The organism is Streptomyces sp. NPDC001401, assembly GCF_042895385.1.
GTDB lineage: Bacteria > Actinomycetota > Actinomycetes > Streptomycetales > Streptomycetaceae > Streptomyces.
Window position 1 is genome coordinate 1 of the sequence record NZ_JBIAWI010000023.1, and the last position, 54,274, is coordinate 54,274.

Sequence of the window (54,274 nt, forward strand, 5' to 3'; positions counted from 1 at the left end):
CCCGGCCCGCCGCGCTGGGCGGGGCCGTCGCCGCGGGGGTCGTGGGTGGTCCGGCCCCCCCCGGGTGACCGGCGGTGGGGGTCTCGGTGTCTAGCCCCTTGCCCCCACAGCTCGATGGTCGAGCAGATCCCTGTGAGGCGCCCACGGCCGAGTACCGGCGAGGCAGGTGCTGCCGGGGCGGCCACCGTCCCGAGGCGAAGGCCCGCACGTCCCACGTGGCCAGGCGCACCGGCGTACCCGTGCGTGGCCGCCGCCGGAAATGACGTGCGGCTGTTACAGAAGCGTCCCCGCCGCAGCCGAAGCGGTGGGTGGTGGAGCCGCCGCCTGCCCGGCGCCGCCACGCGGACTCCGGTCCGCGCAGACTGACGCGCCGTCACATGTCAGCAAGCGGACTGCCGCCCCACGCCCCCCAATGGTCGGGGAACTGAGAGTCCGGAAGTCCACGCATCCCCGCCTCGGCATCCCGATTGCCGCATCTGGGCAGGTCAACGCGCCCTTCCCCGTGGTTTCAAAGGTAGCGGCGGAAGCTCCGGGGCAGGCAGCGGTGCCCCGTCATACCCCTTCACCTCTCCGAATCGCGACCCGGTCATCCAGTCCTCACGAGCCTGGACGATCTCTTCCTGGGACCGTCCGATCCAGTTCCAGAACATGATGAGCTCCTCCTCGAAGGGCTCGCCGCCCAGGAGCATCAGGCCTGCGTCCGACTCGGCGCGCAGCGGGAGTTCGGTGCGGCCGCAGCCGAGGTAGAGCATCGAGCCCGGCAGCAGCGGCACGCCGTCGACGTGGGCCTCGCCGGACATGGACAGCACGGCGTACTCGAAGTCCGGCTCCAGCGGCAGGCGTACGTCCGCGCCGCGGGCGAGGGCCAGGTCGGCGCCGACGATCGGGGTGTACGTCGTGCCGGGCGAGGTCGCGCCGTCGAGGTCGCCGAGGATCAGCGTGGCCCTCAGGCCCGGTGCCGTGACGAGCGGCAGTTCGGCGTGGTGTTCGAAGTGCGGGTCGGTGTGGCGGTGGCCGTCGGGGAGGGCGACCCACAGTTGCGCGCCGTGCAGGAAACGGGCGTGCGGCCGGGGGCTCTCCTCGGAGTGGCTGATGGCCCGGCCGGAGGTCATGAGCCCCAGTTCGCGGGGGCGGATGGTCTGCAGGCTGCCGGTGGAGTCGCGGTGCAGCACCTCGCCCTGGTGCAGCCAGCTCACCGTCTGCAGGCCCATGTGCGGGTGCGGCGGCACCTGCATGCCGGGCTCGTCGGCGATGTCGTCGGGGCCGTAGTGATCGACGAAGCACCAGGCGCCGACCATGCGGCGGCCCAGGTTGGGCAGCAGACGGCGGACTTCGGTCGACTCGCCGAGCTTGACGCGGCGAGGGCTGAGGAGTTCACGCACGGGCTCCGCCACCACGAATCCACGGCCGCCGCACAGGGCGGGAACCGCCTCGCGATCAAGATTGCTCATGGCGCCAACCTAGCCCTGCCGAGGGCGTCCCGTCAGTCCGTCACTCGGGCGTTCTCGCCCACCACCCAGGAAATAGTAGCCATGGACATAATAGCCATGTACTGTATCTGCCATGAGTAGTGGTTCCGAGAAAGCCACGCCCGGCTTCCTGGTCTGGCGCCTGTCGATGAAGTGGCGGGTGGCCGTCGACCGGGCCGTGGCCCCGCTCGGCCTGACCCACGCGCAGTACTCGCTGGTGGCCTCGCTGTACGGCATGCAGCGCAGCGGGGAGCGTCCCAGCCAGCGCCGCCTCGCCGATCAGACCGGGCTCGAACCGCTCTACGTGTCCAAACTGGCCCGCGCCCTGGAAGCGGCCGGCCTCCTCGAGCGCACCCGGGACCCCAAGGACCCGCGCGCCGTACAGCTGGCCCTCACCGAGCAGGGCCGTGAGGTCACCGGACGTGCCATCAAGGTCGTGGCGAAACTCCTGCAGCAGCTGCTGGAGCCGCTCGGCGGTCTCGACAGCCCGCGCGCGCGGGAGTTCACCCGCGACCTGGCCACCCTGCTCGACGCACCTCTTGATCCATTCAGCGAGAACGAGACGGAGCAGCTATGACCACCACCGCACCCACCGTCAACGGCCGCGTCATCGCCCTGGCCCACTACGCCGGCCGTGCCGTCCTGGAGCACGTCCTGGCCCGCCATGGCGCCACCTTCCAGCAGCAGATCACCCTCAGGCCCCTCGCCGCCGCCGAAGGGCCCCTCGAGCGCGAGGTCCTCGTCGGGCAGGTCGCCGGCGACCTCAAGGTCGACGCGGCAGACGTGGAGGGCGTCGTCGAGGAACTGATCGCCAAGGGGCTGGCGGCGGCCGACACGTCCGCGGTCCGGATCACGGACGCCGGACGGGAGTTCCACACCGAGGTGAACGCCGAGACCGGGGAGATCTCCGCCCGGATCTACGCCGGAATCCCGGCGGAGGATCTGGCGGCGGCCGGTCGCGTGCTGGCCCTGGTGACCGAGCGGGCCGACAAGGAGCTGACCGCACTGTCGGCCTGAGGCCCCTCCCGCACACACTGGAATGTTCAACCATCCGTGGTGGTTGCAGTGGTCCGAAGGAGGTCACGAGTGGACACGACGTACTACGACCACGGAACACCGGCGGAGCGCTGGGAGCGCGCGCACATGTTCTTCGACGCCAAGGACTACGCCGCCGCGGCGCGCGTGCTGGGCGGGCTGGTCGAGGAGGTGCCGGAGCAGACCGGACCGCGGCTGCTGCTGGCGCGGGCCTACTACCACTCGGCCCAACTGCGCCGCGCGGAGACCGAGTTGCGCGTCATCGTCGAGCGCGACCCGGTGGAGCACTACGCCCGGCTGATGCTCGGCCGCACGCTCGAGCGGCAGGGGCGGCACGAGGAGGCCGACTCGCACCTGCGGATCGCCTCGGCGCTCGCGGGCGACTTCGAGCAGGTCTGAGCCAGCCCGTACGGCTCTACGGCTCTACGGCCGGGGCCCGGTTCCGCAAAGGAACCGGGCCCCGGCCATGTCTCCGCCCTGCGCCACCGCGCTACTTCACGGCCGGCTCCGGTGCCGGTATGTACCGTCCCCTGCGGTGGGCGATCTCGCCGAGGAGGACGTCGACCACGATGAAGACGGCCAGCGGAATGCCGAGCAGCGGCACGAAGTAGCCGAGGACGGCGATGACGGCGACCGCCGGGACGAGGATCTGCGGCGGTACCTGCTGCCAGGCGCCGCGCGGGATCGGCCGGCCGAAGGCGGAGCCGCGGCCGCGCTGCCACCACATGCGGTAGCCCCAGACGATCAGCAGGATGAGGGAGAGCGCGAGCAGCATCAGGGCGATCTGGTTGACCAGGCCGAACAGGACACCCGTGTGCAGGTCGATACCCCAGCGGGTCAGCTTGGCGAGCAACGGATAGTCGGCGAAGCGCAGTTCGTCGGTGACCTTGCCGGTGGCCGGGTCGACCGCGACCGAATCCTGCTTCTCGGGCCAGCTGCGCTGCACCTGCTTGACGACGTACGCGGAGTTCGCGTCGGCGGGCGGCACAAGCTCCACCGGGTCGGTCAGGCCCTTGGCCCGGGCCGCAGCCAGCACCTTGTCGAGTCCGACGCCGTGCTCGGCACCCCCGGCTGACGCGGAGCTTCCGTGACCCGCGTGCTCGCCACCCGCCGTCGCCGAGACGGACGGGGTGGCCTGGCCGAGCGAGGTGCGCAGCGTGTCGATGTTCGCCCCGGCGTAGGTCGACCAGGTCAGACCGGTCGCCGACAGGAAGATGAACCCGGCGGCGGCCCAGACGCCGACAGTGCCGTGCAGGCCGAGCGTGCGGCGCCGCCCGCTGGTCCCGCGCACTTTGCGCAGGGCCCGGCGGCGGGAGAACCACAGCAGCAGACCGCCGCCCGCGATCACCCACAGCCAGCTCGCGGCGAACTCGCTGTAGAGCCGGCCGGTGTCGCCTAGGTGCAGGTCACGGTGGAGCTCGTCGATCCAGGTACGCAGCGGCAACGCGCCCGTAGAGCCGTACTGTTCGAGGGCGCCACGCACCTTGCCGGTGTACGGGTCGACGAAGACCGCGAGGGAGTGGTCGGGGTCGACGCCCTTGACGCCGGAGAGCAGCACTCTGGTGGTGGCGTCGGCCTCCGGGGAGGGGCGTACGGCCGAGACGGTGCCCTCGGGGTGGGCCTTGCGGGCGGCGGCCACCTGCTCGGAGATCGGCAGCTCGGTGTCGCCCACCTTGGCGACGGTCATCTCCTGCGCGTACACGAGCTTCTCGGCCTGGAACGCGCCGGCGTACAGGAAGCCGGTGACGGCGGCGACGAGCAGGAACGGTGCGACGAGCACTCCGGCGTAGAAGTGCAGGCGCAGCACCAGCGGGCGGAGCGGCGCGAGGCGGCCGGGGGACGGCGCCGGGGTGGCGGCCGGTTGCGGGGCCTCGTCCTTGGTGGTCGAGGGAGCGGTGGACATCGGCGGGCTTCTCCGGGGGGAGGGGGACGGGGTGTGGCGTAGCGGTCCAGTAGTCGGGGGCGGGGGGCGCCGAGTTCCCGGAGACGGGAGTGGTGTGCGTCACACGTCGCGACGGCTGTGGCCGAAGTCCATGGCATCCTGGCCCGATGGCAACTCCCCGTGATCACGCGCCCCTTGCCGAGCAGGTCGAGGAACTCCTCGCCACCGACGGCCCGTTGCCCATCGTCGCGGCCGGCGACCCGGCCCTGAGGGCCGGCACCGAGCACTTCGACGGCCAGCTCGGCCCCGCCCTGCTTGCCCGCTTCGTCGAGGCCCTGCGCGTCACCATGCACGAGGCGCCGGGCGTGGGCCTCGCCGCGCCGCAGGTGGGTGTGCCGCTGCGGATCGCGGTGATCGAGGATCCGGCGCCGGTGCCGGAGGAGGTACGGCTGGCCCGCGGCCGGGTGCCGCAGCCGTTCCGGGTGCTGGTCAATCCGACGTACGAGCCCGTCGGTGCGGCTCGGGCCGCCTTCTTCGAGGGGTGTCTGAGCGTGCCGGGATGGCAGGCGGTGGTGGCGCGGGCCGCCGAGGTGCGGCTGAGGGGTGAGGACGAGTTCGGGCGACCGGTGGACGAGGTGTTCAGCGGCTGGCCGGCGCGGATCGTGCAGCACGAGACCGATCATCTCGACGGCGTTCTGTACCTCGACCGGGCGGAGCTGCGCTCTCTGTCGTCGAACCAGGCGATGGCGGAGCGGTGGACGCAGGCGACGCCTCAGGAGGCGGCGCAGGTCCTGGGTTTCGATCTGCCGTCACCGTCGTGAAGAACGTTTCTGCAGGTACCGGCGCTGCTAATGTGACCGACGTGACCCAGATCAAGTTGCTGGCAACCGCCGCCTCGTGCCTCAGCGAGTCCACTTGTCCCGCCGTCTTCGAGCTGCCGAGCGGCGATCTGGCCCTCATCGGCTCGGAAGCACCCGGCGAGTTGCACGACCAGCTCCCCCAGGGCACCGGTGTGGGGCCGGGTGAACGCCTTGTGGTGGTCCCCCGCAGTGTCGCCCTCGCAGCGGGATGGCAGCCTCCCTCGGCTTGAGGTCCTCACTCGACTCCCGGCTCGTCCACCTGATGACGCCGGTAGGCCAGTTCGGCCATCTCGTAGAACTTCCACATGGCACCGCCGGACGCGGTACCCACCGTGCGGTTCGGCCGTGACTGTTCCCAGAACTCACGAATCACCTCGCTCTTGAACAGCCGGTACATGCCCGCTTCCATCTCGTCGGCCGATGTGTAGTTGACCATGTACGCCATGTACTGGAATGAAATGATCAGGTTGGCGTAAAGGAACTGCTTCCGCTTCTCCTCGGAGATCTCCGGCCCCCAGCTCGGCCACACATCGGCCAGCACGGGATCCTCGATGGCCGCACTCAGCAGCGCGTGATGCTGCGCCCGCACAGCCGATTCCGCCACGCGCTGAGCGCATTCGTTGTTGAAGCGCGCGTACTCGCTCTGCGACATCACCTCGGTCAGCTGGGCGTCGAGCAACTCCCGCTGCACATGCGTCTCTTGACGTTGCTGATGGAACGTCCGGACCATGAAGACGAGCACGATCATCGACGTCACACCGGCTGCCGCCCCGAACGCCTGCCCTGCGTTGCCGCTTTGCGGAGACTGCAGCCCCGGTACGCGTACCAGAAACACAGTGACCAGAATCGAGGCAACGCAGGCCGCCACGACCAAAGCGGACGCGGCGGCCAGTTCCTTCAGCCCCCTGAGCCCAGACATCGCCCCAGCTCCCCCCTGCGACGGCAACAGCAGCAGATCAGGCTGCTGTTCCTGTACCCCCTCCGAAATGCCCTCGTGGCGTCACCGCGAACTGGCGCACCCACGGCGCAAAGAGGCACATGCCGTCAACACATCCCAGGCGTCCATCCGGCAGCTGTCGTACGTCAGTTGTCGCGGTACGCCTCCAGCAGCCGCAGCCACACCTCGCTGATCGTCGGGAACGACGGCACCGCGTGCCAGAGCCTGCTGACCGGGACCTGGCCGGCGACGGCGATCGTCGCCGAGTGGATGAGTTCGCCGACGCCGGGGCCGACGAAGGTGACTCCGCGCAGGATCTCCTCGTTCAGGTCCACGACCATCCGGGCGCGGCCGCGGTATCCGTCGGCGTACAGGCCCGCGCCGGACGCGGAGGACATCTCGACGTCCACGGCCCGGACCCGGTACCCGGCCTGTTCCGCCTCCGCGAGGGAGAGGCCGACGGCCGCCGCCTCCGGGTCGGTGAAGACGACCTGGGGGACGGCGTGGTGGTCGGCGGTGGCGGCGTGGGCGCCCCAGGGGTCCGACTCCAGGAGCGGGACGCCGGAGGCGCGGGCGGCGATGGCGGCGCCGGCGATGCGGGCCTGGTACTTGCCCTGGTGGGTGAGGAGTGCGCGGTGGTTGACGTCGCCGACCGCGTACAGCCAGTCGCTGCCGGTCACCCGCAGGCTGTCGTCGACCGGCAGCCAGCTGCCCGGCTCCAGGCCGACCGTGTCCAGGCCGATGTCGCCGGTCTTCGGTCGGCGCCCGGTGGCGAAGAGGATCTCGTCGGCCTCGATGCGGTCGCCCTGGTCGGTCACCACCACGACCGTGCCGTTCTCGCGCGTGACCGACTCCACGGACGTGCCGGTGCGGACGTCCGCACCGGCCTCGGTGAGGGCCTCTGCCACCAGTTCGCCGGCGAAGGGCTCCATGCGGTTGAGCAGGCCCTTGCCGCGGACGAGGACGGTGACCTGTGAGCCGAGGGCCTGCCAGGCGGTGGCCATCTCGGTGGCGACGACTCCGCCGCCGACCACGACGAGACGGCCGGGCACGGCCTGCGCGCTGGTCGCGTTCCTGCTGGTCCACGGCTTGACCTCGGCCAGGCCCGGCAGATCGGGCAGTACGGCGTCGGTGCCGGTGCAGAGGGCGACGGCGTGGCGGGCGGTGAGCACCTTCCGCCCGCCGTCCGAGCCGGTGACGGTCACCGTGCGCGGGCCGGTCAGGCGGCCGTGGCCGCGGTGGAGGTCGGCGCCGATGCCGTCCAGCCACTGGGCCGCGCCGTCGTCGTGCCAGTCGGAGGTGTAGTAGTTGCGGTGCGCGAGGACCGCGGCCGCATCGAGGGGGCCCTGCACCGACTGGCGCAGGCCGGGCACGCGGCGGGCGTCCGCGCGGGCGATGACCGGGCGCAGCAGGGCCTTGCTGGGGATGCAGGCCCAGTACGAGCACTCGCCGCCGACCAGCTCGCTCTCCACGACCGCGGTGGACAGGCCGGCCGCACGGGTGCGGTCGGCGACGTTCTCCCCCACGGGCCCGGCCCCGAGCACCACGACGTCGTACGCGATGGTTTCCGTTTCCGTCATGGGGTCAGTCTGGTGGGTGGTGTGCGCTCAGGCCACACGGGTAGGGGCGCGGAATACGTGACCGGCCGGCCGTGTTGTGCCGACGGCTTCGCCCCGACAGCAGGAAGAGGGATTTCAGGTCATGAGCAGCACCGTGGAGCTCACCAAGGAGAACTTCGACCAGACGGTCACGGACAACGACTTCGTCCTGATCGACTTCTGGGCGTCGTGGTGCGGGCCGTGCCGTCAGTTCGCGCCGGTCTACGAGAAGGCGGCCGAGGACAACCCCGACCTGGTGTTCGGCAAGATCGACACCGAGGCGCAGCCGGAGCTGGCCGCGGCCTTCGGTATCCAGTCGATCCCGACGCTGATGATCGTCCGCGACCAGGTCGCCGTGTTCGCGCAGCCGGGCGCCCTGCCCGAGGCCGCCCTGACGGACGTCATCGGCCAGGCCCGCAAGCTGGACATGGACGAGGTCCGCAAGGCGGTCGCGGAGCAGCAGACGCAGGCCGAGCAGAACGGCCAGTAGTCGCCCGGATCAGAACGGGTAGGGCGCCACGTCCGCGCGCACCGTCGTCCAGCGCACGTCGGTGAAGGCCTCCAGGTTGGCCTCGCCGCCGAAGCGGGCGCCGGTGCCGGACGCGGCGATGCCGCCGAAGGGTGCCACGGCCTCGTCGTTCACCGTCTGGTCGTTGATGTGGACGATGCCGGTCGGGATGCGCTCGGCGAGGTCGAGGCCGCGGGCCGCGTCGCGGGTGACGATGCCCAGGGAGAGGCCGTACTCCCCCGCCGACGCCAGGGCTGCCGCCTCGTCCGCGTCGGCGAAGGACCGTACAGGCGCGACCGGGCCGAAGACCTCCTCGGCGTAGGCGGGGGTCTGGTCGTCGACGCCCGCGAGGACCGTCGGCCGGTAGAAGAGGCGTTCATGGGTGCCGCCCGCGGCCAGTTTGGCGCCGCGGGAGGTGCTGGCCTCGACCAGGCCGTGCACCTTGGTCAGCTGGGCGTCGTCGATGATGGGGCCGAGGTGGACCTGTTCGCGGTGCGGGTCGCCGACGGCGAGTGAGTCGGCCTTGGCTGCGAGGCGCTCGACGTACTCCCCGTACAGGGACTGGTGCACCAGGTGGCGGCCGGTCGTCATGCAGATCTGGCCCTGGTGGAAGAACGACCCCCAGGCGGCCGTGGAGATCACCGCGTCGAGGTCGGCGTCCTCCAGCACGACCAGGGCGGAGTTCCCGCCGAGTTCCAGGTGGACGCGCTTGAGGAGGCGGCCGCCCGCCTCGCCGACCGCCCGGCCGGCCGCCGTGGAGCCGGTGAAGGAGATGACGGGGATCTTCGGGTCGGCGACCAGTGCCTGGCCGACGTCCGGGCCGCCCGGCAGCACGTGCAGCAGGTTCTCGGGCAGGCCCGCCTCGGCGAACACGGCCGCGAGGGCCAGTCCGCCGCAGACCGCCGTCCGCGGGTCCGGCTTCAGGACGACCGCGTTGCCCAGGGCGAGGGCCGGGGCGACCGAGCGGATGGAGAGGATCAGCGGCGCGTTGAACGGGGAGATCACGCCGACCACACCCACCGGGACCCGTCGCGTGTACGACAGGCGCGGTGCCTCGCTGGGCAGGATCTGTCCGGCCGGGCGGGAGGCGAGGGCTGCGGCCTCGTAGCACTCCTGGGCGGCGACGTGCAGCTCGAACTCGGCCTTGCCGGGGATGGAGCCGGACTCGCGGACGATCCACTCGCGCAGTTCGTCGGCGTGCGCGGCGAACAGGTCGCCGGCCTTGCGCAGGACGCCGGCGCGGACGAAGTGCGGGACACGGGCCCACTCGGCCTGGGCGGAGCGGGCGGCCTCGGCGGCGGTGCCCACGTCCTCGGCCGAGGCGAGGGTGACGGTGGCGAGGGTGTCCCCGGTGGCGGGCTCCGTAACGGCGTACTCCGGCCCCGACAGGGGGCGGGACTGCCAGGTCTTCGGGTCGAGCAACGGCATGACGGCTCTCCGTTTCGTCACCGGCGGGACTCAGGTCATGAGCGGAAGTCCCGAGTAGTTGGCGGCCAGTTCGGCGGCCGCGTGGCGGGATGCGGCGATCCGGCGCAGACGTGTCAACTGCAGGCGGTTCTCGAACGCATCCCCATCTGGTTGAGCATGCAACATCTTAGTCATGTCGTACGAGAAGCGCGTGGCCTGCCACACCCGGGCGAGGCATATCTCCGAATAGGTGTCGAGGAGTTGCTCGGATCCGGTGCGGTGCAGCTCGGCGAAGGCGCGGGCGAGGACGCGGACGTCAGAGACGGCGAGGTTGAGCCCCTTGGCTCCGGTCGGCGGCACGATGTGGGCGGCGTCCCCGGCGAGCAGCAGGCGGCCGTGGCGCATCGGTTCGTGGACGTAGCTGCGCATGGAGGTCACGGACTTGGCGGTGATCGGGCCGCGGTGCAGGGTCCAGTCGGCGTCGATTGCGAAGCGGGCGGCGAGTTCGTCCCAGATGCGGTCGTCGGGCCAGTCGTCGGGGTCGGTGTCGTTGGGGACCTGGAGGTAGAGGCGGGAGAGGTGCGGGGAGCGCATGCTGTGCAGGGCGAAGCCGCTCTCGCCGCGCGCGTAGATCAGTTCGTCGCAGGACGGTGCCACGTCGGCGAGGATCCCGAGCCAGGAGTACGGGTAGTCGTGCGCGTACGAGCGGCTGCTCGCGGCCGGGAAGGTGTCGCGGGAGATGCCGTGGAAGCCGTCGCAGCCGATCACCCAGTCGCAGGTCAGCGTCTGCTCGCGGCCCTCGTGCAAGAAGCGCACGACGGGTGAGGCACTCTCCGGCTTCTCGATCGCCAGGGCCTCCGCCTCGAACAACAGCGGTGGCCCCTCGGCCAGTTGGAGGGCGACGAGGTCCTTCACGATCTCGGTCTGGGCGTAGATGGTGACGGTACGGCCGCCGGTGAGGGCCGGGAAGTCGATGTGGTGGCGTTCGCGGTCGAAGCGCAGCTCGATGCCCTGGTGGACCAGGCCCTCGGTGTTCAGGCGCTGGGCGGCGCCGGCCTCGCGCAGGGCGTCGACCGTGCCCTGCTCCAGCATTCCGGCGCGCTGGCGGTGCTCGACGTACTCGCGGGTCCTGGCCTCCAGGACGATGCAGTCGATGCCGGTGCGGTGCAGCAGCCGGGCCAGGAGCAGTCCGGCGGGGCCGCCGCCGATGATGCCGACCGTCGTGCGCATGCGCGCCTCCCGTGGGTTCAGCTGGACTCGCGGTGCACCACCGTGGCTCCCAGCACCTTGTGCGTTTCGGGCGCGGCGCCGGGGTTGCGGACCGCGCGGTCGACCAGTTCGGCGAGGTCGCGGCCGGACGGCAGCTCGATGTGGACCGTGCTCAGCCGGGGCCGCAGCAGCCGGCCGAGCATGAGGTCGTCGGCGCCGATCACGGCCGTGTCCTCCGGGACGCGCACTCCCCCGTCCTGCAGGGCGCGCATCAGCAGCATCGCGTACTCGTCGTTGTACGCGAACACGGCGTCCAGGTCGAGGCCGCGCCAGCGGGCGGCGAGGCGCGCGGCGGATTCCTCCTCGTAGGCGAGGGGCAGTTCGGTGACGGCGGCGTCGGTGCCGTGCAGGGCGCGGCGCACGCCTTCGAGGCGGGGCAGGGAGAAGGACTCCAGGCCCTCTTCCTCGGGTACGACGACGCCGATGCGGCGCCGGCCGCGGTCGAAGAGGTGACTGCCGGCGCAGTGGCCGACGGCCTCGTGGTCCATCAGCAGGGCGTGGGCGCCGTCGACGGAGTTGGGCCCGAGGGTGACGACGGCCCGGGCGCCGGAGCGCTTGAGCACGGTCACGCCCTGGGGGCCGAGGGAACCGGGGCCGGGCACCAGGACGGCGACCGGGCGCAGTTCGGCCCAGGCGCGGGCGGCCTCGTCGCCGTGCACGCCGACGGAGCCGTACTGCACGACCGTGTAGTCGAGGCGGCCGAGCGCCCATTGCAGCTCGCTGATGAACTGGCTGTAGAGGGGGCCGACCGGGAAGCGCGGCGCGGGCATCAGGACCAGGCGGCTGTGTCCGGCGCGCAGGCTGCGGGCGGCCGCGTGCGGCACGTACCCGAGTTCCTTGGCGGCCTCGTGGACGCGGCGGCGCGTGGGCTCGCTGATCCGTACGGCACTGGTGTTGTTGAGGACGTAGGAGACGGTCGCGCGCGAGACGCCGGCCAGGCGGGCCACATCGGCGCTCGTGGGCACGGAGCGCGGTGCGGGCGACGAGGGCGCGGGCGTTTTCGGTATCTGCACCATGACGTACGGCATCTTTGCAGAACCTGTGGCCGGGGCCACAGGCGGGCGGGGGCGAACATGTTCGTCACGAACTTGTTCGCAACGAACATGTTCGTTATGGTGAGGGTATGACAGACCGCCCTGACACCCCGCGCAGCCGCCGTGAGCGCCCGGCCAAGCCCGCTCTGACCAGGGCGGGCATCGTTGCCGCGGCCGTCGCGGTCCTACGCGCCGAGGGCCTGCAGAAGGTGACCATGCGGCGCCTGGCGCAGGAGCTCGACACCGGCCCGGCCTCGCTGTACGTCTACGTCCGCAACACCGCGGAGCTGCATGCGGCCGTCCTGGACGAGCTGCTGGGGACGGTCGGGCCGGCCCCGGCCGAGGGCCCGTGGCGGGAGCGGCTGGAGCGGGTGCTCACCGCGTATACGGCAATGCTCTTCGAGCACCCGAGCCTGGCCCGCTCCGCGCTGACGGCCCGGCCCAGCGGCCCGCACTACCTGAACCTGATCGAGACGCTGCTGTCGCTGCTCGACGAGGGCGGCGTGCCGCCCGCGCAGGCCGCGTGGGGTGTGGACCTGCTGCTGCAGCACGCCACCGCCACGGCCGCCGAGCACTCCGGCGACGGACAGCCCGAGGAGGACTGGGACGCCCTGCGCCGCAACCTGTTCGGCGTCTCGGAGCGGACCCATCCGCGCATCGCCGCCGTCGGTGACTCCCTGCTCTCGGGTGCGCCCGAGGACCGCCTGTCGTGGGGGCTGAGGGTGCTGATCGCGGGCATCGAACAGACCACCGTGTCCGACTGACCTCAAGGAGTACGCCATGACCGCACACCACCCCATAGCCGTCGTCGGCGCCGGGCTCGGCGGCCTCGCTCTCGCCCGTGTGCTGCATGTGCACGGCGTCGAGGCGGCCGTCTTCGACCTGGACGCCTCCCCCGCCGCCCGCACCCAGGGCGGCATGCTCGACATCCACCACGACTCCGGCCAGGTGGCACTGCGCGCCGCGGGGCTGTACGACGAGTTCCGTGCGCTCGTGCACCAGGGCGGCCAGGCCATGCGCATCCTCGACAAGGACGCGGTGGTCCGGATGGAGGAGACGGACGACGGCAACGGCAGCCGCCCCGAGATCGACCGCGGCGACCTGCGCAGCCTGCTCCTCGGCTCGCTGCCCGAGGACACCGTCCGCTGGGGCGCCAGGGTTACCGGCGCCCGGCCGCTGGGCGGCGGCCGGCACGAAGTGACGCTCGGGGACGGCACGGCGTTCACCACGGACCTGCTGGTCGGCGCCGACGGTGCCTGGTCACGGATCCGCCCGCTGCTCTCCGCGGCCCAGCCCGCCTACACGGGTGTGTCGTTCGTCGAGGTGGACCTGCACGACGCGGACCTGCGTCATCCGGTCAGCGCCGAGGTGGTCGGCGGCGGCATGCTGTTCGCACTCGGGGCGGGCCGGGGCTTCCTCGCGCACCGCGAGACTGACGGCAGCCTGCACGTCTACGTCGCGCTGGAAGCCGCCGAGGGGTGGCTCGACGGCATCGACTTCACCGACACCGAGGCGGCCAAGGCAGCCGTACTGGAGCACTTCGCGGACTGGGACAAGAGCCTGTGGGCACTGGTCGCCGATGCCGACGGTGCCCTGGTCCCGCGGCGCATCCACGCCCTGCCGGTCGGGCACCGCTGGGAGCATGCACCGGGGGTCACGCTGGTCGGGGACGCGGCGCATCTGATGTCGCCGTTCGCCGGGGAGGGCGCCAACCTCGCCCTGCTCGACGGCGCCGAACTGGGCCTGGCCCTGGTCCAGCACCGCGGCGACACCGGGGCCGCCCTGGCCGAATACGAGGAGAAGCTGTTCCCCCGCAGTGAGTTCGCCGCCTCCGAGTCCGCACGCAACAGCGCCCTGCTGTTCCGCTCCGATGCGCCGCAGGGTCTGCTGAACATGTTTGCCGCCCACGGCTGAGCAGGACTCAGCGGCGCGGCTCGCTGCCGGTGACCCGGTCGACCAGGTCGGCCCATCCCGCCTCCAGTCGCTCCAGCGGCATCCCGCACTGCCTGGTCAGATGGTGGATCAGGGCGGGGTCGAGATAGCCCATCAGGGTCTGGGCGAGAAGTTCGCAGTCGGCGTCCGGCAGGATCTGCCGCAGCAGGATCATGACGTGCGTGTGCAGCGCCCGGCTCGACGGGTGGGCGAAGCGGCGGGTCGGTTCCGGCTGGGCGGCCAGTTGCAGATCCAGCTGCTCGACCGAGCGATACAGCACCGCCACGCCGAACGCCCGCAGCCGATCGACCGCCGGTGCCCCGGGCCCCAGCGGCGGCGGCCCGCCCAGGAAGTCGGCCTGCAGCTGCTTCGCCGAATGGTCCAGCAGTGCCGTCAGCAGCCCGGTGCGGTCGCCGAAGCGCCGGAAGACGGTCCCCTTGCCCACGTGGGCCGCCGCGGCGACCGCCTCCATGGTGACTCCGGCCACCCCGTGCTCCGCGATCAGCCGCGTGGCCGCCTCCAGCAGCCGGGCCCGGTTGCGGGCGGCGTCGGCGCGCAGGCACGGCTCGTCTGCCGCGGAGCCGAGCTGCAGTAACTCGGGCTCGCCGACGGGCTCTTGGGGCCTCGGAAGGGGCGGCAGGGTGGCGGACATGAAGACAGCATAAAGCATCGGGAACAAAACTGGACCGCGGTCCGGTTAGGTGCTACAACAATAAACGGACCTCGGTCCGGATCGTAACGGCAATGTTTCAGCACCCCCTGGAGTACCCCATGTCTGTTCGCATCCTTGCGCTCGTCGGCAGCCTTCGCGCCGGTTCGCACAACCGCCAGCTCGCCGAGGCGGCCGTCAAGTTCGCTCCCGAGGGCGCGGACGTCGAGCTGTTCGAGGGCCTGGCCGAGATCCCCTTCTACAACGAGGACATCGACGTGGAGGGCAGCGTCCCGGCCGCCGCCGCGAGGCTGCGCGAGGCCGCGCAGGCCGCCGACGCGTTCCTGTTCTTCGCCCCCGAGTACAACGGCACCATCCCGGCGGTCCTGAAGAACGCCATCGACTGGCTGTCCCGCCCCTTCGGCGCGGGCGCCTTCGGCGGCAAGCCGGCTGCCGTGGTCGGCACCGCGTACGGCCAGTTCGGCGGCGTCTGGGCGCAGGACGAGACCCGCAAGTCCCTGGGCATCGCCGGCGCCAAGGTGCTCGAGGACGTCAAGCTCTCCATCCCCGGCTCCGTGGTCCGCTTCGCCGAGACCCACCCGGCGGACGACGCCGAGGTCGCCGCGCAGCTGACCGAGGTCATCGCCCGCGTCCACGGCCACGCGGACACGGCCGCTGCCGCCTGACCGGTGCGGACATGACCCGAGAGGGCAGGAGCCTGTGGGCTCCGGCCCTCTTCGCGTCTCAGGCCACCGCCGTCGCGGCCAGCTCGTGCAGCTCCCCCAGCGCGGCCGCGATCGCAGGCCGTTCGCGGCCGCCGCTGCGGGTGCAGGTGAGCAGTTTGCGGTGCGGGTTGCCCGTGCAGCGGACCCGGACGATCGGCAGGTGCGGGGTGAGGTGGGCCAGGCGAGGGATCAGCGCGACGCCCAGCCGGTTGGCGACGAGGTGCGCGGTGACGTTCCAGTCCACGGCGTGATGGATCACGTCGGGACTGAAGCCCGCCTTGCCGCACGCCGACATCACATGCGTGCGGCACGCGCTCTCCGGCACCGGGGCGATCCAGCTCTCGCGCGCCGCGTCCCCGAGCTCGACGCGCTCGCGCCCGGCCAGGGGGTGCCCTTCCGGTACGACGAGGTCGAACGGGTCGTCCAGGAGCGGCTGCTGGTCGAAGCGGGCGTCGCCGAGCGGCGGATTGCGCGGGGTGGCCTCGACGATCGCCAGGTCGACCTCCCCTTCGAAGAGCAGGTCGAAGCTCTCCGGGACGCCCAACTCCTGGATGTGGACGCAGAGCCGAGGATGACGCTTCTGCAGACGGGCCGCCATCGGCGCGAGGAGCACCGACGCGGCCACCGCCAAGCCGCTCACGCGCAGCGGCCCGGCCGGGTCGCGGTGATCGGCCCGCAGGTCGAGTTCGGCCTGTTCCCAGCGGGCCTGGATCGCGTCCGCGTGCGCGAGCAGGCTCTCGGCGGCCGGGGTGAGCCGCACCCCGCGGCCCTGCGGTTCGAGGAGGTCGACGCCGAGGTCGCGGGCGAGCTGGCGGATCTGCTGGGAGGCCGCGGACGTGGTGAAGTGCAGAGCCCTGGCGGCCGCGGTGACCGTGCCGTAGTGAGCCACCGCCCTCAGGACGTGCAGTCGGCGCAGATCAATCATGAAGGCCAGGCTTCAAGGTCAGGTCCACAAAGTCAACCTGGACGTGTACGAACGCTGCGCTGCACGCTGGCTGTGTCGCGACGGTCCACCAGTCAGGACGTACGAGGAGTTGCCATGATCAGCACGACCGGCGCCAGCTGCCCGTACTGCGGTTGGCCCGACGGCGCCGAGCCCTTCCAGGTGGTGTCGCGGCACAGCACCGCGGCGGGCCGCACGGTGTGGACCCGCTGCGGCTGCGGCTCGCTGCAGGTCCGTGTGGTCGACGGCTGCGGGATGCGCGTCGTCTCGCGCAGCGGTCCCGCGCAGCCTCAGTCCAGTTCGGCCAGCCGCTGAACGGCCGGGGCCGCGAAGCTCTCGATCCATGCCGCGGGCTCCCCGAGGCGCGGCACGAGGATCACGGTGTCGACGCCGAGCTTGGTGTAGCCGGCGATGTCCCGCAGGAAGGCATCGAGGTCACCTTCCGTGGCCGACTCGCCCATGTAGGCGATCGTCTTGCGGATCCGGTCGTAGTCGCGTCCCTCGGTCTCGCAGTGCCCGCGCAGCACGTCGAGTTTGTGGCGGACCTCATCCGGCGAGGTCGCGAACAGGTTGCATGCGTCGCCGTACTTGGCGACCAGGCGCAGGGTCTTCTTCTCGCCACCTCCACCGATCATGATCTCGGGGTGGGGACTGCTGACCGGCGCCGGTACGCACAGGGTCTCGGCCAGCTTGTAGTGCTTGCCCTCGAAGGGGCCGTTCGCCTGCGGGTCCCACATCTGCAGACAGATCCGCAGGGTCTCCTCGAGCCGTTCGAAGCGCTCGGCGAGTGGCGGGAACGGTACGCCGAGGCCCTCGTGCTCGCGGTCGTACCAGGCCGCACCGATGCCGAGGGTGGCGCGGCCGCCGGACAGGACGTCGAGCGAGGTGGCGATCTTGGCCAGCAGTCCGGGGTGCCGGTAGGTCACGCCGGTGACCAGCGCACCCAGCTGAATCGTGGAGGTGTGGCCCGCGAGATAGCCGAGGGTCGTGTAGGCCTCCAGCATCGGCGCTTCGGCGCCGCCGTTGAACTCCATCTGGAAGTAGTGGTCCATGACCGACAGTCGGCTGATCCCCGCCGCCTCGGCCGCGGCGCCGGCCGCGGCGAGTTCGGCGCCCAGGGCGGGCCCTCCGCCGCTGTGGTCGAACCGGTTGATGTGTACGCCCACCCGCATGACCGTCTCCGTCCGTCCGGACCCTTGCCGTCCGTGGCGACGCTAGAACTTCGAGCGCTCTCGAAGTCAAGTACCGGCGGCCGGGCCGGCCGTGGCGGCCCTCGCCCGACACCTGATGGCAATCGGCGTTCACAGTCAAGACCAAGTCCATTCAAAGCGAAGACTGCTTCCGGTCACGTCGGGAAGGGGCGCCGGATGCAGACCTTCTACCGTCAACTGCTCAAGCTGATGCCCCGACTGGGCGTGCAGGTCACCGACCTCGGACCGGGTGCCGCGGTGGTCTCCCGGCGCGGCGGTCGCGTGCGGACCGCGCTCGGGCCCGGGGCCGACCTGCTCACCAAGGACAACGGCCGGTACTCGGTGACCGGCGTCGGCAACGACACCTGGGTGGTGGCGCGGACCAAGGCCCTCGGCAGGCTCAGGAGCGTCCGGCTCGGCGACAGCGGCGCCCGGCTGCTCCTCGACGAGCAGGCCGCGGGGGACGAGCGCCGGCTGCAGCTGGCGACCGCCGAGTACCTGTGCACCCAGCACGTCACCGCGATGCTCGACCTCTACGGCGTGAACTGCGTCTTCGACGTCGGGGCCAACGCCGGGCAGTACGCCAGGAGGCTGCGCCGGTTCGGCTACACCGGCCGGATCGTCTCCTTCGAGCCCACCGCGGACGCCTTCGAGCGGCTGAGCAAGGCCGCCGCGGACGACCCCGGGTGGCAGGTGCACCACCTCGGCCTGGGCCGCGAGGACACGGTCAGCTCCATCCACACGGGCTGGAACACCATGAACTCGCTGCTGCCGCCCAGCGACTACGGCCGCGGCCGCTACCAGCGTTTCACCAAGACCCGTACCGAAGAGATCCGGATCCGCCGCCTGGACGACGTGATGGACCAGGCGCTCGACGGCATCGACCAGCCGCGTCCGTTCCTGAAGATGGACACCCAGGGCTACGACCTGGAGGTGTTCGCCGGCGCCGGGGACCGGATCGGGGACTTCGTGGGCCTGCAGTCCGAGGTCGCCGTGCTGCGGCTGTACGAGGGCAGCCCGAAGATGAGCGAGGCCGTGGCCGTGTACGAGGACAGCGACTTCGAGATCACGGGCATGTACCCGGTGACGCGCGAGGCGGCCACGGGGCGGGTGGTCGAGTTCGACTGCGTGATGGTGCGTGCGAAGGCCGCGCCCGGGACGGACTGAGCGGCGGCTAGACGGCGCGGCCTGCCTCGGCCGCGTCGCGCTTCTCCTGCGCCGCCTGCTCCTCCTGCTTCTTCGAGGCCCGCAGGCTGGTGATCGTCGTGACCGTCAGGACGATCACGATGAAGCCGAGGGAGACCGGGATGGAGATCTCCGGGACGTGGATCCCGGACTCGTGCAGCGCGTGCAGCACCAGCTTGACGCCGATGAAGCCGAGGATGATCGACAGGCCGTAGCTGAGGTGGACCAGCTTCTTCAGCAGTCCGCCGATCAGGAAGTACAGCTGCCTGAGGCCCATCAGAGCGAAGGCGTTGGCGGTGAAGACGATGTACGGGTCCTGGGTCAGGCCGTAGATGGCGGGGATGGAGTCGAGGGCGAACAGGACGTCGGTGGAGCCGATCGCCAGCATCACGACCAGCATCGGCGTCATCACGCGCTTGCCGTTCTGCTCGATCCACAGCTTGGTGCCGTGGTAGCGGTCGGCCACGCCGAAACGCTTCTCCACCATCTTGAGCAGCTTGTTCTCCTGGTACTCCTCCTCGTGCCCCTCCTTGCGGGCGTCCTGGATCAGCTTCCAGGCGGTCCAGATCAGGAAGGCGCCGAAGAGGTAGAACACCCAGGAGAAGGCGGAGATGATCGCCGCTCCGGCCGCGATGAAGCCCGCACGCAGCACCAGGGCCACCAGGACGCCGACCATCAGCACCCGCTGCTGGTACTGCGAGGGCACCGCGAACTTCGCCATGATCAGGACGAAGACGAAGAGGTTGTCGACGCTCAGCGACTTCTCCGTGATGTACCCGGCGAAGAACTCGCCGGTGGGCCCGGTGCCGCCGAACACGTAGAGCCCCACGCCGAAGAGACAGGCCAGCACCACCCAGACGATCGTCCAGGTCCCTGCTTCCTTGACGGACACGTCATGAGGCTTGCGGCCGACGAAGAAGTCGACGGCGACGAGCGCGCACAGGGCTGCGACGGTCAGCAGCCAGACGGTGAGGGATACGTTCACGGGTGGTGCTCCTGGTGCAGGTGGGGGGGTTTGACATCGTTATCGGCGACCGTTGTCCCTTCCACCCCTCACAGGTGAACAAAAGGTCATGAGCAGGTATCGGGCGGCCACCCGCCGTTCGGCGGGCAGGTTCCGCCGGACGGCGGCGGTCCGCACGGCCGTCGGTGCGTGAATCATGACGGCCAGAGCCGCCGCCCCGTGCGTGAGGAGACAGTCATGACCCTGGTCCCGCCCCCGTTCGATCCCGAACTCGCCGCAGCACTCGAGCTGATCAAGGATGTGGTGCACCCCGGCCTCACCCCCGACGAGATCGACGCGGTGCGCCAGGGCCCGGGCATCGAGATGCTCGCCGACCTCGACCTGACGGTGGGCGGCTTCTTCGAGGTCGAGGACCGCACCGTGCCCGGCCCGGCGAACGCGCCCGACATCTCCCTGCTGATCTGCCGCCCCGCCGCCCCGTCAACCGCCGGTCCGCGGCCCGTCATCTACCACGTCCACGGCGGCGGCCTGATCCTCGGCAACAACCGGGTCGGCGTGGACGTACCCCTGGCCTGGGCGCAGGAGCTGGACGCGGTCGTGGTGTCCGTGGAGTACCGGCTGGCACCGGAGCATCCGTATCCGGCGCAGATCGAGGACGTGTACGCCGGTCTGCTGTGGACGGCGGAGCACGCCGGGGAAATCGGCGCCGACCCGCAGCGGATCGTGGTCGCGGGTGCCAGCGCGGGCGGCGGGCTGAGCGCGGCGCTGGCCCTGCTCACCCGGGACCGCAAGGGCCCGCGGCCGATCGGCCAGGTGCTGATGTGCCCGATGCTGGACGACCGCAACGACACCCCGTCCACCCATCAGATGGCGGGCCTGGGTGTCTGGGACCGCACGGCCAACGAGACCGGCTGGACGGCGCTGCTGCGCGAGGAGCGCGGCGGCCCGGACGTGTCGCCGTACGCCGCGCCCGCCCGTGCGCAGGACCTGACCGGACTGCCTGCGGCCTTCCTCGACGTCGGTTCCGCGGAGACCTTCCGCGACGAGACCGTGGCCTACGCCTCCCGGATCTGGCAGGCCGGCGGGGTGGCCGAGCTGCATGTGTGGCCGGGCGGCTTCCACGGCTTCGACGGCTTCGCCCCGCAGGCGACGCTGTCCCAGGCGGCTCGGGCGGCGCATCTGGACTGGCTGCGCAGGCTACTGGCCCAGTAACGGGTGCAGGCGGCGGTCAGGAGCGTTCCTCGGCCGCCGCTGCGGCGCGGTTTCCGAGCAGTCTCAGGCCCAGCGGGGTCACGCTGTGCAGGACGTACTTGCCGTCGCGGCGGCTGGAGACCAGGCCGGCCTCGCGCAGGACGCCGAGCTGCTGGCTCGCGGAGGGCACGGACACCACGACCCTCCCGGCCAGCGCCGAGGTGGAGGCGAAGCCTCGCGTGGCGGTCTCGTACAGCAGGGCAGCGCGGGTGGGTCCGAGGAGTCTGGCGAGCTGGTCCGGGGCGACGGGCGCGTCCGGGACGACGGTCTTGTCGACCGGGTAGACCAGGACCGGCAGCAGGCTCTCGTCGAACAGCGAGACGGGCCGTCGCCAGCAGAAGTACGAGGGCACCAGCAGCAGGCCGCGGCCCTCGAGGAGCAGATCACGGTCGACCGGGTAGTCGACCTCCATGACCGGGGCCTCCCAGCTGATCATCGGGCGGAACGTCGCCAGCAGCGCCCTTATGCCGCCGGTCGCCAGCACCCCCGAGCGCCAGGCGACGTCGGCCGCCACGGCCGTCTCGATGCGCTGCCACAGCGGGCCCATGAACACCTCGTGGTAGGTGAGCAGATCGCTGCCCAGCCGCTCCAGCGCGGAGGTCTCACCGCGGGCGAGCGCGGCGGCCGCGGCGGGCGCACCGGCGTTGATCGTCAGCAGTCCGATCTCGGTGCGTAATCGGCTGCGCGGCGTGCTCAGCACCCGGTCGATCCCCGCGCGCACGCCGCCGGCCTGCGGGACGGGCGGCGGAGTGAGGAAGTCCGGGAAGTACGGGGAGCGCGGTGGCACGAGGCCGCACAGCGCGCGGACCGCGTCGCGCACCTCGCCGCCCCGCCGGATCCGTCCGGTGGCCTCTCTTCGCCACCCCCCGAAGGCGATACGGCCCTCACGGTCCTGGAGGCGGCACAGGCTGCACACGATCTCCCACAGCGGGTCGGGTCCGTGGGCGATCCGTATGGTCTCCAGATCCCGGGCAGTGCAGTGGATGCGTAACAAGGTTCCCCCCTTGCCGAAGCGCCATGCACATGACTCTCCCCAGTCGGTTCGACAGGTTCTGGGGCGGCAAAGTTGCCGGTGGTCAGGGATTTGGCGGAAAGAGCCTCCCGGGTCGTTTCGGTCCCAGCCAAAGTGACGTGACGCCCGCCGGGTGCGTGGCCAGAGTTGTCGCCGCGGCCGGGCTCGCCGGGAGAGGCGGGGCCGGGGCGCATCCACTTCGACCGACCGCTTGGGGGAACACCATGGCTTTCCGCAGCAAGGCGACCGCGGTGACGCTCGCCGCACTGTGCGCCGTCGCCGGCCTCGCCGGCACCGCCTCCGCGTCGTCGTCCGGCGCGAACGCGTGCGGCGGCAACAACTCCTGCGCGACCGTCGGGGGCGTGACCGGTCACGCCTCGGCGAACAACGGCGGTGCCGACTGCGCCTACAAGAACCTGTGTCTGTACACGGGTGCCAACTTCACGGGAACCAGGTTCGACCTGTACGCGTGCAGGACCTACTCCCTGTCCCAGTGGAACGGGATCGGGTCGGACTACAACAACCAGACGTCCGGTGCCGTGGCCGTCTACTACGGCCAGAGCGGCAACAAGCTGTACACCCTCGATCCCGGCTGGACCTTCCCGTCGCACGACTTCTCGCCCGTCTGGTCGGTGAAGAACTGCTGACGCCCGTCGTCCACTGAGGGCACGGGAGTCCGGCCGCACCGCCCGCGCGGTGCGGCCGGACTGTCGCGGGCGCTCCTCACCCAGTGCGCCATGGCGCATGATGGCCGTATGAAAGAGCTGGCCGGGCGCCTGACCGCGCTGGATCCCGACGCCGGTGCCGCCGTCCGGGTCATCGCCTACTTCGACCGGCTGGCCGAGACCAGGGCCGGTCTGGAGGCACTGGTGCGCGGGGCGGCCGTGCTGGCCGGGTGTCCGGCGCGGCTCGTCGACGCCGGCCGGCGCGTGCGGGTGCGGGTCGAGCCCGACGGCAGGCGCAAGGACACCGAAGCGCCGCCGGACGCGGACTGGCCGTGCGCGGCACTGGAGCCCGAAGGCGCCCCGGCCCTCTGGCTGGAGCGGGCGGAAACCGGACCGAGCGTCGTGGACGCGGTGATCCTGGAGCGTGCCGCCGGTGCGATACGGCTGGTCCTGGACCGCACCCGGGGCCGTGCCCCGGCCTCCCCCGCGGACGACCCGGCACTGATCGAGACGCTGCTGGACGCCACGGTGCCGGAGCCGGCCCGGCTGCACGCGGCCCGCCGCCTCGGTGTCGACCCCGCCGACACGGCCGTACGCATCCGTGCCCTTGCTCCCGGCGACGGACCGCCCCGCCTCCTGCCGGGCCGGACGGGCGCTCGTCCCGCCGACGCCGGGCTGCCCGCCGGTCGCCTCGGCGTGGGCCCCGCCGTCCCCGTGCTCGACCTGCCGGGCTCCTGGGCCGCCGCCCGCACGGCCCTGCGGTTCACGGCCGAGGGCACCGCGCACGACCCCGGCCCGCGTGTGGTGTACGCCGACGAACTGGGCGGCATCGCGCTGCTCGCGGACCTCGTCGTACCGGGCGCCGAGCCGCCGCCCGACGTGCGCGCCCTGGAAACGGCGGCGGCCGCGGTGCCCGGGCTGCTGGCCACGCTGCACGCCGTGGCCGCCACCGCGAGTCAGCGGGCGGCGGCCGCCGAGATCAACGTGCACCACTCCACGCTCCAGGACCGCCTGACCCAGGCCGAGCACCTGCTCGGCTGGCCGCTGCGCACCCCGCAGGGCCGGCTCAGGCTGCAACTGGCGCTGACCATGCGGCACTTGGCGCGGCCGTAGCTCCTCACCGCATGCGGTTCAACGGAACTCGTGGACCACCTGGATCCTGCCGTCGATGTGGGCGTTGAACTCGTCGAGCTCCTCGGCGGGCACCCACAGCTCGAGGATCGTCTCGCCGCCGGCCTGCTGCACGGGGTACCGGCTCAGGAACTCCCTGACGACCTCGAAGCGGGTGACGAAGCCGTCACCGTCGTGGTTGACGTTCCAGTCCCGCGCGATCCTGATGGCGTAGCCCTCGTTGAGCACCGGGTAGAAGATCGGTTCTCGGGCAGCCGGGGCGGCCATGCGCGCCACTCCAGCTGACGGACCAGGTCCAGCTCCTTGGGGCCGGTGGGACGCCACAGGGGTGTCGTCGGTCGCGGGCTGGTCTCGGGCGACGACGGCCGGTTCCGGGCGGCTACTGCAGGGCGAAGGAGGCCCGGTGCTGCCAGTCGGTGCCGTCGTAGGCCACGAGGTCGACCGTGGGCACACGGGCGGTGAAGGGGAGGCCGAGGCGCAGGCCCGCCTCGATCTCGTCCAGCACGGCGTCGTCCTGGCCCTGGGCGACCGTCAGATGTGGGTGGGGCTCGTACTTTCCGCCGTACGGCGGGGCTTCGGGCCAGCGGTCGACGACCGCCTCGGTGAGCCGCCGGAACGGAGCGTCGGGGGTGGGCGCGAGGTAGAGCACCCCGGGAAACCGTCCGGATTCCTCGAACCGCACCTCGAAGGAGGGGTGGCGCCCGAAGATCTCGTCCAGGGCGGCGCAGGTCCCGGCGTCGACGAGGGAGGCGGGCAGGAAGGGGAAGAGCACGGTGACATGGGCCGGGACACCCGCTCGGGCCGCCGGGTCGAAGCGGTCCCGCCAGGCCCGGACCGCGGGTTCCGCCTCCGGTACGGGCACCACGAGCGCCGTCTGCCCCACTACGAAACGATCGGATTCCTCGTCTGCCATGCCATGGGTGTACCAGCCGGACGCCGGTGACCGCGACACGACACCACTTGCATGCGCGCCATATCAGCTCTCGCGGGCAATTTCATCGATGCCCTATCCTGGACCCCAGGCACTTCGGGACGGAGGACCCAGACCCATGACCGCGACGGATCCGGCGCTCACCGCGCTCGCCTCGGGCTGGTCCGCCCTGTCGCTGCTGCACGGCAGGATCGAGGCCCACATCGAGCGCGCCCTGCAGACCGGGCACGACTTGAGCGTGCGCGAGTACTCCCTGCTGGACGTCCTGAGCCGGCAGCACGACGGGGACGGCGGGCATCTGCAGATGAAGCAGGTCGCCGACGCGGTCGTGCTCAGCCAGAGCGCCACCACCCGGCTGGTCACCCGCCTGGAGGACCGCGGACTGTTGACCCGGTACCTGTGCCCCACCGACCGGCGCGGCATCTACACCAACGTCACCGAGGCCGGGCTCGGGCTTCTGGAGGAGGCCCGCCCGACCAACGAGGCGGCCCTGCGCGAGGCCCTGGACGAGGCCGCCCGGAATCCGGAGCTCGCCCCGCTCGTCGAGGCGGTCGAGACGCTCCGCATTCCCGCCTGACACCGAAACCGTTCCTAAAGACTGAGCGGGAGTGAGTCCTGTTGCCAGGATTCATGCTCAGCCGAACGCCCCGAACGGTGTTGGGCGTTCTGGTTGCCCGCGTTCGCTCCGCAGCCCGGCGGCACGGATCGTGTCCGTGGTCCGGGGATGCGGGGGCGGGTTTCCTCACGCCCTTGGGCACGCCGGTCGGCCTGGACGGTCCGATGCCCGTGCACATCGCTCTGGTGTGCACAGGGCGGTGCCGTCCGTCGCCGGATCGGGTGTCCTTGGGCGCGCCGTCCGATCACCACGGCGGCAGCGTCGTGGCGAGTCGTCTTACGGGTCTTCCTGGTGAGGGGCTTCTGCCAGTGCTGGGCGCCCCATTTGGAGGTATAGGCCGGGTCCACGGCGATGATCGCGATGCCGGTCTGGTCGGCCATCGAGGTGAGCCGGGCACGGAGCCTGCCGGTGGGCATGCCGGAGATCAACTGCCTGAACCGCTTGCGGCGACCGTGCTTCTCGCGGGTCTTCTCCGCGCCGAAGTCCAGGTCCTCCACCGCGATGGCCTTCACCCCGCAGGATCTGGCCCAGTGCAGCAGCCGGGTGAGGGCGTGGCGGACCTGGGCGTCGCGGTGGTACGCGGTCCCCGTGAGGTCGAAGAAGAACCGACGGGCAGTGCCGGTCGGGTTGCCGTGGACGTCGAGGCGCCAGGCGGCGAGGTGGTCGGCGTTCATGTCGACGCCGATCACACCGTGCGCGAGGGCGGCGGTGATCGGGATGGCCGCCGACACCGGGAGCTGCCAGCAGGCCGTCACGTACCAGCGGCCACGGTCCACGTCGAGGTGGATGCGGTAGGCCACCGCCCGGTTCGCCTCCACCGGGTCCGCCCACTCCTGCCCGCGGTGCGGGAAGCCGACCCGGCAGGCGAGCACGTACCGGCCGTGCGGGGCGTTGGACAGCCCGGCGAGCGGGGCCGGGAGCTTGATGCTGACCTCGCCGTCCGGGCTGATGCGGATGGTCTCGTTGCCGTATCGCTTGCCGGACTCACCGTCCGCCTGCAGGAACCAGCGCTCCGCCTCCCAACGTCGGCGCCAGTCGGCCTCGGTGAGCTGCGCGGTGGGCAGCTGGTGCCGGGTGCGGGCCAGTCGTTTCCCGCCGCGCACGACGTGCACGGTCCCGGCCTCGCGGTCGGCGCGCTCGCGCTCCAGCCGGTCTTCGAGGACGTGCAGGCGGCGGGTCTTGGCGTGCCACTCCCGCTTGCTGCGGTAGCCACCCGGCGCCTGCTTCGAGCCCTTCTCGCCGACCGGCAGCGCCAGCCGGTACGCGATCGTACGGATCCCCGCCTCAAGGGACTGGATGTGGGCGAGCTGACCACGGCGGGAGAGCGCCCACTGATCATGCGTCGCCTTGGTGATCGAACCGGCCCACCGGGACGACGCCACAGCCGTCAGACCCCGCTTACGCGCCGCCCACGTGTCCGCGGAATGCTCCAGACCCTGCGCACACCGCACCTTCAGATCCCGGGAAGCGAGCGCACCGAGGTGCCCACCCACCAAGGCGAGGACCTTCTCATCAGCGGGCGTGAGCTGCTTGAGCCGAGTCCGGACCGCCACCCCCGAGGGACCGGGCACGACAAACGACTCCGCAAGCTCCCGCAACCCGCCCACCCCACACCCCCCATACAGCCCCTCGAAAACCCACCCATCACACCCAACGAGCACCACCCGGAAAGGTCACACATTCGACGAACGAACTCCGATTCCCCTCCCGAGACAGCAGCACCCAGCCGCCGGCCAGGAGCCTCCGTGCTCACTCACACACGCCAGAACGCACTCCTGCTCAGTCAAACCCCAGCAGTTCCCAACCCCCGCCGCCGATTCCGTCACTGCGGGGGTTTTGCTTGCCCAAATACTTGCGGACCCCCACTACCAGCCCCAGGCATTCATCACACTTGCACTTATCCAGCGTCTGCAACTATTGTCTACGCCTGTAAGCGTTACACGCAATCGCCTGGAAGGTACTTCCCATGCCTCTCGCCCTCCTGGCCCTGGCCATCGGGGCCTTCGGGATCGGCACCACGGAATTCGTGATCATGGGCGTGCTGCCCGAGGTCGCGGGTGACTTCGGCGTCTCCATCCCCACCGCCGGCTGGCTCGTCTCCGGCTACGCCCTGGGCGTGGTCCTCGGCGCACCCCTGCTGACGGTCCTGGGCACCAAGGTCTCCCGCAAGAAGATGCTCATGTTCCTCATGGGCCTGTTCGTGGCCGGCAACACCCTGTCCGCGTTCGCCCCCACCTTCGGCGTCATGCTCGCCGGCCGGGTGGTCGCCTCGCTCGCGCACGGCGCGTTCTTCGGCATCGGCTCCGTGGTCGCCGCCGGTCTGGTCGCGCCGGAGAAGAAGGCCTCCGCGATCTCCCTGATGTTCACCGGGCTGACCGTCGCCAACATCGTGGGCGTCCCGCTGGGCACGTACATCGGCCAGGCCGCCGGGTGGCGGGTCACCTTCACCGCTGTCGCCGCGCTCGGCATCGCGGGCTTCATCGGGGTTGCGAAGCTGGTGCCCGAGCTGGGCCGCCCGGAGTCCGGCACCATCCGTACCGAGTTCGCCGCCTTCCGCAATGTGCAGGTCTGGATCGCGATGGCGATGACGATCCTCGGCTTCGGCGGGGTGTTCGCCGCGATCACCTACATCACTCCGATGATGACCGAGGTCGCCGGTTACTCGGCCGGTGCGGTGACCTGGCTGCTGGTGCTGTTCGGGGCCGGGATGTTCCTCGGGAACCTGGTGGGCGGCCGGTTCGCCGACCGGGCTCTGATGCCCATGCTGTTCTCGGCTCTCGGCGCGCTGTCCCTGGTGCTGCTGCTCTTCACGGCGACCGCCCACAACAAGGTTCTCGCCGCGCTCACCCTGACGCTGATCGGCGCCCTCGGCTTCGCCACCGTGCCTCCGCTGCAGAAGTGGGTGCTCGACCAGGCCTCGGCCGCACCGACGCTGGCGTCCGCCGCCAACATCGGTGCCTTCAACCTCGGCAACGCGCTGGCCGCCTGGCTCGGCGGCGTCGTCATCGCGGCCGGGCTCGGCTACACGGCACCGAACTGGGTCGGCGCCCTGCTGGCCGGCAGCGCGCTGCTCCTGTCCTTCCTGGCGGCCTTCCTCGACCGCCGCACCGGCCCGGCCGGCCGTGTCGTGGCCGCCTCCGCACCGGCCGAGCACATCCCGGCCGCCGCACAGCACTGATCCACCAACTCGCAAGGAACGCAACGCACATGGCCCCCACCGTCACCACCGTCACGCTCAACAACGGCGTCGAGATCCCCCGGCTCGGCTTCGGTGTCTTCCAGGTCCCCGACGCCGAGACCGCCCCCACGGTGAGGGCCGCGCTGGAGGCCGGATACCGCGGCATCGACACGGCCGCCGTCTACGGCAACGAGGCCGGCGTCGGCACCGCCCTCGCCTCCTCCGGCATCGCCCGCCAGGAACTGTTCGTCACCACCAAGCTGTGGAACGCCGACCAGGGTTACGACGCCACACTCCGCGCGTTCGACGCAAGCCTGGCCAAGCTGGGCCTGGAGTACGTCGACCTCTACCTGATCCACTGGCCCACGCCCGGCCGCGACCTGTACCGAGAGTCCTGGCAGGCGATCGAGAAGCTCACGGCCGACGGGCGGATCCGCGCGGCCGGTGTCTCCAACTTCCAGCCCGCCCATCTGCACCGGCTCCTGGAGAGCACCTCGCTGGTGCCGGCCGTCAACCAGATCGAGCTGCACCCCGGCCTCCAGCAGCGTGAACTGCGCTCCCTGCACGCCGATCTGGGCATCGTCACGGAGGCCTGGAGCCCGCTGGCCCAGGGCGCGGTGCTCGCCGAGCCCGCGCTGACGGCGATCGCCGAGCGGCACGGCAAGTCCTCTGCTCAGGTGGTGCTGCGCTGGCACCTTCAGCTCGGGAACGTCGTGATCCCGAAGTCCGTCACACCCGCCCGCATCCAGGAGAACATCGACGTCTTCGACTTCGCCCTCGGCGACGAGGAGATGGCCGCGATCGCCGCCCTCGACCGGGGCCTGCGCACCGGTCCGGACCCGGACACCCTCAACTGACCGTCGGCCGTTGCCTGTTCATGAGGGCGAGGGTGCCGGCTGCGGTGGCCGGCTTGGCCATGAGCGGCACGTTGTCGAGGAGTTTCGCCGACTGTCCGTGTGGGGGTGCACGGCGCTCAGCCCTGCTGGAACCGGGGCTGGGCTGGGAGCGGATTCTGGTGTTGAAGGCGGCGGGGGCCGTGGCGCGGCTCTTGCCGGGTCCGGTTGGGGGCTATTGCTGGGCCCATTTCGGTGTCCAGGTGTCCGCGTCCTGCCGGGCGGTGCCGAGGTGGGCGCGGAGCGAGGCCAGCGCCGGGTGCGGGTTGTCGGCACGCCAGACCAGCGAGTGCGGGTAGACCGGTGTGGGGTCGCGCAGGGGGATGCGGCGCAGGTCGTGGTCGGCCGGCCAGACCATGCGGGTCTGTACGCCGACGAAGGTCGCGAGCAGCGGGGAGTCGGCGATGGTGTCGAGCAGCGGTTCGGTGCCGAAGTCGGGTCCGGTGACCTCGATGGTGAAGCCGAAGGCCGCGGCCAGGTCGTCGTAGAAGGCGGCCCATTCGGTTCCGGCGACGTTGCCGGGCATCCAGATGCGGTGCCCGGCCAGCTGGGCCGGGGTGACGGCGCGGGCGGCGGCGAGCGCGTGCCGGGGGCCGGTGAGGAGCTCGAGGGGCTCGTCGTGGACGCGGGCCGCCTCGATGCCCTCGGGCAGCTGCCGCGCGGGCAGGGTGAGGGCGCGGAAGGACGCGTCGATCGTGCCGGAGCGCACCGCGGAGAGCGCCGCGTCGGCGTCGAACAGGGTCACGACGTCGAGGGCGACTGCGGGATGGGCTCGGTGGAAGTCCCGTACCAGATCGGCCGGGGCGAGCCGGCGGCCGATCACGTCGACGCGCAGGGCGCGGCGGCCGGGCCGTACGGAGGCCGCGGCACGTTCCTCGGCCCTCAGGAGGTCGCGGGCGTGGGGCAGGAAGACCTGTCCGTCGACGGTGAGCTGGGCGCCGCGCGCGGTGCGGGTGAACAGCCGCGCGCCGAGGTCCTTCTCCAGTGCGGCGACCCGCTTGGAGACGGCCTGCTGGGTGACGTTCAGGCCGAGGGCGGCTTCCCGGAACTGTCCGGCGTCCGCGACGGCCACGAAGGTGCGCACTGCGTCGAGATCCACGCACCCCTTTCTACAACGTCCGGTTGTCGAGTGAGCGGCGCGTCGGTTGTTTGCTCCCGCGCCGCGTGACCGGCTTTGATGTCGCGGGTCGGAAATCGGGCGCAGCGGGAGGCAGGCATGGGGGGCGGGCGACCGCTGGGGCGGCGGTTCGGGTGGCTGTGGGCGGCGTACGCGGTGAGCACGCTCGGCACCCAGCTCGCCTTCGACGCGTTTTCGCTGATCGCGGTGATCGTTCTGCATGCCGGGGCGACCGAGGTGGCGGTGCTGAAGGCCGCGGGGCTCGCGGTGGGGGCCGCGGTGGCGGTGCCGCTCGGGCCGTGGGTGGAGTTCCGCCGCAAGCGGCCCGTGATGATCGGGATGGACCTGGTCCGGTTCGTGGCGCTGCTGACCATCCCCGCCGCTTTCGCATGGAGCGGTCTCAGCTACGTACAACTGCTGGTTGTGTCCATCGTCGTCGCGGCGGCCGACATCGGATTCGTGGCGGCCAGCGGATCCTTCCTGAAGTCGCTTCTGCCCTCGCACGACCTGCTGGCCGCCAACGCCCGCTTCGAGGCGACGACATGGACCGCCACCGTACTCGGACCACCGCTCGGCGGAGCGGCGATCGGCGTGTTGGGGCCGGTGGTGACCGTCCTGGCCGACGCGGTCAGCTATCTGCTGTCGGCCCTCGGCATCCGTGCGGCCGGCGGGACGGAGACCCGGCCGACACGGACGGGCCCCGCACCGGCCGGTGGCCTGCTCGAAGGCTGGCGGTACGTCCTGGCCCATCCGGTGCTGCGCCCGCTGTTCTTCAACACGCTTGTGGTGAACGGCCTGATGATGGTGGCGGTTCCGCTGCTCGCCGTCCTGATGGTCGGCGATCTCGGGTTCGCGCCCTGGCAGTACGGGCTCGCCTTCTCCGTGCCGTGCCTGGGCGGCCTGGTCGGCTCGCGGCTGGCCCGCCGACTGGTGACGCGGTTCGGACAGCACCGGGTGCTGATCACCTCAGGGTGGCTGCGGGCCTGCTTTCCGGTCGGGCTCGCCTTTGTCCGGCCCGGCACGCCGGGGTTGGTGCTCGTGATGGTCGTGGAGCTGGGGGTGATCACCGTCTGTGCCGTGTTCAACCCGGTGTACTCCACCTACCGGCTGCAGCAGACGGCCCCGGACCGGGTGGCCCGCATGCTCGCGGCATGGTCGGTCACCGGCAAGGCGACGACCGCCGCACTGACCGCGCTGTGGGGTCTGCTGGCCGGACTGACCGGCCCCCGCACGGCGATCGGCATCGCCGGTGTCCTTCTCCTGGCCACCCCGCTGCTGCTGCCCCGCCGTATCGCACAGCCGGCACAGGCGGCGCAGCCGAGTGCCGACAGAGCACTCTGATCCGAAAGTGCCTGCCAGGCGCCGCATTGTTGTGTACAAAGCTTCGGCATTGTGCGGAAGCCCGGTTCGGCAGGTCACGAACGCCGCGACAAGACCCTGGTCACAAGGATGGACTCGCCGTTGACAGGGTCCCGTATTTGGCCGTACAAATCTGAGCAGAGGAGCTGTCCGCCGTCCGAAGGCGGGCAACGAACCCCGGGGAGACCGTTGACTGTCGCCCGTGCCCTCGCCCGGTGGGCCCACGCGTACCGCCCGACGCCGGACGATGCGGAGCTCGCCGCGCGGGCCCTGGCCGACACCGTGGCCGTGGCACTGGCCGCCCGTGCGCATCCCCTGCGCAACGTCACCGCTCCGCTGCCGGACGCGGCGCGCTGGGCGGCCATGGCGCACGTGCTCGACTTCGACGATCTGCACACCGACACGACCACCCACATCTCCGTGGTCACCGTCCCGGCGGTGCTCGCGGCCGGCGGTGGCGCCCGGGCGTATCTCGCCGGCGCAGGAGTCATGGCCCGGCTCGGGGCGATGCTCGGCTGGGGCCACTACGCGGCCGGCTGGCACGCGACGTGCACCGCGGGTGCCCCGGCCGCCGCGGTCGCGGCCGGGCTCGCTCTCGGCCTGGACGCGGCGGGGCTCGCCACCGCGATGGCGCTCGCCGTGCCCGCCGCCGGTGGCGGGCAGGAAGCCTTCGGGACGCACGGCAAGTCGCTGCAGGTCGGGTTCGCCGCCGACGCGGGCGTACGGGCGGCACGGCTGACGCGGGCGGGTGCCACCGCCGATCCGCGAGTCCTGGAGGCCTGGCTGGAGCGGGTCGGCGGCAAGCCCGACGCAGGCTTTCCCGCCGCCCCGGCCGTCCCCGGGGGTCTGGCCGTCAAGCTCTTCCCCTGCTGCTACGCCATGCAGCGGCCCATCGCCGCCCTGCGCGAGGTGCGCGACCGGGTCCGCGGAGAGGTCACCGCCGTCACCGTGAGCACGCCGGCGGGAACCGTCCACCCGCTCATCCACGACCGCCCGGGAACCGGCCTGGAAGGCAAGTTCTCGCTGCCCTACGCCGTGGCCGCGGCACTGCTCGACGACTACCCCGGCTTCGACAGCTTCACGGACGACGCGGTGCGGCGACCGGCGGCGCAGGCACTCGTCGATCGCGTCCGCGCCGACCTGCTGCCGGGCGGGACCAGCTCTCTCCTCGACGGCCGCGTCCGCCTGCGCATCGACCTCGCCGACGGCGGCGAGGTGCACACCGAGCTGACGCTGCCACCCGGCGCGCCCGGGCGCCCGCTGTCCGACGCCGACCTGCGCGCCAAGGCCGCCGCCTGCGGTCCGGACGTACCGGCGCTGCTGGACGGACTGACGTGGACGGGCGCGGCCGAGGTGCTGCGGAGGCACTTCCCGCACTTCCCGCACTTCCGTTACGAGGACCAGGAGGCATGACGGTGCACCAGCTTCCCCTGTCCGGCATCACGGTGGTCAGCCTGGAGCAGGCGGTGGCCGCTCCCTATGCCACCCGGCAGCTCGCCGATCTCGGCGCCCGGGTCATCAAGGTGGAGCGGCCGGGCGAGGGCGACTTCGCGCGCCGTTACGACACGACGGTGCACGGCCACTCCAGCTATTTCGTCTGGCTCAACCGCTCCAAGGAGTCCCTCACGCTGGACCTGAAGGATCCGCGCGGCATGGAGATCCTGCACCAACTCCTCGACGACGCCGACGTGTTCGTACAGAATCTCGCGCCCGGAGCCGCCGACCGGCTGGGCCTCGGCGTCGACGCGCTCGCCGACCGCTGCCCGCGGCTGATCCCCTGCACGATCTCCGGCTACGGCACGACCGGGCCGTGGGCCGACCGCAAGTCGTACGACCTGCTGGTGCAGTGCCAGACCGGCCTGGTCTCCCTCACCGGAACCGCCGACGAGACGGCACGCGTCGGGATCTCCGTCGCCGACATCGCCGCCGGGATGTACGCCTACACGGGCATCCTCACCGCCCTGTACACACGCGCCACCACCGGCCGGACGCACCCCGTGGAGGTGTCCCTGTTCGAGGCGCTCGCGGAGTGGATGGGCCAGCCCGCGAACTACACGCGGTACGGCGGCAGTCAGCCCGCCCGGCTCGGCACCCAGCACGCGACCATCGCACCGTACGGCGCCTTCACCACGGCCGACGGGAAGCAGGTGCTCTTCTCCATCCAGAACGAGCGCGAGTGGGCCGCCCTGTGTACGGATTTCCTGGGGCGACCGGAGTTGACGAACGATCCGCGCTTCGCCACGGGCTCCGACCGCGTCACGCACCGCGACCAACTCAACGCGATCGTCGCCGAGCGCTGCGCCCGCTCCGACGCCGAGGAGCTCCTCAAGGACCTCGAGGAGATCGGCATCGCCTGCGCCGGGGTGAACGACGTCGCCGCGTTCCTGGACCACCCGGTGCTGGCCGCCCGCGACCGCTGGCGCGAAGTGGCCGTGCCCGGCGCCACGGTGCAGGCACTGCTCCCGCCGGCCGACCTCGCGGGCGTTCCCGCGCGTATGGATCCCGTGCCGGCGGTCGGCGAGCACACGGACGCCATCCTTACCGGCCTCGGCCTCGCCCCCGACGACATCGAGGCGCTGCGCGCCGACGCCGTCATCTGAGCCCCGACGATGTGGAGTTGCGCCCGATGAGCGTCCTGGACATCCTCTCCGACGACGAACGCCTCGTCGTCCGGACCGTGCGCGAGTTCGTCGACAAGGACGTCAAGCCCGTCGTCCAGGAACTGGAGCACACCGACACCTATCCCGAGAACCTCATCGAACGGATGAAGGAACTCGGCATCTACGGCCTGGCAATCCCCGAGGAGTACGGCGGGAACCCGGTTTCCACACCATGCTTCGTACTCGTCACCGAGGAACTCGCCCGCGGCTGGATGAGCCTGGCCGGAGCCATGGGCGGCCACACCGTCGTCTCCAGACTCCTGCTGCTGTACGGCACGCAGGAGCAGAAGCAGCGGTATCTGCCGAGGCTGGCGACCGGGGAGGTGCGCGCCACGATGGCGCTCACCGAGCCGGGCGGCGGCTCGGACCTGCAGGCAATGACGACCGTCGCGCGCCGCGAAGGCGAGGAGTACGTCGTCAACGGCGCCAAGACCTGGATCACCAACTCCCGCCGCTCCGGCCTGATCGCGCTGCTGTGCAAGACCGACCCGGCCGCCAGCCCCCGCCATGCGGGCATCTCGGTCCTGCTGGCCGAGCACGGCCCGGGCCTCGTCGTCTCCCGCGACCTGCCCAAACTCGGCTACAAGGGCGTCGAAAGCTGCGAGTTGTCCTTCGAGGACCACCGCGTACCGGCCGACGCACTGCTCGGCGGCGAGGAGGGCCACGGTTTCGCTCAGATGATGAAGGGGCTGGAGACGGGACGGCTCCAGGTCGCCGCCCGGGCGCTCGGCGTGGGGCGGGCGGCCCTGGAGGACTCGCTGCGCTACGCGCAGGAACGGGAATCGTTCGGCAAGCCGATCTGGCGGCACCAGTCCATCGGCAACTACCTGGCCGACATGGCGACCAAGCTCACGGCCGCCCGTCAGCTGACGCTGCACGCGGCCCGGGAGGCCGACGCCGGACGCCGCATCGACATGGAGGCGGGCATGGCCAAGCTGTTCGCGTCCGAGACGGCGATGGAGATCGCGCTCAACGCCGTGCGGATTCACGGCGGTTACGGCTACTCGACGGAGTTCGACGTCGAGCGGTACTTCCGGGACGCCCCGCTGATGATCGTGGGCGAGGGCACCAACGAGATCCAACGGAACGTGATCGCGGCGCAGTTGGTGGCGAGGGGCGGCCTCGATGGCTGAGCAACCGCAGCGGGAGAGCACGTACTTCCGGCTCGCCCGGGAGCTGCGGGCGGCGATCCTGCGGCACGACTATCCGGACGGGGTCCGGCTGCCCACCGAGGCGGAGCTGGCCGAGACGTACGGGGTGAGCCGGCAGACCGTGCGCCGGGCATTCCAGGACCTCGTCGCCGAGGGGCTGGTCTACCGGGTGCCGGGGCGCGGGACGTTCGCCACGCCCCGCGAGGAGCAGTACCTGCGGCAGTTCGGCTCGGTGGACGACCTGATGGGGCTGTCCATCGACACCCGTATGGACGTCGTCACGCCCCTGCACCGGCGGGTCGACGTCGACGCGGCGGGACGACTGGGCCTGAACACGGACCGGGTGCACAAGCTGGCTTTTCTACGGCTGCACGACGACGTCGCGTTCTGCCACACGTCGGTCTGGCTGCCGCCCGCCGTCGGCCAACTGCTGGAGTCCGTGGACGAGTTGACGCTGCCGGGCACACCCAACGCCTTCACCGTCATCGGTCTGCTCGACCAGCGGCTGCCCGACCCGATCGCCGAGGCCGAGCAGAGCATCACCGTCGCCGAGGCCACGCCGGAGATCGCCAAGCACCTGGGCTGTGAACCGGGCCGCGCCCTGCTGCGTATCGACCGCGTCTACCAGACGGTCGCCGGTCAGCTCGTCGAACTGGCCATCAGCCACTTCCTGCCCGAGCACTACTCGTACCGCGTGCGGCTGCGGCGCAGCGGTCAGTGATATCTGCAGACATCTACAGACATCTGTAAAGGAGAAAGAGTCTTGAGCTTGAGGATCGTTGTCACTGTGAAGTACGTGCCCGACGCCACTGGCGACCGGCACTTCGCCGATGACCTGACCGTCGACCGGGACGACGTGGACGGTCTGCTCTCCGAGCTGGACGAGTACGCGGTCGAGCAGGCGCTGCAGATCTCCGAGAACTCCGACGACGACGTGGAGATCACCGTTTTGACGGTGGGTCCGGAGGACGCCAAGGACGCGCTGCGCAAGGCGCTGTCCATGGGCGCCGACAAGGCCATCCACGTCGAGGACGACGACCTGCACGGCACCGACGCGATCGGCACCTCGCTGGTGCTGGCCAAGGCGATCGAGAAGGCCGGCTTCGACCTGGTGGTCTCCGGCATGGCCTCCACCGACGGCACCGCCGGCATCGTCCCGGCACTGGTGGCCGAGCGCCTCGGTGTGCCGCAGGTGACCCTGCTGTCCGAGGTGAGCGTGGAGGACGGCATCGTCAAGGGCCGCCGCGACGGCGACGCCGCGTCCGAGCAGCTGGAGGCCTCGCTGCCGGCGGTCGTGTCGGTCACCGACCAGTCGGGTGAGGCGCGTTACCCGTCCTTCAAGGGCATCATGGCGGCGAAGAAGAAGCCGGTTCAGTCGTGGGACCTGTCGGACCTGGAGATCGACGCCGAAGAGGTCGGTCTGGACGGTGCGTACACCAAGGTCGAGTCGGCGGCCGAGCGTCCGGCGCGCACCGCGGGCACGATCGTCAAGGACGAGGGCGAGGGCGGCAAGCAGCTCGCCGCCTTCCTCGCGAGCCAGAAGTTCGTCTGATTCCTTAGGAGTTGCTGTCCCATGGCTGAAGTTCTCGTCTACGTCGACCACGTGGACGGTGCCGTCCGCAAGCCCACCCTGGAGCTGCTGACCCTGGCCCGCCGCATCGGCGAGCCGGTCGCCGTCGCGCTCGGCGCGGGTGCACGAAACACGACGAGCGTGCTGGCCGAGCACGGCGCGACCCGCGTTATCACCAACGAGGCCGCCGAGTACGCCGACTACCTGGTCGTACCGAAGGTCGATGCGCTGCAGGCCGCCTACGAGGCCGTCTCCCCGGCCGCCGTGCTGGTGCCGTCCTCCGCGGAGGGCAAGGAGATCGCCGCGCGTCTGGCGCTGCGCATCGGCTCCGGCATCATCACCGACGCCGTCGACCTCGAGGCCGGCGAGGAGGGCCCGGTGGCCACCCAGTCGGTGTTCGCCGCCTCCTTCACCACCAAGACCCGTGTCATCAAGGGCACCCCGGTCATCACCGTCAAGCCCAACTCCGCCGCGGTGGAGGCCGCCCCGGCCGCCGGCACGGCCGAGGCCCTCGCCATCATCTTCTCGGAACAGGCGACCGGCACCAAGGTCACCGCCCGCACCCCGCGCGAGTCGACCGGCCGTCCGGAGCTGACCGAGGCCGCGATCGTGGTCTCCGGCGGCCGCGGCGTCAACGGCGCCGAGAACTTCCCGATCATCGAGGCCCTCGCCGACAGCCTGGGTGCCGCGGTCGGCGCCTCCCGCGCCGCGGTGGACGCCGGCTGGTACCCGCACACCAACCAGGTCGGCCAGACCGGCAAGAGTGTGTCGCCGCAGCTGTACATCGCCAACGGCATCTCCGGCGCCATCCAGCACCGGGCCGGCATGCAGACCTCGAAGACCATCGTGGCGGTCAACAAGGACGCCGAGGCCCCGATCTTCGACCTGGTCGACTACGGCGTGGTCGGCGACCTCTTCGACGTCGTCCCGCAGCTCACCGAGGAGATCAACGCCCGCAAGGGCTGAGGGCGTTCGGGGGCTGCCCGGGTCGCTTCTCAATATGGCCTGGGCAGTCCCGATGACTCGCTGCACCTGCGGCTCACCAGGGCAGCCGCCCGTTGACGTCGAAATAACCACCGGTGGGGCCGTCGGGCGCGACCTGCGCCATGCGCACGATGATCTCGGCGGCCTGCTCGACGGTCTGGGTGCCCGTGTTGCCGTTGAGGTCCGTCTTGGTGAAGCCGGGTTCGACGGAGTTGATCCGCATGTTCGGGAACGCCTTCGCGAACTGCACGGTGAGCATGTTGACCGCGGTCTTGGACGTCGGGTAGGCGACGCCCGGGTAGAAGTGCGCGGGGTGGTCCGGGTCGGAGAGGTGGGTCAGTGAGGCCAGGCCGCTGCTGACGTTGACCACGACCGGCGCGGCCGAGCGCTGCAGCAGCGGCAGGAACGCGTGGGTGACGCGGACGACGCCGAAGACGTTCGTCTCGAAGGTGTTGCGCATCTGGTCGGCGGTCACGGTCTCGGCGGTGGGCACGCTGTTGCCCTCGCCCCTGGTCTCGATCCCGGCGTTGTTGATCAGCACGTCGAGCCCGCCGTCGGCCTCGATGGTCTTGGCCGCGGCCTCGACCGTGGCGTCGTCGGTGACGTCGAGGAGGACGAAGCGTGCGCCCAGCTGTTCGGCGGCCCGGCGTCCGCGCTCGGCGTCGCGTGCCCCCACGTATACGGTGTGACCTGCGGCGATGAGCTGGCGGGCGGTCTCGTGGCCGATGCCCTTGTTGGCTCCGGTGATCAGTGTTGTCGTCATGCATCCAGCCTCCGGCGCTTCACTGCGATCAGCCAGGAGACCCCTCTTCCTGGGACTCGGAGTACCAGGCACATGTGCGGCCCGCGGTGTTCACTGGGGGCATGACGGCGACGGAACTCGGACGGGCGCTGCGGCGCTGGCGCGACCGGGTCTCCCCGGAGACGGCGGGACTGCCCTCCGGCGGCCACCGGCGCGCGGCCGGTCTGCGGCGCGAGGAGCTGGCCCTGCTGGCCGGGATCTCGGTCGACTACATCACGCGCCTCGAACAGGGCCGGGCGGCCAACCCCTCCGGGCAGGTCGTCGAGGCGCTGGCCCGGGCGCTGCGGCTGTCGCCGGACGAGCGGGCCTATCTGTTCCGGCTGGCGGAGCTGGTGCCACCCGGCCCCGACGTGGTGCCCGCGTACATCACCCCCAGCGTCCAGCGTCTGCTGGACCGGTTGGTGGACACCCCCGTGGGTGTCTCCGACGCGGCGATGACACTACTGGTCGCCAACCCGATGTACGCGGCGCTGATGGGCGACCCGTCCGGTCTGCGCGGCTTCGAACGCAACGGCGTGTGGCGCAACTTCATGGGCGTGCCCAGCCGGGTCCGGCACACACCCGAGGAGCTGCAGGCCTTCGAGGCGGGCATGGTCGCCGAACTCCGGGCCACCGCTGCCCGGTACCCCGCCGACCATCAACTGCGCCGGCTGATCGCGGAGTTGCGCAGCCACAGCAAGCGGTTCGCGGAGCTGTGGGACGCGGGCGTCGTCGGCCGGCTCCAGGCCTCGCGCAAGACGATCGAACATCCCCAGGTCGGCCTGCTGACACTGGACTGCGACCTCCTCCGGGTGGAGGAGAACGACCTGCACATCCTCGTCTACTCGGCCGAACCGGGCACCGAGGCCGCCGAGAAGCTGGATCTCATCTCCGTGGTCGGCACCCAGAGCCTGGCCGAGAACGGCTGAGCGCGTTTCCGTGCCCGGTCTGGTGGACATCGAGACTGCGAGAACCTCACTGCGGAGCTTCTACCAGCCCTTCGACGGCAAGCATGAGCTGCTGCCGGCGCTGTTCGAGGAAGCGATGAGCACGTCGGCCGACGAGCTGCGCGCCATCGCCGCCGAGCAGGCCGACCCGCTGGACCGGCTCAAGGTCGTCGTCCAGGAGCTGTTCGAGAGCTCGCGCCCCGACCCGTCGGGGAAGCAGCATCCGCTGTTCACGGACTTCGCGCTGCGCCTGCTCATCTCCCACCCGGCCGAGATGCGGGTCGCGAACGCGCCGCTGCTCGCGCTGTTCGCCGAGCTGATAGAGGAGCTCGAGGCGGCCGACCTGCTGCGTTCGGGCTTCCAGGCCCGCCGGGTGGCGGCACTGACCATGCAGACCGTCATGTCCAACGCCCAGTCGAGCGGGCAGGAGGAAGCCCACCCGCTCACCGCGGAGGAGATCTGGGACTACTGCGCGAACGGCCTCACCCGCAACTGAGGACCTGCGAACACATGCCGCAGCACAGGCGCGGCTTGCTCGCAGGCTCCGCCGCCTACTGCACGCCGCTCCTCAACGTGACACACGCCCCGGGGCGCCCTGGGCGCCGGGAGCGAGAGCCCGGCGTATGGCCCGGGTGACGATCGGCGGCAACAGGTCCACGCCGATACGGCGGACCCGGGAGCGGCGGCGACGGGGCGCAGAAGCGGAAGCAGCAGCGTGCGCAGAGGCCGGCGTCGTGACCTCGGGCCGCTCGGGTGCCGTGTAGTACCGGGATCGCGGGAAGGCCGGCGGCTGCATTCCCTTGTGGGCGCGGGCACGGACCAGGCAGTGCCCCGCGGCCTCCTGGACGCTCAGGCCGACATCCGTGCGCTCCCTGAGCATCGCCAGCAGCTCCTCCTGCACCGGTTCCGGATCGCCCCAAGTGCCGTACAGCTTCTGGGTGCTGAGACAGATGGGGCGCAGGCCGCGGTTGAGCACAGCCTCCCAGGTGGCGACCGAGACGCCGGGGGTGTGCTCGGAGCGGAAGTCGTCAAGGACGACAATGCCGTCCGGCAGCAGGAGGTCGTGGGCCGCGCCTATGTCGTCGCGGACGTGTTCGTACAGGTGCGAGGCATCGATATGGACGAGGCGGCAGCTGTCCGGCACCACCTCCTTGGAGATCACGGAGGTGGTGGCCTCGATCACCCGGGGCAGCGTGTCGTGGAAGGAGAGGTAGTTGCGCTCGAAGGCCTGCCGGGTGAGCGAGGAGTACGACTTGGCCGTCTCGGCCTGGTTGGCCCCGTCCGGGGCGTCGCCGCCGAAGAGGTCGCAGACCGTGAACTTCTCGCCGTCCTGACGATGTTGACCGAGCAGGATCGCGCTCTTGCCCATGTAGGCGCCGAGTTCCAGCAAGTCGCCCCGGAAACCGCGTGTCTCCTGCCGCTCGAGGAACCAGGTGAACAGGACCTGATCCAACGGCGGAAACCAGCCCGGGACGTCTTTCAGCTCGCCGGGATTGCTGTCAGTTGCTTGTGCAGTCGCCATGAAGGGAACCTACTCACTGGAGACCGAACAAACCGTCGCCCGACTGAACGTCCAGTGAACAGCTCGGCGCACCCTGCGTCACTCGGTCTCGACAACCGATCCGAGAAGGCCATTCTCGTAACGGAAATTACAATTTCCTCGCCGCCTCACCGGGCGCCGGGAAAGCCGTCCCTGGCACCGGCCGGGCGGCCCGACTCCCACACGCGCTCGAACTCGGCCTGGAAGTGCTCGTACCAGTGGCCGTCGCGCCCCGGCTTCACCGTGAAGACGGCGTCGCCGCTGGCGGAGCTGTGGGAGTAGACGTCCACGTAGATGATTCCGTTCGACCGTCCGGGATCCAGGAGCATCAGCCCGTGGGCGGGCACGAAGGGCAGGAACCTGACCTCGACCCTGCCGTCCACTCCTGGTCTCTCCAAGAGTTCCTTGAGGAGGTCGATCGAGGGGCGCAACCGGTTCTCGTACACCTCGGGCCGGTTGGCGAGGGTGCTGCGCCGGGCGGCCTCCGCGGGTGCCGTGGACGTGGGGTCGATGAGTGCGACCTTGACGACTGCTCCGGCTACGGCGCGGTGCTCCAGTTCATCGACGAGGTTGCGCAGGGTGCGGGCAAGGGTGATGCCGACGATCCTGATGTCCCGTGCGGCGCGGACCTGTTCGACGGCCTCGGGCTTGTCACTGCTGAAGAAGTCCACCGCGGAGGCCTGCCCGGAGCGGCCGGCCCGGACCTCCGCGGCGAGGTCGGCGATCTGGCGTCGGCTGCCCAGCAGGCTCCCGGCCAGCAGGGCGAGCGTCGCCAGGGTGGCGGCGGCGAGGACCTTGCCGCCGGCCACGTCGAACACGCCGAGTACGGCGAGGGTCACGGAGAGGAGCGCCGTGACGTACAGCTCCAGGTTCTCGCCTGCGGAGAGATCGTCACGCAGTCGCCGTAGGAAACGCATGCCGATCATCGTCGGGACCCGGGCGGGCATCCGTCAACGCCGCGCCGGGGGCTGTCAGGTGGACTCCCGCACCACCAGGCGGCACGGCACCGTGTGCACCCCCGGCACCGCCTCGGAGTCGATGGCCTCCAGCAGCTTCAGGGCGGCGATGCGGCCGATCTCGGTGAGGTCCATGTCGATCGTGGTCAGCGGCGGGCGGCAGGCCAGGGCCATGGTGTCCCAGTTGTCGTAGCCGACGACGGCGATCTGACCGGGGACGTCCACGCCCCGCTCGCGCAGTGCGTCGGCCACACCTCGTGCGATCTGGTCGTTGCCGCAGAAGACGGCGTCCGTGTCGGGGGCCGTGCGCAGGACGGCGTCGGCGGCCCGGCGGCCCCAGGCCTCGCTCCACTCCCCGAAGTGGACCCGGCCGGTGGCGAGTCGGAGGGAGGAGCGCTCGAGCAGGTCGACGGCGTGGCGGGCGCGGTCGCGGGCGGCCGCATGATGTTCGGGGCCCGTGACATGGGCGATTCGACTGCGCCCCGTGGCCAGCAGATGCTCGACCGCGAGGTGGGCGCCGCCCCGGTCGTCCGAGACCACCGAGGTGTCGGAGGGGTCGGTGGACGGGGAGAGGGCGTAGACGACCGGGATGCCGTCGAGGCCCTTCAGGGGCGGGCGCGGGTCGGTGCGGCGGCCGGTGACGATGATGCCGTCGACCCGGCGGTCCATGAGGTTGCGCAGGTGGTGCTGTTCCCGGATGGTGTCGCCTCGGGTGTCGCACAGCAGCACCGAGATCTTCCCGGCGCCCAGCGCGTCCTCGGCGCCCAGCAGTACCGGGGTGCTGAAGCGGCCGATGCCGTCCGTCGTCATCAGCCCGACCGTCCAGCTGCGCCCGGTGTGCAGGCTCTGCGCATGCTGGTTGGGGCGGAAGCCGAGTGTCTCCACGGCGTCCAGCACCCGCTGCCGGGTCTCCGGGCGCATCCGGCCACTGCCGCTCAGCGCCTTGGAGGCCGTGCCGACGCTGACGCCGGCGAGGGCGGCGACGTCGGCGAGCCTCGCCCGGGCGGTGGAGGTGGATCGCGGAGCGGCTTCGGTCACGGGCAATCCTTTTCTCACTGGTCGTTCCTCGTCAAGTGCGGTGCGGCCCATGGTGGCAGGCGGCCGGATGGAGTACCAGTCCTTGAGCAACAAGAGAAAACTCGTGCAGAGCTCTTGACCTCGATTCCCCCGCTCCACTCTACTCATCGTCGAGGAAAACGGTTGCTCACAGTTTTTCTCAGCTGTTGCCCCGCCGCCCCGCCCTTCACCTCCCGGAGAGCCATGCCCCGCGCCCGCTCCACCCAGCCCTCCCACACCGGCCCGGTCCGCCTCGGCCCCGATGCCCGTGCCGCCCTGCGACCCGCCGCCGTGGAGGTGGGCGACGGGTTCTGGCACACCCGCCGCCAGGTCAACGCACACACCTCCATCCCGCAGGGCCCGAGCCTGCTGGAGTCTGCGGGCAACCTGCACAATCTGCGGCTGGCGGCAGGCGCGACCGAGGGCACGTTCGAGGGGGCGTACCCGTTCGTGGACACGGACGTCTACAAGTGGCTGGAGGCCGCGGCCTGGCAGCTGGCCCAGCAGCCGTCGACGGTGGCATGTGACACAGCACCAACACGGGCGGAGCTCGAATCCGACGTGGAGCGGATCATCTCCCTGGTCGCCGCCGCCCAGCAGCCGGACGGCTATCTCAACACCTATTTCCAGCTGGTCAAGGGCGGTGAGCGCTACCAGGACCTGCGCTGGGGCCACGAGTTGTACTGCGCGGGCCATCTCATCCAGGCGGCGGTCGCCCACCACCGGGCCACCGGACGCGGTGAACTCCTCGACGTGGCACGCAGGTTCGCCGATCACATCGACTCGGTCTTCGGTCCGCCCGGCAGCGGCAGGGAGATCGACGGCATCGACGGCCACCCCGAGGTCGAGACCGCGCTGGTCGAGCTGTACCGGGAGACCGGCGAGCGCCGCTACCTGGACCTCGCCGGCTACTTCGTCGACCGGCACGGCCACGGTCTGCTCGGCGGCGAGGCCTACTGCCAGGACCGCGTGCCGTTGCGCGAGGCGACGAACGTCGAGGGCCACGCCGTACGGCAGCTGTATCTGCTGGCCGCCGCCACCGACCTCGCCACGGAGACCGGGGACGCCGAACTCCGTGCCGCCGCCGAGCGGTTGTGGCAGGCCATGACCACCACCAAGACCCACCTCACCGGCGGTCTCGGTGCGCACCACGAGGAGGAGGACTTCGGCGACCCGTACGAACTCCCCAACGAGCGCGCCTACTGCGAGACCTGCGCCGCCATCGCCTCCGTGCAGTGGAGCTGGCGCATGGCCCTGCTCACCGGAGAGGCCCGCTACGGCGACCTGATCGAGCGCACCCTCTTCAACGGTTTCCTCGCGGGAGTGTCGCTGGACGGCGAGCGCTGGCTGTACGTCAACCCGCTGCAGGTCCGCGACGGCCACACCGACCCGGGCGGCGACCAGTCGGCCCGCCGCACCCGCTGGTTCCGCTGCGCCTGCTGCCCGCCGAACGTGATGCGGCTGCTGGCCGGCCTGGAGCACTACCTCGCCACGAGCGACGACGGCGGCCTGCAGATCCACCAGTACGTCACCGGCCGCTACACCGCCGGGCCGATCGCCGTGCGCGCCGAGACCGACTACCCCTGGCACGGCACGATCGCCCTCACCGTCGAGGACGCCCCGGCCGACCGGCCCTGGACGCTCTCGCTGCGCATCCCTCAGTGGTGCCGCGAGTTCCGGGTGCGGTGCGGCGAAGCGACGTACGACCAGACCGATGCCCCGGTCGCCGAGGGCTGGCTGCGCATCGACCGCACGTGGGCGCCGGGCGACCAGGTCGTCCTCGAGCTCGGTCTGGAGCCCCGGCTCACCGCGGCCGACCCGCGCGTGGACGCCGTGCGCGGCTGTGCGGCGATCGAACGCGGACCGCTCGTGTACTGCCTGGAGCAGGTCGACCACCCCGGCGGCGGGCTCGACGACATCGTCCTGGACACGACCCGTCCGCTCGCCGTCAAGCATCGCCCGGACCTGCTCGGCGGGGTCACCACGGTGGTGGCGGCCGGGCGGCGGCGCGACATCCCCGATGCGGGCTGGTGGCCGTACCGGCCATCCGGCACCGATGAAGCCCCCACGGACGGCGAGTCCGTCGAGCTCACGGCGATCCCCTACTACGCCTGGGCCAACCGGCAGGACGGCGCCATGCGCGTCTGGCTGCCGACCTCCTGACACACCCTCAACTTCGCTCTACGACAACGAGGTCACCCCGTGATACCCACCCGCCGTAGCACCCTGGCTCCCACCCGCCGCGCCCTGGTCGCCGCACTCGCGGCCGTCGGCACACTCGCCTCCCTCACCGCCTGCAGTGGCGGCTCCGGCTCGTCGGACTCCTCCTCCGGCGGGTCCGGGGGGACGTACACCTTCTGGGACCCGTACCCGCAGTTCGACGCCTCCTCGGCGTGGGGCAAGCTCGTCACCGGCTGCGGGACCAAGGCCGGGGTGAAGCTCAAGCGCACCCCGTACGACACCACCGACCTCGGCAACAAGGCGCTGCTGGCCGCCCAGCAGGGCAACGCGCCCGACGTGATGCTGGTGGACAACCCGGTCGTCTCCACGCTGGTGGAGGCGGGGATCCTCAACAAGACCAGCGACCTGGGCCTGGACACGAAGTCGATCCAGAAGAACATCATCGGCGCGGGCACCATCGACGACGCGGCGTACGGGGTGCCGATCGGCGCCAACACACTCGCGCTCTACTACAACAAGAAGGTCCTTTCCGCGGCCGGTGTCGATCCTGCCTCCATCAAGGACTGGCACTCCCTCACGGCCGCGCTGAAGAAGGTCAAGTCGGCCGGGAAGAAGGGAATCACGTTCTCGGCGATCAACACGGAGGAGGGCAGCTTCCAGTTCCTGCCGTGGTTCTGGGGCGCGGGCGGGGATCTGACAAAGCTCAACTCCGCCAAGGGAGTTGCGGCGCTGGCGCTGTGGAAGCAGTGGGTGGACGGGGGGTACGCGCCCAAGGACGTGCTGCAGAACACCCAGACGACCAGCTGGCAGGAGTTCGCGACCGGCGACTACGCGTTCGGCGAGAACGGCACCTGGCAGCTCGGGAACGCGGACAAGGCCGGCTTCGACTACGGCATCATCAACATCCCCGGGCAGAACGGCGGTTCGGCGCCGGTGCCGACGGGCGGCGAGTTCGTGACCGTGCCCGTGCAGAAGGACACCGGCCGCTACGACGTCAGCAAGAAGATCGTCACCTGTCTGACCAACGACGCGAACCTGCTGCCCACCGACACGACACTGCAGTACGTCGCTCCGACGGCCGCCGTGCAGGCCGAGCAGGTGAAGCAGAACCCGAAGCTCAAGCCGTGGGTGTCCGCCGTCGCGGCGGCCCGCGGGCGTACCAGCGGCGGTCTGGGCACCAAGTACCCGACCATCTCCCAGCCGATGTGGACCGCCGTCCAGGCCGCGCTGTCCGGCAGCAAGAGCCCGCAGGACGCGCTGGACACCGCCCAGTCGAGCGCGCAGAAGGGCTAGGTCCGGCATGACCATCGCCCGGGTCGACCGTCCGCGGCGCGCTCCGGCCGCCGCGGCGGGGGCGAGCGGCGCCGACGCCCAATCCCTGCGCCGCAGGCACCGGCGCAGGAGCCGCCTCACCGCGCTCGCCTTCGTCACCCCCCTGCTCGCCTACCTCGCCGCCTTCTACGTCTATCCGCTCTACCGCAACCTCGATCTAAGCCTGCGCGACTACACCGTCCGGTCGTTCGTGGCGGGGGATGCGCCGTTCTCCGGTTGGGAGAACTTCCGTACTGTCCTGGACGATCCGACGTTCGGCCCGGCGATGCGGCACACGATGGTCTTCACCTTCGTGTCGATCGCCTTCCAGTACGTCATCGGGCTCGCCCTGGCGGTCTTCTTCAACCGGCACTTCCGGCTCGCACCCACCCTGCGCGCGCTGTTCCTGATCCCGTGGCTGCTGCCGCTGATCGTGTCGGCGTCGACGTGGTCGTGGATGTTCAACAGCGAGTCCGGCGTGGTGAATTACTTCCTGCACTTCTTCGGCATGGACCCGGTCGGCTGGCTGACTTCGCCGGACTGGGCGCTGACCTCGGTGATCGTCGCCAACATCTGGATCGGCATCCCGTTCAACCTGGTCATCCTCTACAGCGGCCTGCAGAACATCCCGGCCGAGCTGTACGAGGCGGCCTCCCTGGACGGGGCGAGCGCCTGGCAGCAGTTCCGGCGGATCACCTTCCCGCTGCTGCGCCCGGTGTCCGCGATCACCCTGCTGCTCGGGCTCGTCTACACGCTCAAGGTGTTCGACCTGATCTGGATCATGACCAAGGGCGGTCCGGGCGACGCCTCGTCCACCCTCGCCACTTGGTCGTACCAGCTGGGCTTCGGCACGCTGCTGCCCAAGTTCGGCCCCGGGGCCGCGGTCGGCAACATCCTCATCCTCATCGCGCTCGTCTTCGGGCTGCTGTACATCCGGGTCCAGAGGAGGCAGGAAGCGTGAAGTCCCGTACGGCGAAAGGCCGTTACACGGTCATCGGGCTCGTCCTGACCGCGCTGATGCTCTTCCCGGTGTACTGGATGCTGAACGTGTCCCTCACCCCGCAGCAGAACATGCGCAAGGACCCGCCCGACCTGTTCCCGCTGCACCCCACCTTCGAGGGCTACCGGGCCGTCCTGGACGACCAGTTGCCGTATCTCGGCACGAGTCTGCTGATCGGCCTGGGCACGGTCGTTCTCACCCTGCTGCTCGCCGCCCCGGCCGGCTACTCGCTGGCGAAGCTCCGTCCGCGCGGCGGCGGCGCGCTCGGCCTGGGGCTGCTGATCGCGCAGATGATCCCCGGGATCGTCATGGCGATGGGCTTCTACGGCATCTTCCTGGACTTCGGTCTGCTCAACTCCTGGTGGGGCCTGATCATCGCGGACTCCACGATCGCCGTGCCCTTCGGTGTCATGATCTTCACGGCGTTCATGTCGGGCATCCCCGGAGAGCTCATCGCCGCCTCCCGCATCGACGGCGCCGGGACCTTCCGCACCTTCTGGTCGGTGGTGCTGCCAGTGAGCCGCAACGCCGTCGTCACCGTCTCGCTGTTCAGCTTCCTGTGGGCCTGGTCCGACTTCGTCTTCGCCAACACCCTTGACGGCGGCGGCGATCTGAGGCCGATCACCCTCGGCATCTACAAGTACATCGGCAACAACAACCAGGAGTGGAACGCGATCATGGCCACCGCCGTCGTCGCGTCCGTCCCCGCAGCCGTACTGCTGGTCCTCGCTCAGCGCTATGTGGCCGCGGGTGTGACCGCGGGCGCCGTGAAGGACTGATCCACCCCCCATCCCCCTGCCTCCTCGAGGAGAGCCTTGTCATGAGCCGCACAAGACCCCCCGCCCCCGCACGCCTCACCGCGGGCGTCGGCGCGATCGCCCTCACCGCCGCCGCCCTCGCCATGGCCGCGCCCGCCCAGGCGGCCCCCACCGCCTCCACCACCCTGGTCGTCAACGCCGACCAGACCCTGCGCCCCGTCACCCATGTGGCGACCGGCAGCCTCTACGGGCTCGCCGACGCGAGCACCCCGTCCGACAGCCTCACCAACGCTCTCAAGCCGAACACGTTCGTGCAGATGGCCCCGGGCGGCTCCCAACTCCCCAACGGCGAGCCCAGGCCCGCGGGCGACGCGCTCGTCGTGGCGTCCAAGGCGGGACGGGCCGGCGCCAAGGTCGTCGTACGCATGCCGGACTGGTATCCGAACTTCCCCTACAAGTGGGTGAGTTGGAGCGACTGGCTGTCCGCCGTGGACAAGCAGGTCGCCTCCGTGCAGTCGTCCGGCGCCACGAACATAGCCGCGTACGAGCTGTGGAACGAACCAGACTGGACCTGGGACACCACCAACGCCGGTGCCTTCGACGCGGGTTGGGCGCGCACGTACAAGGAGGTCCGTGCCAAGGACACCAAGACACCCATCCAGGGCCCGAGTTACTCGGCGTGGAACCAGTCCTGGATGAGCACGTTCCTCACCGACGCCAAGGCCGGTGGCACCGTGCCTGACATCATCGCCTGGCACGAGCTGCAGGGCTCGCAGAACATCGCCGCGCACGTCTCGGCGTACCGCGCCCTGGAGTCCAGTCTGGGCATCAGCCCGCGGCCGATCGCGATCGAGGAGTACGGCACCACCAGCGAGGTCGGCGTGCCCGGGCCGATGGTCAGCTATGCCGCCAAGTTCGAGCGGGCGGGCGTGCACGACGCCGAGATGGCCTTCTGGAACCACTACGGCACCCTCGGCGACACGCTGACCGACACCGGCGCCTCGCCCAACGGCGCGTACTGGCTCTACAAGTGGTACGGCGACATGTCCGGGAACATGCTGGTCACCACTCCCCCGGCGCAGACCGGCATCGACGGCGCGGCCTCGCTCAACAGCTCCGGCAACCAGGTGAGTGTCGTCTTCGGCGGCGGGGCCGGCTCAAGTGCGGTCACGGTCAAGGGACTGGGCTCGCTGTCGGCGTTCGGCAGCAAGGTCCACGCGAAGCTGGAGTACACGCCCTCCAAGGGCCGTACGACGGCGGTGTCCGGCCCGATCACCATCTCGGACGCCGACTACACGGTGAGCAGCGGCCAGATCACCGTCCCCGTGACGACCAACGCGTCCGACGGCTACCACCTGACAATCACCCCGAGCGGCACCTCGACCTCGCTGGCCGGGACCTACCAGATCACCAACAAGAACAGCGCTCTCGCCCTCGACACCTCGGGAGCGGGCACGGCGCAGGGCACCTCGGTGGTCCAGGCGACGTCGGGCACGGGCAGCAGCCAGTCGTGGACGCTCACGGCCGCCGGTTCCGGCTTCTACAAGATCGCCAACAAGGCGAGCGGACTGCTGCTCGGCATCGACTCCATGAGCACGTCGGACGGCGGCAAGGCCCTGATCTGGGGCGACAACGGGACCGCCGACCACCTCTGGCAGCTCATCCCGTCCGGTGACGGCTACTACAAGATCGCCAACTACAACAGTGGGCTGCTGCTCGGCGTGAACGGCATGAGCACCTCCTCGGGTGCCCAGGTCCTGCAGTGGGACGACAACGGCACGGCTGACCACCTGTGGAAGCTGACGTCCCGGTGACGTCCCCCGTGGGTCACCTCGCCCGGTCGGTGGGCCGGGCGAGGGTGTCGCGGAAGTCGTCCGTCCGGAAGGACTGTTCCTCGGCGGTCGTGGCGTAGTCGAGGGTGGCGAGCACCGCGCGTTCCGGATGCATGTCGAGGACGCGTTCGGTGCTCTGCGCCGCCTGCCTCGGCAGTCCGGCGATCCGTTTCGCGCAGGCCGTCGCCTCGGCCGGCGGCCCGGCCACCCCATGGTTGGCCGGCCCCAGGGCGACGGCCTGCGCGGCCGGGATGCGGGCGCCGGTGCTCGCCCTCGGGGCGCGCTCCAGCGGTATTCCGCCGGGCTGGGCGGCGGATCAGGTCGTCCGCAAGGAACTGCTCTATGTGGCCGCCCCGATGCGGGGTCATGGGGGTCCTCCCGCTCGAGCGAAGCCGAGAGTGGGGGAAAGTGGCGACAACGCGGCTGGGGGTCTCCCTCTGGGGGAGCGCGTGCCAGACCCCGCGACGCCGAGCTGATTCGCCGGACAGGCTCTAGGTCACCCGGCCTCCGCCCTGCGGCAGCAGTCCCGGCAGCAATGCGTCGGTCGCGGGTCCGAGCAGGCGCCTGCCGTCCGTCACCGACTCCAGGCCGGTGACGAGGGCGAGGCAGACGTCCGCGGCCTCGGCGGGTTCGATCGCGGCGGCCGTGCCGGCCTCGGTGAACAGGGCGATGAGCAGGTGGCGCAGGTCGGCGGTGAAGGTGCTGCAGATTCCGCCGAACAACCGGGCCTTGTCGTCGAGGAGTTCGGCGGTGTGCGGGGAGTCGCCGGACAGCTGCAGGACGAGGTCGAGCTTGGCGGCGAGGACGCCGCGGATGCGGTCGGCGCAGGAGGCGTCCTGGGCGGTGGCCGCCTCCCGGGCCCGCCGCAGGGCCTGGGTGTGCAGGCGGGCGGCGAGCTGCCGGAAGGCGTCGTCCTTGCTGCGTACGTACTGATAGACCGCCGACCGGGACACGCCCATGCGGGTGGCGATGTCGTCCATGGTGGTGCGCCGTACGCCGTACCGGGTCAGGCAGTCGTAGGCGGCGTCCAGGACCTCGTCGAGCCGGTCGGTGGTCATGGCTCAGCCCAGCGTCTTGAGCAGTTCCGCGGCGAGCGGGGCGGAGGAGGCCGGGTTCTGGCCGGTGACGAGGTTGCGGTCGACGACGATCTTCGGCGCCCACGGCTCGCCCACCTGGACCTGCACACCGGCCTCGGTCAGGCGGTCCTGCAGCAGCCACTTGGCCTTGTCGGCGAAGCCGGACTGGGTCTCCTCGGCGTTGGTGAACGCGGCCACCCGGTACCCGGCGAAGGCGTTGACTCCGTCCTGCTCGGCGGCGAGCAGCGCGGCCGGGCCGTGGCAGACGACACCGAGCGGCTTGCCGGACTGCAGAGCGAGAGTGAGCAGCCTGCCGGAGTCGGCGTCGACGGCGAGGTCCTCCATCGGGCCGTGGCCGCCGGGGTAGTACACGGCGGCGTAGTTCGAGGTTCACGTCCTCCAGGCTGATGGGGTGCTGCAGCTCGGTGGCCGCGGCGAGCACGCCGGCGACGTACTCGGCGTTCTCCTGCCCGCCGTTGTACTCGGCGGCGAGGCTGCCCTTGTCCACGGTCGGTACGACGCCGCCCGGGGTGGCGACGACGATCTCGTGGCCGGCCTCCTTGAACGCCTCGTACGGGGCGACGGCCTCCTCGGCCCAGAAGCCGGTGGGGTGGCGGGTGCCGTCGGCAAGCGTCCAGTAGTCGACGCCGGTCATCACGAAAAGGATCTTCGACATGGTGTGTCTCCGAGGGGGTGGCTGAAGGTTCCTGGGCGGAAGCCTCATGGACGGACCGCGGACGGACTGACGCTCTGCACTCGGTTCGTCAGCGTGGCGATGTCCCCGACCGTAAGCCCGGACTGCCATTGGAATCCAATAGGCTCGTCGATATGAGAAATAGGGAAACCAATGACCGGGAGGAGAGAGTGCAGGTCGGCGGCTCGGCGGCACTGGATCTGAATCTGCTGCGCACCTTCCTCGCCGTCTATCGCACGGGCTCCTTCACGGCCGCGGCGCGTCTGCTCGGGCTGTCGCAGCCCACGGTCACGACGCAGGTGCGCGCGCTGGAGCGGCAGCTGGACCGGGAGCTGTTTGAGCGTCAGGCACGCGGTGTCTCCCCCGCACCGTACGCGGACGAGCTCGCCTCCCGGATCGTGCAGCCGCTGGATTCCCTCGCCGCGATCACGGGTCCGGGGGGAGCGGCCGACGACCAGCCGCCGGAGCCGGTGCACCTGGCGGGGCCGCACGAGTTCCTGACCCGTTCGGTCCTGCCCGGCCTCGCGCCGCTGGTGGACAGAGGTGTACGGCTGCGCATCACCCCCGGTCTGACCGAGCCGCTCCTGGACGACCTGCGGGCGGGCCGCCACGACCTGGTGATCGCGACGTTCCGGCCACGCGGCCGGACCCTGGCCGCCGTGCCGCTCGCGGACGAGGAGTTCGTGCTGGTCACGGCCCCCGCCTGGGCCGAGCGCAGCGGGGGCCCGGCCCGGATCGCCGCCTACGGGCCGGCTGCCCTCCACGGCGTGCCCCTGGTCGCCTACGCCGAGGACCTGCCGATCGTGCGCCGGTACTGGCGTCATGTCTTCGGCAGGCGTCTGGTCTGTCAGCCGGCGGTCACGATGCCCGACCTGAACTCGGTCAAGGCGGCGGTCGTCGGCGGTACGGGCTTCTCGGTGCTCCCCCGCTACCTGTGCACCGCCGAACTGGCCTCGGGCGCCCTGGTGTTGCTGCACGACCCGGACGACCCGCCCATCAACACCGCCTTCCTGGTCCAGCGCCCCGGCGCCTCCGCCAACCCGCATGTCGCCCTGGTCCGCGACCACCTGCTGGAGGCCGCGCGGGGCAGCTAGCGGCCGTACGGGTCAGTACTTCTTCGCGCCCGCCACGATCGCCTCGCGGATGCGGTGGTACGTGCCGCAGCGGCAGACGTTGCGGATCTCGTCGAGGTCGGCCTCGCTGATGTCGCGGCCCTCCTCGCGGGCCTGGCGGACCTTGGCGACGGCGGTCATGATCTGGCCGGGCTGGCAGTAGCCGCACTGTGCGACGTCGTGCTCCAGCCAGGCCTCCTGCATCGGGTGCAGGTCCCTGCCGACGGTGGCGGGCAGCCCCTCGATGGTCGTCACCTCGTCGGTGGGGCCGAGGTCCTTGACCGGGACGCTGCAGGGGTTGAACGCCTTGCCGTTGATGTGGCTCGTACAGGCCTGGCACACGCCGAGCCCGCACCCGTACTTCGGTCCGGTGACGCCCAGGACGTCCCGCAGCACCCACAGCAGCCGTACGTCGTCCTCGATGTCCACGGTCACCGGTTTGCCGTTGAGGATGAAGGTGTGTTCGGGCACGAAGGGCCTCCTGGGCTCCTAGTAGGCGCGGCTCAGGCCGTCGGTCGGGGACGCCGGGATCGGCGGGCTGGTGGGCAGCGGCTCGAAGCCGAGGGGGCCGTCGTGGTTGATCGGGAACGTGGTCGGCATGGTGCCGGTCGCGCGCCCGTATGCGCAGGCCACGGCCGCCATCGCGCCCGCGACGGCCAGTTCGCCGGCGCCGCCGGGCCTGCCGGTGGTCGGCGGCATGACGACGATCTCCAGCTCCGGCGGGGTGTTCCACTGGCGGGTGTAGAAGTAGTTGTCCCAACTGCCTTCCAGGAAGTGCCCGCCCGCCAGGTGCAGCCCGGAGCTGAGGGTGATGGCGATGCCGTCCATGATGCCGCCCATCATCTGGGCCTGGAGGCCGCGCGGGTTGACGGCCAGCCCAGCGTCGACGGCGCAGACGACCTTGGTGACCCGTGGTCCGGTGCAG

At 70.9% G+C, this 54,274-nt stretch carries 55 protein-coding genes and 2 pseudogenes (1 of these 57 cut by a window edge); 32 read left to right on the forward strand and 25 right to left on the reverse strand.

Annotation, left to right across the window (positions count from 1 at the left end):
- Window positions 1-485: 485 nt before the first annotated feature.
- Window positions 486-1,451, reverse strand: a complete 966-nt coding sequence (locus tag ACFY10_RS46895; protein ID WP_390671515.1) for a pirin family protein — start codon at window positions 1,449-1,451, stop codon at window positions 486-488.
- A 112-nt stretch (window positions 1,452-1,563) separates the two neighbouring features.
- On the opposite strand from ACFY10_RS46895, the gene ACFY10_RS46900 reads away from it, so the two are divergent.
- From ACFY10_RS46900 to ACFY10_RS46910, 3 genes are all read left to right on the forward strand, one after another.
- Window positions 1,564-2,046, forward strand: a complete 483-nt coding sequence (locus ACFY10_RS46900) for a MarR family winged helix-turn-helix transcriptional regulator (protein WP_390671516.1) — start codon at window positions 1,564-1,566, stop codon at window positions 2,044-2,046.
- Window positions 2,043-2,486, forward strand: a complete 444-nt coding sequence (locus ACFY10_RS46905) for a MarR family winged helix-turn-helix transcriptional regulator (RefSeq protein ID WP_390671517.1) — start codon at window positions 2,043-2,045, stop codon at window positions 2,484-2,486. Before ACFY10_RS46900 ends, ACFY10_RS46905 begins: the two co-directional genes overlap by 4 nt.
- Before the next feature lie 69 nt (window positions 2,487-2,555).
- On the forward strand, window positions 2,556-2,903 hold the full coding sequence (locus ACFY10_RS46910; RefSeq protein ID WP_390671518.1) for a tetratricopeptide repeat protein: 348 nt from the start codon (window positions 2,556-2,558) through the stop codon (window positions 2,901-2,903).
- Between the two features lie 91 nt (window positions 2,904-2,994).
- On the opposite strand, the gene ACFY10_RS46915 is transcribed toward ACFY10_RS46910, so the two are convergent.
- Window positions 2,995-4,407 carry a PepSY-associated TM helix domain-containing protein gene (locus ACFY10_RS46915; protein WP_390671519.1) on the reverse strand — a complete coding sequence of 471 codons (1,413 nt, stop codon included), beginning with the start codon at window positions 4,405-4,407 and terminating at the stop codon, window positions 2,995-2,997.
- 146 nt (window positions 4,408-4,553) lie between these two features.
- Here ACFY10_RS46915 and ACFY10_RS46920 point away from each other — a divergent pair, with 146 nt between their 5' ends.
- The gene (locus ACFY10_RS46920; RefSeq protein ID WP_390671520.1) at window positions 4,554-5,207 is read left to right on the forward strand and encodes a peptide deformylase; all 654 of its coding nucleotides are present in this window, start codon (window positions 4,554-4,556) and stop codon (window positions 5,205-5,207) included.
- 41 nt (window positions 5,208-5,248) lie between these two features.
- Window positions 5,249-5,476, forward strand: a complete 228-nt coding sequence (locus ACFY10_RS46925) for a hypothetical protein (protein ID WP_390671521.1) — start codon at window positions 5,249-5,251, stop codon at window positions 5,474-5,476.
- 5 nt (window positions 5,477-5,481) lie between these two features.
- On the opposite strand, the gene ACFY10_RS46930 is transcribed toward ACFY10_RS46925, so the two are convergent.
- Window positions 5,482-6,165 (reverse strand): DUF6082 family protein, encoded by a 684-nt coding sequence (locus ACFY10_RS46930; RefSeq protein WP_390671522.1) that lies wholly within the window; start codon window positions 6,163-6,165, stop codon window positions 5,482-5,484.
- Window positions 6,166-6,329: 164 nt separating this feature from the next.
- Window positions 6,330-7,763 (reverse strand): dihydrolipoyl dehydrogenase family protein, encoded by a 1,434-nt coding sequence (locus ACFY10_RS46935; RefSeq protein ID WP_390671523.1) that lies wholly within the window; start codon window positions 7,761-7,763, stop codon window positions 6,330-6,332.
- Window positions 7,764-7,884: 121 nt separating this feature from the next.
- On the opposite strand from ACFY10_RS46935, the gene trxA reads away from it, so the two are divergent.
- The gene (trxA, locus tag ACFY10_RS46940) at window positions 7,885-8,271 is read left to right on the forward strand and encodes a thioredoxin (RefSeq protein ID WP_390671524.1); all 387 of its coding nucleotides are present in this window, start codon (window positions 7,885-7,887) and stop codon (window positions 8,269-8,271) included.
- A gap of 9 nt (window positions 8,272-8,280) precedes the next feature.
- Here trxA and ACFY10_RS46945 read toward each other — a convergent pair whose 3' ends face one another.
- The 3 genes from ACFY10_RS46945 to ACFY10_RS46955 are packed head-to-tail and all read right to left on the reverse strand — an operon-like array spanning window position 8,281 to window position 11,993.
- Complete coding sequence (locus tag ACFY10_RS46945; RefSeq protein ID WP_390671525.1) at window positions 8,281-9,717, reverse strand: aldehyde dehydrogenase family protein; 1,437 nt, start codon at window positions 9,715-9,717, stop codon at window positions 8,281-8,283.
- A 30-nt stretch (window positions 9,718-9,747) separates the two neighbouring features.
- Window positions 9,748-10,926 (reverse strand): 4-hydroxybenzoate 3-monooxygenase, encoded by a 1,179-nt coding sequence (locus ACFY10_RS46950; RefSeq protein ID WP_390671526.1) that lies wholly within the window; start codon window positions 10,924-10,926, stop codon window positions 9,748-9,750.
- Window positions 10,927-10,943: 17 nt separating this feature from the next.
- Window positions 10,944-11,993 carry a LacI family DNA-binding transcriptional regulator gene (locus tag ACFY10_RS46955; protein ID WP_390671527.1) on the reverse strand — a complete coding sequence of 350 codons (1,050 nt, stop codon included), beginning with the start codon at window positions 11,991-11,993 and terminating at the stop codon, window positions 10,944-10,946.
- Window positions 11,994-12,088: 95 nt separating this feature from the next.
- Here ACFY10_RS46955 and ACFY10_RS46960 point away from each other — a divergent pair, with 95 nt between their 5' ends.
- Together ACFY10_RS46960 and ACFY10_RS46965 are read left to right on the forward strand one after the other, a co-directional pair.
- Window positions 12,089-12,763 carry a TetR/AcrR family transcriptional regulator gene (locus tag ACFY10_RS46960; RefSeq protein WP_390671528.1) on the forward strand — a complete coding sequence of 225 codons (675 nt, stop codon included), beginning with the start codon at window positions 12,089-12,091 and terminating at the stop codon, window positions 12,761-12,763.
- 16 nt (window positions 12,764-12,779) lie between these two features.
- Window positions 12,780-13,913 carry an FAD-dependent oxidoreductase gene (locus ACFY10_RS46965; protein ID WP_390671529.1) on the forward strand — a complete coding sequence of 378 codons (1,134 nt, stop codon included), beginning with the start codon at window positions 12,780-12,782 and terminating at the stop codon, window positions 13,911-13,913.
- A 7-nt stretch (window positions 13,914-13,920) separates the two neighbouring features.
- Here ACFY10_RS46965 and ACFY10_RS46970 read toward each other — a convergent pair whose 3' ends face one another.
- Window positions 13,921-14,601 carry a TetR/AcrR family transcriptional regulator gene (locus tag ACFY10_RS46970; RefSeq protein ID WP_390671530.1) on the reverse strand — a complete coding sequence of 227 codons (681 nt, stop codon included), beginning with the start codon at window positions 14,599-14,601 and terminating at the stop codon, window positions 13,921-13,923.
- A 101-nt stretch (window positions 14,602-14,702) separates the two neighbouring features.
- On the opposite strand from ACFY10_RS46970, the gene ACFY10_RS46975 reads away from it, so the two are divergent.
- A complete protein-coding gene (locus ACFY10_RS46975; RefSeq protein ID WP_390671531.1) occupies window positions 14,703-15,266 on the forward strand; it encodes an NAD(P)H-dependent oxidoreductase in 564 nt (187 codons plus the stop codon).
- A 58-nt stretch (window positions 15,267-15,324) separates the two neighbouring features.
- On the opposite strand, the gene ACFY10_RS46980 is transcribed toward ACFY10_RS46975, so the two are convergent.
- Window positions 15,325-16,230: a LysR family transcriptional regulator gene (locus ACFY10_RS46980; RefSeq protein WP_390671532.1), complete on the reverse strand. Its 906-nt coding sequence runs from the start codon at window positions 16,228-16,230 to the stop codon at window positions 15,325-15,327.
- Window positions 16,231-16,344: 114 nt separating this feature from the next.
- On the opposite strand from ACFY10_RS46980, the gene ACFY10_RS46985 reads away from it, so the two are divergent.
- Window positions 16,345-16,563, forward strand: a complete 219-nt coding sequence (locus tag ACFY10_RS46985; protein WP_390671533.1) for a hypothetical protein — start codon at window positions 16,345-16,347, stop codon at window positions 16,561-16,563.
- Here the strand turns inward: ACFY10_RS46985 and ACFY10_RS46990 are convergent.
- The gene (locus ACFY10_RS46990; RefSeq protein WP_390671534.1) at window positions 16,539-17,420 is read right to left on the reverse strand and encodes an LLM class F420-dependent oxidoreductase; all 882 of its coding nucleotides are present in this window, start codon (window positions 17,418-17,420) and stop codon (window positions 16,539-16,541) included. The genes ACFY10_RS46985 and ACFY10_RS46990 overlap by 25 nt on opposite strands.
- A gap of 195 nt (window positions 17,421-17,615) precedes the next feature.
- On the opposite strand from ACFY10_RS46990, the gene ACFY10_RS46995 reads away from it, so the two are divergent.
- Complete coding sequence (locus ACFY10_RS46995) at window positions 17,616-18,605, forward strand: FkbM family methyltransferase (protein WP_390671535.1); 990 nt, start codon at window positions 17,616-17,618, stop codon at window positions 18,603-18,605.
- 7 nt (window positions 18,606-18,612) lie between these two features.
- Here ACFY10_RS46995 and ACFY10_RS47000 read toward each other — a convergent pair whose 3' ends face one another.
- Complete coding sequence (locus ACFY10_RS47000; RefSeq protein ID WP_390671536.1) at window positions 18,613-19,608, reverse strand: TerC family protein; 996 nt, start codon at window positions 19,606-19,608, stop codon at window positions 18,613-18,615.
- Between the two features lie 216 nt (window positions 19,609-19,824).
- Between ACFY10_RS47000 and ACFY10_RS47005 the strand changes: the two genes are divergently transcribed.
- Window positions 19,825-20,799 carry an alpha/beta hydrolase gene (locus ACFY10_RS47005; RefSeq protein ID WP_390671537.1) on the forward strand — a complete coding sequence of 325 codons (975 nt, stop codon included), beginning with the start codon at window positions 19,825-19,827 and terminating at the stop codon, window positions 20,797-20,799.
- Between the two features lie 16 nt (window positions 20,800-20,815).
- Here the strand turns inward: ACFY10_RS47005 and ACFY10_RS47010 are convergent, their stop codons facing one another.
- The gene (locus tag ACFY10_RS47010) at window positions 20,816-21,832 is read right to left on the reverse strand and encodes a DUF5937 family protein (protein WP_390671538.1); all 1,017 of its coding nucleotides are present in this window, start codon (window positions 21,830-21,832) and stop codon (window positions 20,816-20,818) included.
- Window positions 21,833-22,074: 242 nt separating this feature from the next.
- Between ACFY10_RS47010 and ACFY10_RS47015 the strand changes: the two genes are divergently transcribed.
- Entirely contained in the window at window positions 22,075-22,497 is a 423-nt protein-coding gene (locus tag ACFY10_RS47015) for a peptidase inhibitor family I36 protein (protein ID WP_390671539.1), read from the forward strand.
- Window positions 22,498-22,605: 108 nt separating this feature from the next.
- Window positions 22,606-23,628, forward strand: coding sequence for a helix-turn-helix domain-containing protein (locus tag ACFY10_RS47020; RefSeq protein WP_390671540.1), 1,023 nt, complete (start codon window positions 22,606-22,608; stop codon window positions 23,626-23,628).
- Window positions 23,629-23,646: 18 nt separating this feature from the next.
- Here the strand turns inward: ACFY10_RS47020 and ACFY10_RS47025 are convergent.
- Both ACFY10_RS47025 and ACFY10_RS47030 read right to left on the reverse strand, forming a co-directional pair.
- Window positions 23,647-23,972, reverse strand: a pseudogene (locus tag ACFY10_RS47025) (hypothetical protein).
- A gap of 53 nt (window positions 23,973-24,025) precedes the next feature.
- Window positions 24,026-24,559, reverse strand: coding sequence for a 2'-5' RNA ligase family protein (locus tag ACFY10_RS47030; protein WP_390671541.1), 534 nt, complete (start codon window positions 24,557-24,559; stop codon window positions 24,026-24,028).
- 136 nt (window positions 24,560-24,695) lie between these two features.
- On the opposite strand from ACFY10_RS47030, the gene ACFY10_RS47035 reads away from it, so the two are divergent.
- Entirely contained in the window at window positions 24,696-25,154 is a 459-nt protein-coding gene (locus ACFY10_RS47035) for a MarR family winged helix-turn-helix transcriptional regulator (RefSeq protein ID WP_390671542.1), read from the forward strand.
- A gap of 14 nt (window positions 25,155-25,168) precedes the next feature.
- Here the strand turns inward: ACFY10_RS47035 and ACFY10_RS47040 are convergent, their stop codons facing one another.
- Window positions 25,169-26,800, reverse strand: coding sequence for an IS200/IS605 family accessory protein TnpB-related protein (locus ACFY10_RS47040; protein WP_390671543.1), 1,632 nt, complete (start codon window positions 26,798-26,800; stop codon window positions 25,169-25,171).
- 359 nt (window positions 26,801-27,159) lie between these two features.
- On the opposite strand from ACFY10_RS47040, the gene ACFY10_RS47045 reads away from it, so the two are divergent.
- Both ACFY10_RS47045 and ACFY10_RS47050 read left to right on the forward strand, forming a co-directional pair.
- Window positions 27,160-28,371, forward strand: a complete 1,212-nt coding sequence (locus ACFY10_RS47045; protein ID WP_390671544.1) for an MFS transporter — start codon at window positions 27,160-27,162, stop codon at window positions 28,369-28,371.
- Between the two features lie 29 nt (window positions 28,372-28,400).
- Window positions 28,401-29,228, forward strand: coding sequence for an aldo/keto reductase (locus ACFY10_RS47050; protein ID WP_390671545.1), 828 nt, complete (start codon window positions 28,401-28,403; stop codon window positions 29,226-29,228).
- Window positions 29,229-29,439: 211 nt separating this feature from the next.
- Here the strand turns inward: ACFY10_RS47050 and ACFY10_RS47055 are convergent, their stop codons facing one another.
- On the reverse strand, window positions 29,440-30,363 hold the full coding sequence (locus tag ACFY10_RS47055) for a LysR family transcriptional regulator (protein ID WP_390671546.1): 924 nt from the start codon (window positions 30,361-30,363) through the stop codon (window positions 29,440-29,442).
- 117 nt (window positions 30,364-30,480) lie between these two features.
- Here ACFY10_RS47055 and ACFY10_RS47060 point away from each other — a divergent pair, with 117 nt between their 5' ends.
- From ACFY10_RS47060 to ACFY10_RS47090, 7 genes are all read left to right on the forward strand, one after another.
- Window positions 30,481-31,722 (forward strand): MFS transporter, encoded by a 1,242-nt coding sequence (locus ACFY10_RS47060; protein WP_390671547.1) that lies wholly within the window; start codon window positions 30,481-30,483, stop codon window positions 31,720-31,722.
- Between the two features lie 207 nt (window positions 31,723-31,929).
- The gene (locus ACFY10_RS47065) at window positions 31,930-33,153 is read left to right on the forward strand and encodes an MmgE/PrpD family protein (protein WP_390671548.1); all 1,224 of its coding nucleotides are present in this window, start codon (window positions 31,930-31,932) and stop codon (window positions 33,151-33,153) included.
- Window positions 33,150-34,340 carry a CaiB/BaiF CoA transferase family protein gene (locus tag ACFY10_RS47070; RefSeq protein ID WP_390671549.1) on the forward strand — a complete coding sequence of 397 codons (1,191 nt, stop codon included), beginning with the start codon at window positions 33,150-33,152 and terminating at the stop codon, window positions 34,338-34,340. Before ACFY10_RS47065 ends, ACFY10_RS47070 begins: the two co-directional genes overlap by 4 nt.
- A gap of 26 nt (window positions 34,341-34,366) precedes the next feature.
- Complete coding sequence (locus ACFY10_RS47075) at window positions 34,367-35,533, forward strand: acyl-CoA dehydrogenase family protein (protein WP_390671550.1); 1,167 nt, start codon at window positions 34,367-34,369, stop codon at window positions 35,531-35,533.
- Complete coding sequence (locus ACFY10_RS47080) at window positions 35,526-36,272, forward strand: GntR family transcriptional regulator (RefSeq protein ID WP_390671551.1); 747 nt, start codon at window positions 35,526-35,528, stop codon at window positions 36,270-36,272. The genes ACFY10_RS47075 and ACFY10_RS47080 overlap by 8 nt, the downstream gene beginning before the upstream one ends.
- A gap of 42 nt (window positions 36,273-36,314) precedes the next feature.
- Entirely contained in the window at window positions 36,315-37,103 is a 789-nt protein-coding gene (locus tag ACFY10_RS47085) for an electron transfer flavoprotein subunit beta/FixA family protein (RefSeq protein WP_390671552.1), read from the forward strand.
- 21 nt (window positions 37,104-37,124) lie between these two features.
- Window positions 37,125-38,087, forward strand: a complete 963-nt coding sequence (locus ACFY10_RS47090; RefSeq protein ID WP_390671553.1) for an electron transfer flavoprotein subunit alpha/FixB family protein — start codon at window positions 37,125-37,127, stop codon at window positions 38,085-38,087.
- A 73-nt stretch (window positions 38,088-38,160) separates the two neighbouring features.
- Here ACFY10_RS47090 and ACFY10_RS47095 read toward each other — a convergent pair whose 3' ends face one another.
- Complete coding sequence (locus ACFY10_RS47095) at window positions 38,161-38,868, reverse strand: SDR family oxidoreductase (protein WP_390671554.1); 708 nt, start codon at window positions 38,866-38,868, stop codon at window positions 38,161-38,163.
- Window positions 38,869-38,969: 101 nt separating this feature from the next.
- Between ACFY10_RS47095 and ACFY10_RS47100 the strand changes: the two genes are divergently transcribed.
- Entirely contained in the window at window positions 38,970-39,815 is an 846-nt protein-coding gene (locus ACFY10_RS47100; protein ID WP_390671555.1) for a helix-turn-helix transcriptional regulator, read from the forward strand.
- Between the two features lie 10 nt (window positions 39,816-39,825).
- On the forward strand, window positions 39,826-40,329 hold the full coding sequence (locus ACFY10_RS47105) for a TetR/AcrR family transcriptional regulator (protein ID WP_390671556.1): 504 nt from the start codon (window positions 39,826-39,828) through the stop codon (window positions 40,327-40,329).
- A gap of 72 nt (window positions 40,330-40,401) precedes the next feature.
- On the opposite strand, the gene ACFY10_RS47110 is transcribed toward ACFY10_RS47105, so the two are convergent.
- The 3 genes from ACFY10_RS47110 to ACFY10_RS47120 form a co-directional block, all read right to left on the reverse strand.
- Window positions 40,402-41,355, reverse strand: coding sequence for a class I SAM-dependent methyltransferase (locus tag ACFY10_RS47110; protein ID WP_390671557.1), 954 nt, complete (start codon window positions 41,353-41,355; stop codon window positions 40,402-40,404).
- Between the two features lie 146 nt (window positions 41,356-41,501).
- The gene (locus ACFY10_RS47115) at window positions 41,502-42,290 is read right to left on the reverse strand and encodes a hypothetical protein (RefSeq protein ID WP_390671558.1); all 789 of its coding nucleotides are present in this window, start codon (window positions 42,288-42,290) and stop codon (window positions 41,502-41,504) included.
- 54 nt (window positions 42,291-42,344) lie between these two features.
- The gene (locus tag ACFY10_RS47120) at window positions 42,345-43,367 is read right to left on the reverse strand and encodes a LacI family DNA-binding transcriptional regulator (protein WP_390671559.1); all 1,023 of its coding nucleotides are present in this window, start codon (window positions 43,365-43,367) and stop codon (window positions 42,345-42,347) included.
- A gap of 222 nt (window positions 43,368-43,589) precedes the next feature.
- Here ACFY10_RS47120 and ACFY10_RS47125 point away from each other — a divergent pair, with 222 nt between their 5' ends.
- From ACFY10_RS47125 to ACFY10_RS47145, 5 genes are all read left to right on the forward strand, one after another.
- Window positions 43,590-45,548 (forward strand): glycoside hydrolase family 127 protein, encoded by a 1,959-nt coding sequence (locus ACFY10_RS47125; protein ID WP_390671560.1) that lies wholly within the window; start codon window positions 43,590-43,592, stop codon window positions 45,546-45,548.
- Window positions 45,549-45,611: 63 nt separating this feature from the next.
- On the forward strand, window positions 45,612-46,859 hold the full coding sequence (locus ACFY10_RS47130) for an extracellular solute-binding protein (protein WP_390671683.1): 1,248 nt from the start codon (window positions 45,612-45,614) through the stop codon (window positions 46,857-46,859).
- A gap of 7 nt (window positions 46,860-46,866) precedes the next feature.
- Window positions 46,867-47,838, forward strand: coding sequence for a carbohydrate ABC transporter permease (locus tag ACFY10_RS47135; RefSeq protein ID WP_390671561.1), 972 nt, complete (start codon window positions 46,867-46,869; stop codon window positions 47,836-47,838).
- Window positions 47,835-48,656 carry a carbohydrate ABC transporter permease gene (locus tag ACFY10_RS47140; protein WP_390671562.1) on the forward strand — a complete coding sequence of 274 codons (822 nt, stop codon included), beginning with the start codon at window positions 47,835-47,837 and terminating at the stop codon, window positions 48,654-48,656. The genes ACFY10_RS47135 and ACFY10_RS47140 overlap by 4 nt, the downstream gene beginning before the upstream one ends.
- A 41-nt stretch (window positions 48,657-48,697) precedes the next feature.
- Window positions 48,698-50,449: an RICIN domain-containing protein gene (locus tag ACFY10_RS47145; protein WP_390671563.1), complete on the forward strand. Its 1,752-nt coding sequence runs from the start codon at window positions 48,698-48,700 to the stop codon at window positions 50,447-50,449.
- A 13-nt stretch (window positions 50,450-50,462) separates the two neighbouring features.
- On the opposite strand, the gene ACFY10_RS47150 is transcribed toward ACFY10_RS47145, so the two are convergent.
- From ACFY10_RS47150 to ACFY10_RS47160, 3 genes and pseudogenes are all read right to left on the reverse strand, one after another.
- The gene (locus ACFY10_RS47150) at window positions 50,463-50,675 is read right to left on the reverse strand and encodes a hypothetical protein (RefSeq protein WP_390671564.1); all 213 of its coding nucleotides are present in this window, start codon (window positions 50,673-50,675) and stop codon (window positions 50,463-50,465) included.
- 283 nt (window positions 50,676-50,958) lie between these two features.
- Window positions 50,959-51,525, reverse strand: coding sequence for a TetR/AcrR family transcriptional regulator (locus ACFY10_RS47155; protein ID WP_390671565.1), 567 nt, complete (start codon window positions 51,523-51,525; stop codon window positions 50,959-50,961).
- A gap of 3 nt (window positions 51,526-51,528) precedes the next feature.
- Window positions 51,529-52,219 (reverse strand): annotated as a pseudogene (locus tag ACFY10_RS47160) (type 1 glutamine amidotransferase domain-containing protein).
- A gap of 152 nt (window positions 52,220-52,371) precedes the next feature.
- Here ACFY10_RS47160 and ACFY10_RS47165 point away from each other — a divergent pair.
- Window positions 52,372-53,331, forward strand: coding sequence for a LysR family transcriptional regulator (locus tag ACFY10_RS47165; protein ID WP_390671566.1), 960 nt, complete (start codon window positions 52,372-52,374; stop codon window positions 53,329-53,331).
- A 12-nt stretch (window positions 53,332-53,343) separates the two neighbouring features.
- On the opposite strand, the gene ACFY10_RS47170 is transcribed toward ACFY10_RS47165, so the two are convergent.
- Window positions 53,344-53,820, reverse strand: a complete 477-nt coding sequence (locus tag ACFY10_RS47170; RefSeq protein ID WP_390671567.1) for a (2Fe-2S)-binding protein — start codon at window positions 53,818-53,820, stop codon at window positions 53,344-53,346.
- A gap of 18 nt (window positions 53,821-53,838) precedes the next feature.
- Window positions 53,839-54,274, reverse strand: the 3' portion of a protein-coding gene (locus ACFY10_RS47175) for a molybdopterin cofactor-binding domain-containing protein (protein WP_390671568.1). Its footprint extends 1,901 nt past the window's final position; 436 of the gene's 2,337 nt are visible here — the last part of the coding sequence; its start codon lies beyond the right edge, outside the window — the gene reads right to left on this strand; the stop codon is at window positions 53,839-53,841.

What these genes read in the sequence shown, in the direction of transcription:
- ACFY10_RS47080 (WP_390671551.1), top strand. Translation starts at nt 35,526, where the DNA reads ATGGCTGAGCAACCGCAGCGGGAGAGCACGTACTTCCGGCTCGCCCGG.
- ACFY10_RS46945 (WP_390671525.1), bottom strand. Translation starts at nt 9,717, where the DNA reads ATGCCGTTGCTCGACCCGAAGACCTGGCAGTCCCGCCCCCTGTCGGGG.
- ACFY10_RS46980 (WP_390671532.1), bottom strand. Translation starts at nt 16,230, where the DNA reads ATGATTGATCTGCGCCGACTGCACGTCCTGAGGGCGGTGGCTCACTAC.
- ACFY10_RS47090 (WP_390671553.1), top strand. Translation starts at nt 37,125, where the DNA reads ATGGCTGAAGTTCTCGTCTACGTCGACCACGTGGACGGTGCCGTCCGC.
- ACFY10_RS47165 (WP_390671566.1), top strand. Translation starts at nt 52,372, where the DNA reads ATGAGAAATAGGGAAACCAATGACCGGGAGGAGAGAGTGCAGGTCGGC.
- trxA (WP_390671524.1), top strand. Translation starts at nt 7,885, where the DNA reads ATGAGCAGCACCGTGGAGCTCACCAAGGAGAACTTCGACCAGACGGTC.
- ACFY10_RS46970 (WP_390671530.1), bottom strand. Translation starts at nt 14,601, where the DNA reads ATGCTTTATGCTGTCTTCATGTCCGCCACCCTGCCGCCCCTTCCGAGG.
- ACFY10_RS47015 (WP_390671539.1), top strand. Translation starts at nt 22,075, where the DNA reads ATGGCTTTCCGCAGCAAGGCGACCGCGGTGACGCTCGCCGCACTGTGC.
- ACFY10_RS46935 (WP_390671523.1), bottom strand. Translation starts at nt 7,763, where the DNA reads ATGACGGAAACGGAAACCATCGCGTACGACGTCGTGGTGCTCGGGGCC.
- ACFY10_RS47110 (WP_390671557.1), bottom strand. Translation starts at nt 41,355, where the DNA reads ATGGCGACTGCACAAGCAACTGACAGCAATCCCGGCGAGCTGAAAGAC.
- ACFY10_RS47045 (WP_390671544.1), top strand. Translation starts at nt 27,160, where the DNA reads ATGCCTCTCGCCCTCCTGGCCCTGGCCATCGGGGCCTTCGGGATCGGC.
- ACFY10_RS47070 (WP_390671549.1), top strand. Translation starts at nt 33,150, where the DNA reads ATGACGGTGCACCAGCTTCCCCTGTCCGGCATCACGGTGGTCAGCCTG.
- ACFY10_RS47155 (WP_390671565.1), bottom strand. Translation starts at nt 51,525, where the DNA reads ATGACCACCGACCGGCTCGACGAGGTCCTGGACGCCGCCTACGACTGC.
- ACFY10_RS46920 (WP_390671520.1), top strand. Translation starts at nt 4,554, where the DNA reads ATGGCAACTCCCCGTGATCACGCGCCCCTTGCCGAGCAGGTCGAGGAA.
- ACFY10_RS46990 (WP_390671534.1), bottom strand. Translation starts at nt 17,420, where the DNA reads ATGCGGGTGGGCGTACACATCAACCGGTTCGACCACAGCGGCGGAGGG.
- ACFY10_RS47135 (WP_390671561.1), top strand. Translation starts at nt 46,867, where the DNA reads ATGACCATCGCCCGGGTCGACCGTCCGCGGCGCGCTCCGGCCGCCGCG.
- ACFY10_RS47030 (WP_390671541.1), bottom strand. Translation starts at nt 24,559, where the DNA reads ATGGCAGACGAGGAATCCGATCGTTTCGTAGTGGGGCAGACGGCGCTC.
- ACFY10_RS47035 (WP_390671542.1), top strand. Translation starts at nt 24,696, where the DNA reads ATGACCGCGACGGATCCGGCGCTCACCGCGCTCGCCTCGGGCTGGTCC.
- ACFY10_RS47020 (WP_390671540.1), top strand. Translation starts at nt 22,606, where the DNA reads ATGAAAGAGCTGGCCGGGCGCCTGACCGCGCTGGATCCCGACGCCGGT.
- ACFY10_RS46960 (WP_390671528.1), top strand. Translation starts at nt 12,089, where the DNA reads ATGACAGACCGCCCTGACACCCCGCGCAGCCGCCGTGAGCGCCCGGCC.
- ACFY10_RS46895 (WP_390671515.1), bottom strand. Translation starts at nt 1,451, where the DNA reads ATGAGCAATCTTGATCGCGAGGCGGTTCCCGCCCTGTGCGGCGGCCGT.
- ACFY10_RS46985 (WP_390671533.1), top strand. Translation starts at nt 16,345, where the DNA reads ATGATCAGCACGACCGGCGCCAGCTGCCCGTACTGCGGTTGGCCCGAC.
- ACFY10_RS47005 (WP_390671537.1), top strand. Translation starts at nt 19,825, where the DNA reads ATGACCCTGGTCCCGCCCCCGTTCGATCCCGAACTCGCCGCAGCACTC.
- ACFY10_RS46955 (WP_390671527.1), bottom strand. Translation starts at nt 11,993, where the DNA reads ATGCCGTACGTCATGGTGCAGATACCGAAAACGCCCGCGCCCTCGTCG.
- ACFY10_RS46900 (WP_390671516.1), top strand. Translation starts at nt 1,564, where the DNA reads ATGAGTAGTGGTTCCGAGAAAGCCACGCCCGGCTTCCTGGTCTGGCGC.
- ACFY10_RS47095 (WP_390671554.1), bottom strand. Translation starts at nt 38,868, where the DNA reads ATGACGACAACACTGATCACCGGAGCCAACAAGGGCATCGGCCACGAG.
- ACFY10_RS46915 (WP_390671519.1), bottom strand. Translation starts at nt 4,407, where the DNA reads ATGTCCACCGCTCCCTCGACCACCAAGGACGAGGCCCCGCAACCGGCC.
- ACFY10_RS46930 (WP_390671522.1), bottom strand. Translation starts at nt 6,165, where the DNA reads ATGTCTGGGCTCAGGGGGCTGAAGGAACTGGCCGCCGCGTCCGCTTTG.
- ACFY10_RS47050 (WP_390671545.1), top strand. Translation starts at nt 28,401, where the DNA reads ATGGCCCCCACCGTCACCACCGTCACGCTCAACAACGGCGTCGAGATC.
- ACFY10_RS46965 (WP_390671529.1), top strand. Translation starts at nt 12,780, where the DNA reads ATGACCGCACACCACCCCATAGCCGTCGTCGGCGCCGGGCTCGGCGGC.
- ACFY10_RS46905 (WP_390671517.1), top strand. Translation starts at nt 2,043, where the DNA reads ATGACCACCACCGCACCCACCGTCAACGGCCGCGTCATCGCCCTGGCC.
- ACFY10_RS46975 (WP_390671531.1), top strand. Translation starts at nt 14,703, where the DNA reads ATGTCTGTTCGCATCCTTGCGCTCGTCGGCAGCCTTCGCGCCGGTTCG.
- ACFY10_RS47145 (WP_390671563.1), top strand. Translation starts at nt 48,698, where the DNA reads ATGAGCCGCACAAGACCCCCCGCCCCCGCACGCCTCACCGCGGGCGTC.
- ACFY10_RS46950 (WP_390671526.1), bottom strand. Translation starts at nt 10,926, where the DNA reads ATGCGCACGACGGTCGGCATCATCGGCGGCGGCCCCGCCGGACTGCTC.
- ACFY10_RS46995 (WP_390671535.1), top strand. Translation starts at nt 17,616, where the DNA reads ATGCAGACCTTCTACCGTCAACTGCTCAAGCTGATGCCCCGACTGGGC.
- ACFY10_RS47115 (WP_390671558.1), bottom strand. Translation starts at nt 42,290, where the DNA reads ATGCGTTTCCTACGGCGACTGCGTGACGATCTCTCCGCAGGCGAGAAC.
- ACFY10_RS47125 (WP_390671560.1), top strand. Translation starts at nt 43,590, where the DNA reads ATGCCCCGCGCCCGCTCCACCCAGCCCTCCCACACCGGCCCGGTCCGC.
- ACFY10_RS47060 (WP_390671547.1), top strand. Translation starts at nt 30,481, where the DNA reads ATGGGGGGCGGGCGACCGCTGGGGCGGCGGTTCGGGTGGCTGTGGGCG.
- ACFY10_RS47100 (WP_390671555.1), top strand. Translation starts at nt 38,970, where the DNA reads ATGACGGCGACGGAACTCGGACGGGCGCTGCGGCGCTGGCGCGACCGG.
- ACFY10_RS47075 (WP_390671550.1), top strand. Translation starts at nt 34,367, where the DNA reads ATGAGCGTCCTGGACATCCTCTCCGACGACGAACGCCTCGTCGTCCGG.